A 57,671-nucleotide genomic window follows, 5' to 3' on the forward strand; every position below is an offset into this window, starting at 1 on the left:
CGGGGGCCGTTCTCATCGAGGCGGGGCATCAGGGGAGCGAGTACGCGATCACCTCGGGCACCGGGTTCGCCGTGAAGCCCGGGGCCGCCGCCGTCACGATCACCGTGTTGCCGTCGATCGCCGGGAACGAGTTGATGCCCGCGCCCGTCTTCGTCGTCCACAGCTGCTTGCCGGTGCGGACGTCGAACGCGTACACCGTGCCGTCGAACGTGCTCGTGAACACCACGTCGTTCGTGACCGTCGCCGCGCCGAACGCCATCTGGGGCAGCGGCTGGGTCCACTTGACCCGGCCGGTCGCGACGTCGACCGCCAGCAGGCCGCCCTTGCCCGAGGCCAGGTCCGGCCACGCCTGCAGCGGCTCGATCGCGCTCAGGTGCGTCGCCAGGTCGACCCACGGGACGAACAGCGTGCCGTCGGAGACCGCCATCGGCGTCTCCACCCCGCCGAACGTGCCGGGGTAGACCTCGGTGACCTCGACCGGCAGCGGGCCGGTGTCGTTGAGGTGCTTGCCGACCGGCAGCGACCACAGCGGCTTGCCGTCCGACGCCCGGTAGGCGTGCACCGAGCCCATCTTCCCCGCGGCGATGACCACCTCGGTCAGCTTGCCCTGCAGCCGCACCTTCGTGACCACCGGCGAGTCCTGCAGGTCGTAGTCGCGCACGTCGTGCGGCAGGACCTGCTGGTACCACAGCAGTTTCCCGGTGTGGGCGTCCAAGGTGACCAGCGAGTTGGTGTACAGGTCCGGGCCGGGCCGGCTGCTGCCGTTGGGGTACTCGGGCGTGCCCGGGTACGGCGCCGGGTTGCCGACGGTGAGGAAGATGCGGCCCTCGTCGTCGATCGCGGGCGGGTACCAGAGGCCGCCGCCGCTGTTGATCTCCGGGTGGCCCCAGAGGTCGCCGTCCTTGACCGTGTTGAACTCCCACTGCACCGCGCCGGTGCGGACGTTCAGCGCGTACACGATGCCCATCGAGCCGGGCACGTACTCGGTCCAGGTCGACGGCGCCGTACTGACCACGACCGTGTCGCCGTAGACCTGCGGGGCGACGTCGACGCCGCCCTTGCCGGAGTCGATCAGCTCCCGCGTCCACACCGTCTTGCCGGTGCGGGCGTCGAGGGCGAAGACGCCGGTGAACGTCGTCGCGACGATCAGGCCCTTGCCGTAGGCGACGCCGTTGGGCCCGACGTTCGGGTCGCTGAACGTCCGCTTCCACAGCTCGCGGCCGGTCTTCGAGTCCAGCGCGTAGACGTTGGAGTTGAGGTCGGCGAAGTAGGTCACCCCGTCGACGACGATCGGGTTGCTCGCCATCAGCCCGGCGAAGGTCGGCGTGCCCGAAAGCGGGTAGCGCCACTTGACCTTCAGGTCGCCCACGTTGCGCGAGTTGATCGCGGTGCGCGTGGTCGCCCGGGTGTTGGCCAGGTCGTAGTTGTGCCCCAGCCAGGGCTGGCTCGGCCGCCCTCCCCAGGCGGCCAGGCTCTCCGAAGAGAGCCGGTCCGCGGCCGCCGTCGGCTCGGTGCCGGCGATCCCGGACACCACCGCGAGCGCGACGAGGGCGAGCCCGGTGCGCAGGCGTCTGCGCCGGAGCTTGCGGACCGGCCGGATGTCGGTGTCGGACACCGTTGCCTCCTTACGTCCGCGCCCGGTCGTTCGGGGGACCGGGCGCGGTTCGTGCGTTTTTCGGGAACTCAGTGCGGGAACTCAGTGGTGGAACTCGCCGCCGTTGACGTCGAGGTTCTGGCCGGTGATGGCGCTCGCGAGGTCGGACAGCAGGAACAGCACGGCGTTCGCGACCTCGTCGGGCAGCGCGAGCCGGCGCAGGTCGAGGTTGGCGGCGACCTCGTCGTAGACCTGCTGCGCGGGCACGCCGCGCTGCTCGGCCATGTACGCGAAGCCGCCCTTCAGCGCGTCCGCCCAGATGTAGCCGGGCGTGACGGTGTTGACCCGGACGCCCTGCGGGCCCAGTTCCGAGGACAGGCTCTGCGCCAGGGAAACCAGCGCGGCCTTGGCCATCTTGTAGACGCCGAACGGCGGCTTCGAGTGCCGGATGACCACCGAGCTGATCATCACGATCGCGCCCTTGTTCTCCGCCAGCGACGGCGCGAACAGCCGGCTCAGCCGCAACGCCGCGAAGACGTTGGTCTCGAAGCCGGGCCGGATGTCGGCGACGTCGACGCTGGTCAGCGGCGTCATCGGCGGCACCGCGAACGCGTTGTTCACCAGCGCGTCGACCCGGCCGAACGTCTCGAGCGCGGTGTCGGCCAGGTGCTGCGCCGAGGCTTCGTCGGTGATGTCGGTCGGCACGACGAGCGCCTTGCGGCCCAGCCCTTCGACCTCGCGGGCGACTTCGGCGAGCCGCTCTTCGTTGCGCGCGGCCAGCACGACGTCCGCGCCGTTGGCGGCGCTGCGCACCGCGAGCGACCGGCCGAGACCGGGTCCCACGCCGGACACGACGACGACTTTGTTCTCCAGCACTCTGGGCTCCTTGGATCGAGGGTCAGGCGGCGAACGGCTTCGGCCGGCGCAGCTCGTCGAAGGACGACAGGTCCGGGACCGTCCAGCCGTCCAGGTCGTACTCGTTCATGCATTCGTCCACAAAGGACTTGTAGTCGTCGACCTCGCCGCCGGCGAGCTGCGAGAACAGCAGCTCGACGCGGGTGTTCTCGTGGTTGCCGGCGTAGTTGCGCTCGTAGAGCTCGTGGCGGCCGCCGAACTCGGTGCCGACCGCGTCCCACAGCAGCTTCATCAGCTTGGTCCGGTCGACCGCCTCGACGCCGTCCGAGCCGCGCAGGTACTTGTCGAGGTAGGGCCGGACGTCGGGGTTGGCGAAGTCGTCCGCGCCGGAGTTGACGTAGATCAGCCCGCTCGCGACGTCCTGCAGGATGATCTCGCGGATGCGCGGGTAGCCCAGCTGCATGAACCAGCGGTAGGCCAGCCCGTACTGCGGGTTCGGCAGCAGCGCGCCGTTCTTCCACGCCACCGGGTTGCGCGCGGACGCGTCCGACAGCGCCCAGAACAGGTTGCGCCAGGCCAGCACCTCGCCGGCCCGGGCCTGCACACCGCGGAAGTCCTTGGTGCCGGTGATCTCCAGCGCCTTGAGCAGCAGCCCGGCGATGAACTCGAGCTTGACCGCCAGCCGCGTGCAGCCGTGGAAGGTGAAGCGCTCGATGAACCCCGACTGCCCGGAGAACAGCCGCACCTTGCCGATGTCGCCGTAGACGAAGATGTTCTCCCAGGGGATCAGCACCTTGTCCAGCACCAGGATCGTGTCGTTCTCGTCCAGTCGCGACGAGAGCGGGTAGTCGAACGGACGCCCCATCGTCGCCGCCGCCTGCGTGTAGGACGGGCGGCAGATGAGCTTCATGCCCGGCGCGTCCATCGGCACGGTGGCGACGAGCGCGAACTCCTTGCGCTTGATCGGCAGGCCGTAGTGGGCGATGAAGTTGTAGTGCGTCAGCGCCGACCCGGTCGCGACGACCTTGGCGCCGCTGACGATCACGCCCGAGTCGGTCTCGCGCTCGACGTGCACGAAGACGTCGGACACCTCGTCCGGCGGCCGGCTCCGGTCGACCGGCGGGTGCACGATCGCGTGGTTCCAGAAGAGCACCTTCTCCTGCGACTCCCGGTACCAGCGGCGGGCGTTGGGCGCGAACTCCCCGTAGAAGTCCGCGTTCGCGCCCAGCGTGCCGAGGAAGGACGCCTTGTAGTCCGGGCTGCGGCCCATCCAGCCGTAGCTCATCCGCGCCCACGCGGCGATCGCCTTCTGGTCCCCGACGAGGTCCTCGACCGTCTTCGGCGTGGTGAAGAACCGGTGCGTGTACCCGGTGCCGCCGCCGTCGACCGGCTTGGTGAGGACGTCCTGGTGCTTCGGGTCGTGCAGCGCGTCGTACAGCCGCGCGGTCATCCGGATCGGGTTGTGGAACGCCGGGTGCGCCACCGGATCCTTGATCCGTTCGCCGTAGAGGTAGATCTCCCGGCCGTCGCGCAGGCTCTCCACGTACTCGGCACCGGTCAGCGGACGGGTGGCGGCCTGGTTCGCGGAACCCGTCTCGGTGCCCTGCTGATCGACCATCGCGGCTGGACCCTCTTCTCGTGGCGGAGTCGGAATGCGTTGCGCGACGGGGGTTTCCGGGACCGTCAGGCGACGATCTCGAACTGCCCCATCATCCCGCTGGTGGAGTGCTCGAGGAAATGGCAGTGGTACAGGTACTTCCCGAGGAAGTCGGTGAAGGTGGCCTGGACGGTGACCGACTTGCCCGACCCGAGGAACACGGTGTCCTTGCGGCCGGCGTCCTGCGGCAGCAGCGGCGCGCCCTCGCGTTCGAGGACCCGGAACTGCACCAGGTGGCAGTGGAAGGTGTGGTCGATCGGGTGCGCGGTGTCGCCGTTGGTGATCTTCCAGATCTCCGTGCTGCCCCGCTTGACCTGGAAGTCGATCCGGTTGGGGTCGAACGGCTTGCCGTTGATCAGGCCCAGCGGGACGCCGGTGAGGTCGAAGCTCAGCACCAGCTCGCGGGTGACGCTCGCCTTCGTCAACGCGGGCAGCGCGCGCAGCCGGTCCGGCACGCGGCTGAAGTCCGGCGCGCTGCGCACGACGTCGAAGCGCAGCACCGGGCCCGCGGTCGCGTCCGAGAGCACCAGCTGCGTGCCGACCTTGTAGCGCGAGAAGTCCACGACGAACTCGGTGCGCTCGGCCGAAGCCAGCGACAGCTCGGTTTCCGCCACGGGGGCCGGCAGCAGCCCGCCGTCGGAGGCGATCCGGAGCAGCTGCGCGCCGCCGAGGTTGAGCTGCAGCATCCGCTCGTTGGCGCCGTTCAGCAGCCGGAAGCGGTACTTGCGCGCGGCCACCTGGAAGTACGGCTGGACCTTGCCGTTGGCCAGGATCGTGCCGCGCGGGATGTCGAAGACGAACGCGCCCTTCTCGTCGAAGTGCGCGTCGCGCAGCATGATCGGCACGTCGAACTCGCCCGAGGGCAGCCCGAGCGACGCCTCGGCGGGGTCGTCGATGAGGTAGAACCCGTGCAGGCCGCGGTAGACGTGGTCGGACTCGAGGCCCATCACGTGGTCGTGGTACCAGAGCGTCGCGCCCTGCTGGTTGTTCGGGTACTCGTAGGTGTAGGCCTGCCCGGGCGCGATGACGTCCATCGGGTAGCCGTCGCTGGCGACCGGCGTGTGCCCGCCGTGCAGGTGCACGTTGGTGTCGTCGGCGAGCCGGTTGGTGATCGTGACCTTGGTCGTCCGGCCGGTGCGCGCGCGGATCGTCGGGCCGAGGAACGTGCCGCCGTAGGTGAGCGCCGGCGTGCGCAGGCCCGGGAAGATCTCGACGTCGGACGGCTGGACGCTCAGGCGGTAGTAGTCGGCGGCGGCGTCGCGCAGGTAGGGGCGCAGCTGGGACGGGACCGGCATCGGCACGGAGAACGGCGTGACCGGCGGCGCGACCGCGGCGAGCGACTCGGCCGACGGACCGGAGACGTCGAGCCCGCCCATCGGCATGCCGTCCATCTTGTGCTGGGTCAGCGGGCGCACCGCGTCGGTCACCGCGGGTGCCGCGGCGGTGCCACCCGGGGATCCCTTGGGCAGCAACAGCCCGCCGACCGCGCCGCCGACGGTGAGGCCGCCCAGCGCGAGCATGCGTCTTCTGTTCAGCATTCTTGGTTCTCCCCAGTGGCGTGCGGACGTCGAGGTCTCGGCCTGCCCGATCCTCGCACCGGTGCGCCCGGGGTACTTCTCGCGCCGTGCGCAGTGGAATTCCCTGGCACGAAGGAACATCGCACGTCGGGAGGTGCCCGCCGCGGCGCGCCGGTGTGACGCTCCTCGGGTACTCCGCGCCCGGCGGTCGCTCCGCCGATCCACAGTGGATCTTCAAGTAGGAAGGCAGGAATCCGTCGTGACGCAGAACCTGGCCGGCGATTCCGTCCGGAAACTCCCGACCCGCGGCAAGTCCGCGCTCTCGTGGCGCCGCACCGTGCTCAACCCGTGGGTCCTCGCGACGCTGGCCCTGGTCGTGTTCAACGCGCTCTACGCGTTGCCGCGCTACCTCAGCTTCGACCCGGCGCAGTCGCGGATCCCGCCGGACCCGGGCTTCGCGCTGCACTTCCCGACCGTCGCGCTGCACGCGATCTTCGGCAACATCGCGATGATCACGTTGCTGCTGCAGGTGATGCCGGCACTGCGCGGGCGCAACCGCAAGGTGCACAAGATCAGCGGCTACGTCTACCTCTACGGTGGCGTGCTGCCGAGCGCCCTGCTCGGCCTGGTGCTGCTGCCGTTCTCGGCCGCCCCGACCGGCGGCGTCGGCCTGTTCGCCATGTCCGTCGGCTGGATCGCGGTGACGCTCGTCGGGTTCCGCAAGCAGAGCAAGCACCGCTACGCCGAACACCGCCGCTGGATGTACTACAGCTTCGCGCTCGCGCTCGGCACGTCGTGGGGCCGCGTGCTGGGTCTGGTGCTGCCGCTGTTCGGCATCCAGATCGGTGTGCAGATCGACATCATGGTGTTCCTCGAGCTGTCGTCGTGGCTGTGGGTGCTCAACGTGCTCGTCGCGCAGTGGGCGTGGGAGCGCGGTTCGCGCAAGAAGGCGCGGCGCGGGCAGCCGGAGACGCTGCGCGCCGCGGCCTGACCTTCCCGCCCCTCGGTGAAAGGACGCACATGACCAACCCCGACGTCCCGGCGGCGCTCGCCGGGTTCGCGGCCGCGGCCCCGGACCGGCTCGACGCCGAGTTCGCGGACCTCACCGCGCGCGTGTGGCACGACGCTGCCCTCGCCGCCGACCTCGTCCCGGAGTTCGTCGACCTGCTCGCGGTGGCCGACGACGCCCGCGCGGGCCGGCTCGCGGTGCTGCTCGGGCTGCTGGCCGAGGAGCACGGGCTCGGCACCGAGGTCTTCACGCAGGTCGCCAAGGGCCTGGACACCTACCTCGACGTCCTGGACCGCCACGCCGACGGCGAGCCGGTGGCGCTGGGCCTGCTGTACCTGGTGGCGCACTTCCCGGCCGACTCGGAGCGGATCCTCGCGGCCGTCGCGCACCGGAACCTGACGGCCGAGGACCGCAGCCGCCTCGAGCGCTGCCTCGAGCCGTACGACCGGGAAAACCTGGTGCTGGGCCGGGTCTGGCCGTCACCGGCGGAGTGGGCGCTGACCGACGCCGAGCGCGAGTTCGACCGCCGCTGGGTCGCCGAACTGCCCGACGCGCAGGCGAAGGCGACCTGGGACGGCGACACGAAGATGGTGCTGGGCTACGCCGGCGCGCACGCGTACTGGGCGCAGCTGGCCGGCACGCCGGTGGTGGCGGCGGACACGAACCCGCTGCGCGCCGCCGTCCCGGTCGAGGCGTCGGACGACGGCCTGGCGGGGATCACGCGGCACGCGCCGGTGCTGCGCTGCCCGGTGTGCCACGGACCGCTTGCGGCGCAGCCCTCGGGTGCGCACTGCCCGGTCTGCCCGGGAACGTACCCGCTGGCCCGGGGCGTGCTGGACTTCACCGCCGACCCGACCCGCCCGGTCGCGGCCGACGACCCGGACGACGTCCTGAGCAACGCGGCGGCGATGAACAGCATCGGCCTGTACTACGAAGAGGTCCTGCGGCCGGGCTTCCTGCGCCTGATGGGCACGAACTGGGGCGGCCAGGTCACGCCGGCGGACGAGGACGAGTACCTGGCCGCCCGGTTGAGCTCGGTCGACGGCACGGTCCTCGACCTGGCGGCGGGCGCGGGCCGCTGGACGGCGGTGCTGGCCGAGCTCCTGGGCCCGGACCGCCTGGTGGCGCTGGACCTGAACCCGACGATGCTGAGCTGGCTGCGCGGAAGGCTGCCGGAGGTGTGCGCGGTCCAGGCGTCGGCGCTCGACCTCCCGTTCGCGGACGCGTCGTTCGGCGGGGTCAACTGCTGGAACGCGCTGCAGGCGATGCCGGACCCGGCCCAGGCGATCGCCGAGGCCGGCCGGGTGCTGAAGCCGGGCGGGACGTTCACGCTGCTGACGTTCGGTTCGGCTTCGGACCCGGTGCTGGCCTATTACCAGTCGACGTTCCGCGGTCCGGGGTTCCCCGACGGCGGGATGCCGTTGTTCAGCAGGGCTTTGGTGCGATCGTGGGTGGAGGCGGCCGGGCTGGTGGTCCGGGACGAGTCGGGCCCGGGCTCGTTCATCTTCGTGACGGCGGAGAAGCCGGCTTAGGTCCGGAGATCTCGGAGGCCCCCTGCCGCTTCGGCGGCAGGGGGCCTTTCGGTGTTCCGGGACTCGAAGCGGCACAGCGAAAGGGGCCTCCCCGCCGCAAAGGCGGGAAGGCCCCCTCCGAACCGGGATCAGCCCAACGTACGAGCGAACGCCCGCAGGTCGTCGACCAGCAGATCCGGCTGCTCCATCGTCGCGAAGTGGCCGCCGCGGTCGAACTCCGTCCAGCGGCTCAGCGTCGGCAGGATCGACTCCGCGAACCGCCGCACCGGCCGTACCGCGTCGGCCGGGAAGTACGCCACTCCGACCGGGGCCGCCAGGTCCCACGGGCCGCCCCACGTCTTCGCGAAGTCCAGCCGGTTGGACTCGTAGTACAGCTGGGCGCTGGAGCCCGCCGTCGCCGTCAGCCAGTAGATCGAGACGATCGTCAGCAGCAGGTCCCGGTCCACCGCGTCCTCGGGGACGTTGTCCGAGTCCGTCCACTCCTTGAACTTCTCGACGATCCACGCCAGCTGCCCGACCGGCGAGTCCGTCAGCGCGTACGACAGCGTCTGCGGCCGGGTCGACTGGATGTGCCGCCAGCCCGCCTTGTCCTGCTCGAAGTGGGCCGCGAACTCCAGGCGCGCGCGCTCCGCGTGGTCGAGGCCGGCGAACGCCGCCGGGTCGTCCGGGGGGAACGTCACGAACATGTTGACGTGCACGCCCGCCACGTGCGCCGGGTCGGCGAGACCCAGGTGCAGCGAGATCGGCATGCCCCAGTCGCCGCCCTGGGCGATGTAGCGGTGGTAGCCGAGCGCGCGCATCAGCTTCGCCCACGCCCGGGAGATCCGCGGCACGTCCCAGCCGATCGCGCCCGTCGGGCCCGAGAAGCCGTAGCCCGGCACCGACGGGATGACGACGTGGAACGCGTCCGCCGGGTCGCCGCCGTACGCCGCCGGGTTGGTCAGCGGCCCGACGACGTCGAGGAACTCGGCCACCGAGCCCGGCCAGCCGTGCGTGATGATCAGCGGGCGCGCGTTCGGCTCCGGCGAGCGGGCGTGCAGGAAGTGCACGTTGACGCCGTCGATCGTCGTCATGAACTGCGGGATGTCGTTGAGCCGCTGCTCGGCCAGGCGCCAGTCGAACTCGTGGCGCCAGTACTTCGTCAGCTCCTTCAGGTAACCGACCGGGACACCGCGGTCCCAGCCGACGCCCGGCAGCTCCGACGGCCAGCGCGTGTCGTCGATCCGCCGGTGCAGGTCGTCGAGCGCGTCCTGCGGGATGTCGATCTTGAACGGTCTGATCTCGGCCACTGGTTCCCCATCCTTGTCTGGCATCGTCGGTCAGGCCGCGAGGTCGCGGGCCTGGGGGGCCGGCGGCTCGGCCGCGGGCGGGAGGACGGCTTGCGGGCGCCGGCGGTGCCGGAGCACCCGCAGCGCGTACTTCGGCTTCAGGAGCGACTGCGGCGGGTCGATCAGCCCGGCCACGCGGATGAACGCGTTGGTGAGCACCGAGTCCTCGACCGCCGCCTCCTGCAGCCGCGCGACGTAGCGGTTGACGAAGTCGGTCATCAGCCCCTTGCGGCCCTCCGCGCCGGCGTACCCCATGTCGCCGCCCGCCGACACCGACCACGCGCCCGCGATCTTCTTCGCGATCTCCTTGAAGAACGGCCGCGCGGCCGGCACCGGGTCGCGCCGCAGGTGCTGCTGCAGCACCAGCGACTCGAGTGCGGCGACCGTCATGCCCTGCGCGTAGATCGGGTTGAAGCTGCAGACGGCGTCGCCCATCACGAGCAGCCCGGCGGGGAACCGGCGCAGCTTCTCGTAGTGCTTCCAGATGCTCGCCGGGTACCGGAACGTCACCGGGTCGTCCAGCGGCACGCCGGTCGAGATCGCGTCGTGGATGTCCGGGATGGGCAACGACTTCACGTACGCGGTGAAGCCCTCGGCGTCGGTCGGCGGGTGGTCGCCGAGGACGCCGGTGAGCGACAGCTCGACGCGCCCGCCGCCGCCCGGCATCCGGTGGAAGAACGCGCCGCGCGGGGTCTCCGGCGTGGCCGCCGGGATGATCGCCAGGTCCGTGCCGAACGGGTCGGCCGGCAGCCGGTAGTGGCGCGTGGTGTAGGCGAGGTCGATCTTGACGCGCTCCTCCACCGGCTTGTCGTAGCCCAGCTCGGCCAGCCACAGCGGCGTGCGCGAGCCCTTGCCGGTGGTGTCGACGACGAGGTCGGCGGGGAACACCGTCGGGCCGTCGCCGCCGTGCGCCTGCACGCGCGCGCCGGTGATCCGGGCGCCGTCCTCTGTGGACTCAAGCCCGAGGATGTCGTGGCGGTCCAGGAAGACGACGTTCGGGATCGCCTGCACGCGCTTGCGCACGTGGTACTCCAGCAGCGGCCGGATCGCGGGGACGCAGTCCAAACCGGACGGTGCCGGCTTCATCCGCCGCCCGTTGAAGATCCAGTGGACGTCGGAGCTGAAGTCCCCGCACTTGACCCCGGCCTCGGACAGCTCGTCCTTGAGGCCGGGGAAGTGGCCCTCGAGGATCTGCTGCCCGCGGGCCACCAGGCCGTGCGCGTGCCTGCCGTGGGGCACCCCGCGGCGGTAGGTGGTCTCGCCGGTCAGCTTGTCGCGGTCGACGAGGACCACTTCGGCGTAGGTCTCGGAGAGCACGCGGGCGGCCAGGAGGCCGGCCATGCTCGCACCGAGGACGACTGCGCGGTCACCTCCCGCGGCACTGTTGCTGGACATCGTTCGTCCCTTTCTCCGGTGGGTGGGGAGACGGCGCCGGTCAGTCCGGGAGCCGGATCGAGAGCGCGTGCCGGAACACGTCGCGGGGGTCGTAGCGGCGCTTGACGTCCTGCAGGCGCGGGTAGTTGTCCTTGTAGTACAAGGTGGACCACGGCACGCCGGAGGTGTTCTGCGCCGGGTCGGCGAGGTCGACGTCCGGGTAGCTGATGTACGAGCCGTCGTTGACCTCGCCGGGCACCGGGACGCCGCCGGACTCGGCGTAGACGTCCTGGTAGTACGCCTGCACCCAGGCCAGGTTCGCCTCGTCCTCGTCGGGCGAGAGCCACATGCCGGTGCTGATCGACGCCTTGAGGATCGAGTCGCGCTGCGGGATCGCGGTCGCGTCCGGGGCGACGGCGTTGACCTGCCCACCGAACCCGGTGACGACCAGGCAGCCGCCCGCGGTGCCGCCCTCGACCGTCAGGTGCCGGTGGATCGCGTCGAGCTGGTGCTCGGTGAACCCCTTGCGCAGGTAGCCGGCCTTGTTCTTGTAGCGCCCGTTGGGGTCGTTCGGCCAGCTGTAGGACGGCATCCAGGTGCTGAACCACGGCAGCACGGCGACGTCGTTCACGACCGGCTCGACGTCGACGCCCTCGGTCAGCGCCGCGAACCACGCGGCCAGCAGCTGCTCGGAGTCGGGCACGTCCTCGTCCAGCACCGCGGTGACGGTGAAGATGCCGCCGTCCTGGTGCGTGATGATCAGGTTGCTCCACAACGACTCGTACGGCGAGCCGGGGTCGCTGTTGCGCTCGTACCAGGCGCAGTAGTTGCGCAGCACCCGCTTGAACGACTCGGGCGTGAACGCCGGCCACGGCCACACCACGGCCTGGCGGCGCATCGCGCGCGGCGCCTTCGGCAGCAGCTGCGCCGGGTCGTCGGAGTCCGCGCCGGGGGAGCGCAGCCAGAACCGCGTCACGACGCCGAAGTTGCCGCCCCCGCCGCCGGTGTGCGCCCACCAGAGGTCGCGGTGCGGGTCGTCCTCCTCGCGCGTGGCGACGACGGCGGACGCCTTCCCGTCCTCGTCCACGACGACGACCTCGACCGCGTAGAGGTGGTCGACGACGAGGCCGTCGCGCCGCGAGAGGTGGCCGTAGCCGCCGCCGGAGATGTGGCCGCCGACGCCGACCTCGAAGCACGTGCCCGCCGGGATCGTGACGCCCCAGCCGCTGTAGAGGACGCGGTAGACGTGCCCGAGCGTCGCGCCGCCCTCGACGGCGAACGCGCGGCGGGACTCGTCGTAGTACACGGCGTTCAGCCGGGACAGGTCGAGCAGCACCTGCACCTCGGGCGAGGAGGTGAAGTCCTCGAAGCAGTGCCCGCCGCTGCGCACCGCGAGGCGCTTGCCGGCGTCGACGGCCTCCTGCACGGCCGCGACGACCTGCTCGGTGGAGCCGACCAGGCGGACGTAGTCCGGTTTGCCGGCGAACCGGTGGTTGTAGCTCTCCACCAGGTTCTCGTAGCGCGGGTCGGCCGGGGTGACGGTGACCGGCCCGAAGGCCGGGAACTGCTCGGTCATCTCGTTCCTCCATAGCGGACGTACGGGTATGACCGTCACATGCGGGGGCCCGCCCGGGCGTCTTCCGCGTTGCCGATCGTGGTGGGTTCCACTGTGGACGGTCCGGGGACGACGACGGCCGGTGCCGTGCTCTGGCGAGAGCGCGGCACCGGCCGTGGGTCGGTCGTGCGGTGGGTCAGCCGGCGGGCGTCGCCGCCGGTTCCTCAGTGGCCTGCTCTTCGGCGGGCGCCTCCTCGGCCGGGCCGGCCGGAGCCGCCCCGGTCGGCGGGACGTGCCGCAGCAGCCGCGCGGCGAGCACCGCGACGGCGGCCAGCAGGACCGCGCTGACGATCGCCACGACGTGCAGGCCGCTGGTGAACGCCTCGCGGGCCGAGCTCAGCACCTGGCCGCCCACCTGGGCGGGCAGCGTGGCGGCGGCGTCCACCGCGCCGGCGATGCTGTCCTTGGCCACGCTCGCGGCCGGCTCCGGCGTCCCCGTCGGGACGCTGACCAGCCCGCGGTACACGGCGGCGCCGATGCTGCCGAGCACCGCGATGCCCAGCGCGAAGCCGAACTGGCCGCTCGTCTCGTTGAGGCCCGCGGCCGAACCCGCCTTCTCCGGCGGCGCGGAGGCGAAGATCAGGTTCATGCCCAGCGTCACCAGCGGACCGGCGCCGAGGAAGATCAGCGCGAAGCCGGTCGCCAGTGTCCCCGGGCCCTCCGTCGCGTCCACCTGGGTCAGCACCAGGAGGCCGACGACCGAGATCGCCAGGCCGATGCCGATCAGGTACGCCGGCCGGAACCGGCGGCCGAGGATCGGCGACACGAGGAAGCTGATCGTGTTCGCGGCCACCGCGGGCAGCATCCACAGGCCCGCCTTCAGCGGCGTCAGGCCGTTGACCAGCTGCAGGTCCTGCGTGATGAACAGCATGATCGCGCCCATCAGCATGGTGCCGAACAGCATGCTGCCCAGCGCCGTGCTGAACGCCTTGCTGGCGAACAGCTTCAGGTCCAGCAGCGGGTGCTCGAGCCGGCCCTGGCGCCGCCCGAAGACGTAGCCGAAGCCGAGCCCGACGACGACCGAAAGCACCGCCACGACGCTCCAGCCCTCGGCGGCCAGCTGCTTGAGGCCGTAGATCACCGGCAGCACGGTCACCAGGATGAGCGCCACGCTCGGCAGGTCCAGCTTGCCGGCGTCCGGGTTCTTGAACTCCGGGAGCAGGATCGGGCCGAGGACGAGCAGCAGCACCATGGCCGGGACACCCAGCAGGAACACCGAGCCCCACCAGAAGTGCTCCAGCATCACGCCGCCGACGAGCGGGCCGATCACCGCGCCCACCGAGAAGCACATCGCCCAGATGCCGATCGCCATCCCCATCTGCTTGGGGTTGCGGAACATCGTGGTGATGAGCGACATCGTCGACGGCGCCAGCGTCGCGCCGGCGATGCCGAGCAGCGCCCGGGCCGCGATGAGCATCTCGGGGCTGGTCGAGTACGCCGAGAGCACCGAAGCCACGGCGAACGCGGCCGCGCCGATGAGGAGCAGCTTGCGGCGGCCGATGCGGTCGCCGAGCGTCCCCATCGTCACCAGGAAGCCGGCGAGCAGGAAGCCGTAGATGTCGGTGACCCACAGCTGCTGCGTGGTGCTCGCGCCCAGGCTGGCGGTCAGGTGCGGGAGGGCGAGCAGCATCACGTAGACGTCGATGGACACCAGCAGGGTGGGCAGGGCGAGCACGGCCAGCCCGATCCATTCCCGCCGGCCGGCCCGGACGTCGGCCCCTGTCTGCGTAGTGTCGTTCATGGGTTGGTCCTTCCTATTGCGTATGAAGCCGTCTTGGCGCCCGCGGGCCGCCGCTCACCGGGGAGTCGGCGCCGCCGGCGCGATCCGGACACCGGATCGGCACGGGTTTCCCGCGTCCGCCGCGCGGAGGACCTCCGGTGCGAGGCGGGCGTCAGGTCGGCCCGGACACGTCGGTACCTCGTGGTTCGGTCATGTCCCCAATGGTCACGGAAAGTAGTGATCGTTGCATCTTCCGTATTGCTCTGTTAAGCCCAGTGGACCGGCGTGCCCCGGGGTCCGCCGGCGCTGGGTTTTCCGCTGGTGCGGACCGCTTTTTCGCCGGTTTCCGCGGGTCCGGCGCCGGGGTCCGGTGGGGCCGGGACGGTCGGCGAGGCGTAGTCGGTCGCCTGCACACCGTGCTAGCTTCGCCGCCGAAGAGGTTCCGCCGGACCACTGTCGGTCAGGCGGCCGGTGAGCCGAACGAGTGAATCCCACCGCGCTCTTCCCGTCGGACGTCCGGGGCCAGCGGCCCGCTCCGACCCATCCGAGAAAAGGCACACCCGACCGGGGAGTAGAACAATGGCGAAGTACCTGCTGATCATGCACATGAACCCGACGCTGTGGGCGGGCCTGACCGACGACCAGAAGAACGAGGTCTTCGAGGGCCACGGCAAGTTCCACCAGCTGATCTCCGAGTCCGGCGAGATGATCGAGACGAAGGCGCTGGCCGACCCCGACGCGACGAAGACCGTGCGCGTCCGCGAAGGCGCCACCGACGTCGCGTCCGGCCCGTTCGTCGAGTCCGAGGCGTTCCTCTGCGGCTACTACGTCGTGGACGTCGAGAGCGAGGAGCGCGCGGTGGAGCTGGCCGCGCAGATCCCGGACGCCAAGCACACCGCGATCGAGGTCCGCAAGGTCATCCACGAGGCCGGTCCCGCCTGATCGAGCGGACGTCGCCGGGGCCGGTCCCTCCACGGAGGGGCCGGCCCCGGTTTTCACGTGCGGTTGCTCGAATTGCGGGCGATGTCCTGGCGGAACACGCCGTCCGGGTCCAGCCGGGCGCGTACCCGGTCCACCGCGGCGATCGCGTCCGGCGCCAGGATGCCCTGCGGCTGCTCGCGCGTCTCGACCAGCGTCGGGGTCGTCAGGCCGGTGTCCCACGGCGTCAGCGCTCCCCGGGCCGCGGCCAGCGTGTCCACTATGGACTCGTGCGTGACGGCGCCGAACGGGACGCCGGCGGCGACGTAGGCGAACCCGGCCGGCAGGTGCGAGAGCGCGCCGCCCGCCGGGTCCGGCCGGCCGAACGCGCCGCCGAGCTGGCGCAGCTCCGTCGTCACCAGCGGTGAATCGCGCCGCTCGCCGATGATCCTGGTGAACCGGCGGCCGCCTTCGTCGTCGAGGTCGCCGAGCAGCAGGTGGTCGCCGTGCACCGGCGCGGGGTCGGCCGGGTCCATGTGCGTGGCGGGCACGTCTTCCGGGCCGCCTTCGTGCCAGGTGTCGAACACCGGCTCGGCGATCGCGCGCAGCGGGCCGAGCAGCTCCCCGGCTTGGGCGCGGGCGAGCGGCAGGTCGCCGGCCGTGGGGCTCAGCACCACGCCGTCGATGCCGAGCACCGGCCCGGCGCGCAGGGCTTCCGGGATCTGCGGCAGGTCCGGGAGGTTCATGACGCGCAACGCCGTCGTCACCGTGTCCGGCGCGTCCGCCGTCCACTGCCGCCACTGCTTGAAGAGCCGGTCGGCGTGCGCCGCCGGCCAGAACGCGGCGCCCGTGATCACCCGCGCCGCGGGGAAGAGGTCCACCTCGACGGCCGTCACGACGCCGAGGCCGCCCCCGCCGCCGCGCACCGCCCAGAACGCCTCCGGGTCGGTTTCCGGGTCGAGCCGCCGGTGCTCGCCGTCCGCGGTGACCAGTTCGACCGCGCGGACGCTGTTGGCCGCCAACCCCGTGTGACGGCCGTAGAAGCTCAGGCCGCCGCGCAGCAGGTAGCCGACCGCGCCGACGCCGGGCGAGGAGCCGTGCGGCGCCGCGAGCCCGTGCGGCGCGGTCACCGCGACGACGTCGCCCCACGGCGTCCCGGCGGGGATCCGGACGCGCCGGGCTTCCAGGTCGAGGTCGACCGGGCCGTCCGGCAGGGTGCGCAGCAGCAGCGCGCCCGGCATCGGGCCGGCCGTCGCCGACGCGTGCCCGGTGGCCATGACGCGGACCGCGAGCCCTTCCCGGCGCGCGTGCGCCAGCGCGGCCCGGACGTCGTCGACGGTCCGGACCTCGGCGGCCGCGGCCGGTTCGACCGGCGCGATCAGGTTGAACACCCGCGTGGCGCGCTCGTAGGCGGCGTCGCCGGGCTGGCTGACGAGCATCGGTGACTCCTCGGGTCAGGCGGCTTCGCCGAAGTGGGCCTGGGCCAGACTCCGGGTGGTCACCGTGGCGAGCAGCACGCCGATCCCCGCGTGGCTCTGCAACGTCGACAGGTCGCGCCACACCCGCTCGATCCGCTCGCCCTGGCGCACCGCGCTGGAACCCGCCGTGGGGAACAGGTTCCGCTCGACCGCGTGCCAGCTGAGCCGGATCACCTCGCGGCAGATCGTGGCCAGCCGCAGGTCGTTCTCCTGGCTGAACGCCGACGGGCCCGCGGCGCAGATCTCCTGCCAGGTCCGCGTCGCCTGCTGCACCGCGGCTTCGGCGGTGGCGATCATGCCGGCCGCTTCGCCGTACCAGAACTGGTAGTCCGGGTGCTCGTGGCGCGGGACGACCGGCGGGAACAGCGTCAGCCGCGAGCGCATGAGCTCCTCGTACGCGTCGAGCGCGCCCTGCGCGATCCCGACCGCCAGGCACGCGACCTCCAGCAGCATGAAGCTCAGCTGCCCGCCGCCGTACTCGCCGTTGCCGTGCAACGCGTACCCCGGCGTGCCCTTCGTGACGTCGATCTCGCTCATGTGCGTGCCCGGCAGCGTCAAGTGCGCCGGCACGCGCGCCCGGTCGATGACGATGCTGTGCGAGCCGCTGCCCTTGAGGCCGAGCTGGCCGCCCCAGTTGTCCAGCCGCCGCCACTGCTCCCGCGGGACGACGAACAGCATCGGGACCTTCTCGCCGTCCTCGCCGTCGATCAGCGTGTGGCCGATGAAGTGCGTGGCGTACGGCGAACCCGAGCAGTAGTGCCAGGTCCCGTCGATGATCCAGTCACCGTCCGGAGTGGACTCCGCGGTCCCGCTCGGCACGATGGTGGCGGGGGCGATGAAGTTCCCCTCCTTGAACAGCTCCGCCTGCGCGCGCTCGCCGAAGAGCGTCGCGGCCTGCAGCGCGTGCGTCGCGCCGAGGCAGAACATCCACGCCGTCGACGGGCAGCCGCGGGCCAGCGCCGTGGTGACCCGCAGGAACGTGTCGATGCCGAACTCGTAGCCACCGTAGCGCCGCGGGGTGAGCAGGCGGTAGAACCCCGCCTTTTCGAACTCCTTGTGGGTGTCCTCGGCGTAGAAGGTCCGCTGCTCGGTCTCCGCTTGGCGGGCGACCAGCGCCGGCCCGATCGCTTCGGCCCGCGCGATCACCTCCGCCGGCGTCAGGCCCGGCTCGGGCGGCAGCGGAAAATCTGCTCCGGTAACGTCCTTGACCGTCGTCATCGCCAAGAGGCTCCTTGTCCTGGTCGGTTCGTCACCACGCGGTCGAGCGTCACACGGCGGCCGCCTCCGGTGCATCTCACCGAGTGCGGGCCCGGGTTCCGCACGGCGCGAGACTCGGTGCGGCCCGCGGTTTCGCTAGCGTTCCTCCGAAACCGGCCACGCGCGAGGAGGCGGCGAACGTGACTAGTCCCGACGGCCCGGTGGCGCGGGCGCCGCTGTCGGCGAACCAGGAGTTCCTCTGCGGCTTCGACCTCGGGGACGCCGACGGCCCGTTCGGCCCCCGGTTCCACATCGTGCACGGCTGGCGCCTGCGCGGCGAGGTCGACGTCGAAGCCCTGCGGGGCGCGCTGGTCGACGTCGTCGAGCGGCACGAGGCCCTGCGGACGCTGATCGTGCGCGACGAACCCGAGCGCTACCAGAAGATCCTGCCCGCGGGGCAACCGCACCTCGAGGTGCGCGAGCTCGGCTCGGCCGACGGCGATCGCGACCGCCGCGTCGAAGAGCTGATCATCGAGGTGGAGTCCGGCGAGATCCACCCGGACCCGCCGCTGGTGCGCGCGGTGCTCGGCCGCTTCGACGACAAGGATTCGGTGCTGGTGCTGATCGTGCACCACACGGCGGCCGACGGCTGGTCGGTCCGGCTCGTCATCCGCGACCTCGCGACGCGGTACGCGGCCCGCCGCGGCTTCGACGTCGGCGAGCTGCCGGATCCCCGCCAGTACCGCGAATTCGCCGAGTGGCAGGCCGAAAACGTGTCGGGGACCGAACTGGACCGCTCCCGCGAGTTCTGGCGCAAGACCCTCGACGGCGCGCGCGTCTACTCGGTGCCGACCGACCTGCCCAAGTCGGCGGGGATCCCGGAGTCCAGCGGCGTCTACCGCTTCCAGATCGCCGCGGAGCTGGTCAAGCCGGCGCTCGAGCTGGCCTCGGCGATGCGCTCGACGCCGTTCATGGTGCTGCTGGCCGCGTTCGAGGTGCTGGTGCTCCGCACGACCGGCGAAACCGACGTCACGGTCCCGACGTTCACCCCGGGCCGCGGGCACGAGCAGTTCCAGCTGACGGTCGGGCCGTTCTTCAACTACCTGCCGCTGCGCACGGACCTGGCGGGCGCGGCGACGTTCCGCGAGGTCGCCACGCGCGTCCGGCGGTCGTGCCTGCAGGCGTACTCGCACGACATCCCGTTCGGCCAGGTCGCGGCCCAGGCCCCGGACCTGATGACCCGCACGCTGGAGGACCGCCGCGCGGCGGTGGTGTTCCAGGTGTTCCCGTTCCCGTTCCTGCTGGACGGCGAGCTGGTCGGTGACCTCGAGTTCTCCGAGGTCCGCCGCCGGCTGCTCTCCCAGCCGGTCGGCTCGGACGTGCCGAACGGTGCACTGTGGACGCTCAACCTGGACCCGTCGGGCGACATCGTGGCGGGGATCCAGTACAACACGAACCTGTTCGAGGAGTCGTCGGTCGCGGCGATGGTCGAGCAGTTCGTCCAGGTGCTGGGGGAGACGGTGACCCGGCCGGACGCGCCGCTGTAGTCCCGGGCACGCGAAAGGGGCCTTCCGAAACCGGAAGGCCCCTTTTCGTCGTGCTCAACCGACGTGGATCGGACCCCGCGCCACTTCGCCCCGGCAGTAGGCGTTGTAGTGGTCCAGCCGCGCCTGCGCCTCGGCCGTCGCCGCGGTGAACCGCGTCTTGACGTCCACATCGGACACCAGCACGTCGTGCATCGCCGCCGCCGAGATCTCCTGGATGTGCGCCAGCTCGCCGACCAGCGCGCCGCGTGCGGCCGGCGAGCCGGTCGTCGTGGCGATCTGGTCCAGCGCCACCAGGAAGTCCGGGTTCTGCTCGTACCAGCCCTCGGCAGCCAGCCGCTCGACCGTCGGGGTGGTGATCGGGACGAAGTTGGTGGCCTTGTGCCGGGCCGCCGCGTGCTCCGGGCGGCAGAGGAACTGCATGAACGCCAGCGCGCCGTCGCGGGTGTGCTCGTCGAGCCCGTCGGTCAGCCACAGCGCGTCGCCGCCGATGACGTTGCCCGCGCGCGGGACGTCCTGGTTGTACGGCATCCGCGCCGCCCGCACGGTGAACCCGCCGTCGCGGCCCGCCTGGACCATCCGGTCGACCTCGACCGACGACGTCAGCGTCAGCGCGGCGTGCCCTTCGGCGAAGGTCCGGAAGTTGCCGTCCCAGTCGACGGCGTCGCCGTTGTGCAGGTACCAGTAGTGGCCGGCCCGGTGCAGCTTGCGCCACCACTCGGCGTAGGCGAGTGCCTCCGGCGAAGCGAGGTCGACCTTCTGGGCCCGGCCGCGGCGGCCGTTCTCGTGGTCGACCAGGAACCCGCCCTGCTGCGCGATCGACTGCTGGAACATCCAGCCGTGGTTGGGCCACGTGATGCTGTGCGACGGCCCGTCGCCCCGCAGCCGCCCGACCGCCTCGCACGCGGCTTCGACCTCGGCCCACGTCCGCGGGATCTCGTGGACGCCGGCCCGCGCCAGCAGCGTGGTGTTGGCGTACAGCAGCGTCGTCGACGTCAGCAGCGGCTGTGCGGCCACCGCGCCGTGGTAGCGGTAGTAGCCCCGGACGCCGGGGACGATGTCGCCGAGCACCACCCGCTCGCCGAGGATCTCCTCGCGGCCGCCGATCGCCCGCTCCACCGAGGTGAACAGCGGGCGCCCGTCGGCCGTGCGGGTGTCCTTGGCCTCCTGGGCGGAGGTGTAGAAGTACTGCGCGATGGTCGGCGCCCGCCCGTCGAGCGCGGCCCGATGGATCTCGCCGGGCAGCTCGAGGTACCCGAACCCCTCGACCTCCACGCGGTACTCCGGGTGCGCCTGCCTGAACTGCGCCGCCAGCTCCCGCATTTGCGCCAGGTACTCGGGCATGATCGGGTAGATCGGCACCCACAAGCTGATCACGGTCACGGCCGGCCCCCTCTAGTAGTTCACGACGGCGCGGAACCGCACGTCGCCCTTGCCGACCCGGGCCACCGCTTCGGCGACCTGCTCGGCGTCGAACTCCTCGATGATCGGGGTGACGCGGCCGTCGGCGGCGAACCGCAGGGCTTCGGCCAGCTGGTCGAGGCCGTTGTGCGTCGCGCCGATGATGCTCTGCCGCTGCGCCCAGACCGGGCTCGTCGGCCCGATTTCGAACGTGCCCTCGGGGTCGATCGTGGCCAGCACGAGCCGTCCGTTGACGCGCAGGCCGGCGAGCGCGTCGGTGGCGGCGCGGTACGACGTCCCGGTCACCAGCACGAGGTCCGCGCCGCCGATCTCGCGCAGCCCGGCGCCGTCGGCGACGACGTGCTCGGTGCCCAGCTCCCGGACCAGGTCGTGCTTCTCCGGCGACCGCGTGATCGCGACCGTCTCGAAACCGCACGCGGTGGCGAACTGCAGAGCCAGGTGCCCGAGCCCGCCGACGCCGAGGACGGCCACCCGCTCACCCGGCTTGGGGTCGGCCGCGCGCAGCGCGCTCCACGACGTGTAGCCGGCGCACAGCATCGGCGCGGCCGCTTGGTAGCTCAGGCCGTCGGGCAGCAGGACCGTGCTCTCGGCCGGCACCGCGACGTACTGCGCGTGTCCACCTTGGACGGTCAGCCCGCTCATCCGCGGCGCGGCGCAGTTCATCCCCGACTGGCCGGTCAGCGGCAGGTTGAGCTTGCAGTAGTCGCACTGCCCGCAGGTGCCCTGCACCCACGTCGTGCCGACGCGGTCGCCCGCCTTGCGGATCGTGACGCCCGCGCCGACCTCGACGACCTCGCCCGCCGCCTCGTGCCCGACGATCACCGGGTCGAACGGCGGGAACGGGAACGTGCCGTCGGTCAGGAAGACGTCGTTGTGGCACACCCCGCACGCGCGCACCCGGACCAGCACCTCGCCCGGGCCGGCCGACGGCGTCGCGACGTCCTTGAGCTCCCAGCGGGCACCGGCCGCGGGGACCACTGCTGCCTTCATCGCACGCTCCCTTTCACGCGCCGGCCGGGCCGGGCGTCTTCAGGTGCACCGGCAGCGAGCCGATGCCGTTCATGATGAACGTGACCTGCGGCGACAGCTCCGCCGCCGGCACGGCCAGGGACAGGTCGGGGAACCGCTCGAACAGCGCCGCCAGCGCGGTTTCCGCCTCCAGCAGCGCGAGCGGGCGGCCGATGCAGCGGTAGATGCCCTGCCCGAAGGAGAGGTTCTCCTTGTCCGGGCGGGCGATGTCGAAGACGTCGGCGTTCTCGTGCAGCTGCGGGTCGCGCCCGATGGCGGCGAAGTGCATGAGGACCGGGTCGCCCTTCGCGATCGTGACGCCGCCGAGCTCGACGTCCTCGACCGCGAACCGGAACGGCAGGTGCGCGACCGGCGCCTGCACCCGCAGCGTCTCGTCGAGGACGTCGCTCCAGCTACGCTCACCGGACTTGACCAGCGCGAGCTGCTCGGGGTGGGTGAGCAGCAGCAGGACGGCGTTGGCGATCAGGTTCTTCACCGGCTCGGTGCCGGTGGCGAGCATGATGTGCAGGGTGCCGACCATCTCGTCGTCGGTCAGCCCGGCGCCGGAGTCGCTGGCGCGCACGAGGTCCGACGTCAGGTCGTCGGCCGGCTCGCGCCGCTTCGACTCGACGAAGTCCAGCATCTCCTGGTGCCAGCGCTCGAAGTTCGCGGCGGCCTCTTCGGGGCTCGTGGTCGTGTCGGCGTTGATCTCGCCGCCGCGCAGGAAGTCGCGGCGGAACTCCTCGGGGATGCCGAACAGGTCGCAGATGACCGACGCGGGCAGCGGGTGCGCGAAGCGGTCCTTGATGTCCACGGCTTCACCCGGGGGCAGTGCCGAAAGCTCGTCCAGTAGCTTGGCCGCGACGCTCTCGACGTTGGGGCGCAACGCTTCCACGCGGCGCGGGGTGAACGCCTGCGCGCACGGCTTGCGCAGCCGCGTGTGGTCGCTGCCGTGCGAAGTCGTCAGGTTGTCCATGAGGACCCAGCCGATCAGCGGGAAGTCCTCGCCGATGCGGCCTTCCACGAAGTCGACCCAGTGCTTGCGCGGGTCCTTCGAGAAGCGGTGGTCGCCGAGCACCTGCCGGGCCTCCGCGTACCCGGTGATGGACCAGGCGAAGACGCCGCCCGGCAGTTCGATCTTCGCCACCGGGCCGTGCGCGCGGATCCGCGCGGCCTCGCCGTGGATGTCGGTCCCGGCCGGGTCCAGGGCGACGGGGCAACGCTCTTCCATGGGGCATCTCCAACGATCACGGGACAAGGCAGGTCGTGAGTGTGGAACAGGGTTCTAACCCTGTTCCACACTCACGACCGGGGGAGTGCGGATCAGATGTAGTTCGTGTTCGGCTCGAGACCGCAGGCGATGCGGCCGTAGAGCTCCAGGTTGGTGTTGGGGTGCATGATCGCGTGCAGGTTGACCGTCTGGACGTCCCGCTCGATGCGCTGGATCGGCACGTCGGTGTGCACCGACGAGCCGCCGCTGGCGGTGTTGAGGATGTCGACGGCCTCCTTCGCCCGCTGGCAGACGGCGCCCATGTCGAGGCGCACCCGGGCCCGCTCCTCCAGCGTCCACTCCTCGTCGGCGACGCTCTTGGTGTCGAGCATGCTCGCCGCGCGGTGCACGTGGAAGTCCGCCTCGTCGATCTTGATGGTCGCCTCGGCCACCTGGAAGTGGGTGATCGGCGCGTCCTTCTGGCTTTCGTAGGCGGTGTAGGTGATCTTGCGCCCGGGGAGGCGCTCGAAGAACGCGTCCTTGGCCGCCTTCGCCAGGCCCGCCGGCACCGCGGCGACCGTGGTGCACGCGGTCGGCATGAACGGCGCCTTGTACAGCGGCGAGTCCGCGTTCGCGACGGACAGGTGCTGCCCCTGCAGGACCGGGACCATCGGCAGCACGCGCGCCGACGGCACGAAGACGTCCTTGGCTATCGTGCTGACGCTGCCGGTGCCGCGCAGGCCCGCGGTGTGCCAGTCGTCGATCACCTGCAGCTCGTCGATCGGCACGAGCACCATGATCGGCTCGAACTCGCCGTTCGGATGGGCGATGACCGCGGCGTTCGTGTTCCACTTGCTCTGCGTGGAACCGGTGTTGAAGCCCCACTTGCCGTTGAGGATGATGCCGCCCTCGGTCGGGACGCCGACCGCGGTCGGGCTGAGGATGCCGCTGATCCGCACGTCCGGGTCGGCGAAGACCTCGTCCTGCACCTCGTCCGGGAACAGCCCGGTCATCCAGGTGCTGATCGCCCACACCGCGGTGACCCACGCGGTGGAGCCGTCGCCGCGGGCCAGCTCGCCCAGCACGTCGACGACGGTCGTCATGTCGGCCTCGTACCCGCCGTAGCGGCGCGGGACGCGGAGCTTGAGCAGCCCGGAGTACGTCAGCGCTTCGATGGTGTCGTCGTGCAGGCGCCGGTTCTCCTCGGTCCAGATCGCGTGCTTCTTCAGCAACGGCACCAGTTCCGATGCGCGGCGAACCAGCTCGCTCCTCGACGGGGCATCGGCGATGGTCATCAGGTCCTCCTCGGGAAAGGCCACGGGACAAGGCCGTTCGTGACCGTCGATCCGTGCCCCCGAACCGTCGCACCGCGGCCGGGGCCGGGGCATCTCACGCAGTGCGGTCCCGCCGCCGGGGCGGGGTACGGGCGCAATGCGGGAGACGCCGTCCGTGACCGGGCCGGGCGACGCTGGTCCGGTGTCCGCGGCCGGGGGAACGTCTGGTGGACGGCCGGGAATTCGAAGCGATTGGAGCTGGTGATGGTCTCCGCTTCCCTCCAGGAGGTTTTTGCCGTCCAGGTGGCGCGCACGCCGGACGCGACCGCGGTGAGCGGGGGTGGCGTCCGCCTGACCTACCGCGAGCTCGACGAGCGCGCCAACCGGCTGGCGCACCGGCTGATCGGCCTCGGCGTGACGCCGGACGCGCCGGTGGCCGTCCAATTGCGACGGTCGGCCGAACTGGTGGTGGCCACGCTGGCGATCCTGAAGGCGGGCGGCTGCTACGTCCCCCTGCACGACGCGTACCCCCCGGAGCGCAAGCAGTGGATCGTCGACAGTCTCGGCTCCCCGGTCCTGCTGGCCGACGCCGCGAGCAAGGGTGACGGCCTGGCCGCGACCACCATGACCCTGCTGCTGGACAGCGCGGAAGAAGCCGCCGAACTGGCCGCGCTCCCCGCCACCGACCCGGGCCGGCCCGCCGATCCCGGCCAGCTGGCGTACGTGATCCACACGTCCGGGTCCACCGGCGAGCCCAAGGGTGTCGCCGTCACCCACCGGGACGCCCTCGGCCTCGCGCTCGACCCCGCGTGGGAGGGCGGCCGCCACGAGCGCGTGCTGATGGTCGCGCCCTACGCGTTCAACGTCTCCACCTACGAGCTGTGGGTGCCGCTGCTGCACGGCGGCGAGATCGTGCTGGCCCCGCCCGGGAACCTCGACGTCGAGTCGCTGCGCGCGCTGTTCGCCGAGCACCGGATCACCGGCGTGCACCTCACCGCCGGCCTGTTCCGCGTCCTGGCCGAGGAGGCCCCGGAGGCGCTGTCCGGCGTGCGCGAGGTGCTCACCGGCGGCGACGTCATCGCCCCGGCCGCGGTCCGCCGCGCCCTCGAGGCGAACCCGGACCTGGTGGTGCGCGGCATGTACGGCTCCACCGAGACCACGCTCTTCGCCACGCACGAGCCGATGACCGCGCCGTTCGACGGCGGCGACGCGATCCCGATCGGCGGCCCGCTGGCCGGCGTCCGCACCTACGTCCTCGACGAGAACCTGGCCCCGGTGGCGCCCGGCGGCACCGGGGAGCTGTACCTGGCCGGCCGCGGCGTCGCCCGCGGCTACCACGGCAAGCCCGACCAGACCGCGGACCGGTTCGTCGCCGACCCGTTCGGCGCGCCCGGGTCGCGGATGTACCGCACCGGCGACCTCGTCGCGGTCGGCGCGGACGACCGGCTCGTGTTCGTCGGCCGCGTCTCGGGCCAGGTGAAGATCCGCGGCTTCCGCGTGTCGCTGGGCGAGGTCGAGGCCGTGCTGGCCAAGCACGACGGGCTCGCGCACGTCGCCGTCGTCGCCCGCGAAGGCGACGCGGGCGACCAGCGGCTGGCCGCGTACCTGGTGCCGGGCGACGGCGACGTCGACCTGCCGTCGCTGAAGGCCCACGCGGCCCGGCTGCTGCCGGACTTCATGGTGCCCGCCTGGTTCATCGTCCTCGACGCGCTCCCGCTGACCCCCAACGGGAAGATCGACCGCGCGGCCCTGCCCGAGCCGGAGGCCGGCCCCGCGGTCGAGTACGTCGCGCCGCGCAACCCGCGCCAGGAGACCCTCTGCGCGATCTTCGCCGAGGTGCTCACCACCGACCGGGTCGGCATCGAGGACAGCTTCTTCGACCTCGGCGGCCAGTCGCTGCTGGCCATGAAGCTGATCAGCCGCATCCGCGCGGCGCTGAACGCCGACCTGTCGATCAGCGACCTGTTCGACCAGCCGACGGTGGCCGGGCTCGACGCCCTGCTCGACGAGCAGGCCTGAGCCCCGCCGAGGGAAGGAGACCGCCGATGACGAACCCCTTCGACGACCCGCGGAGCAGCCTCTCCGTGCTGGTCAACGCCGAGGGCCAGCACAGCCTCTGGCCCGCGGCCGCCGCGGTGCCCGCCGGGTGGACCGCGGTGCACGGGCCGGCCGGGCGGGAGGCGTGCCTCGAGTACGTGCGCACCCACTGGACCGACCTGCGCCCGCGCGGGCTGGCCGCCCGCCTCGACGCGCACTGAGCCCGGAACGACTACGGAGAAGGACACATGACGTCAACAGACAGCTCGGTCTTCGCCGAGGTCCTGGTCGACCACATCGAGGTGGCCGTGGTCGACCTCGGGTCGGCGACGCGGTGGCTGACCGAGGGCTACGGGTTCACCGTCGCCGCCGAGTCGGCCGGGCCGGCGGAGACCCGCTCGGTCGAGCTCGTGCGCAACGACATCCGGTTCGTGCTCACCGAGGCCCAAGTGGACGACCACGCGACGGCGGCCTACATCGAGCGCCACGGCGACGGCGTCTCGGACATCGCCCTGCGGGTCAAGGACGCGGCCGCCGCGTACGACGAGGCCGTCCGGCGCGGCGCGCGGCCCGTCGCCCCACCGTCCACTCAGGACGGAACGGTGACCGCGAAGATCATCGGCTTCGGCGATGTCACGCACACGTTCGTGCAGCCCCTCGGCGCCGCGGCGGAGCGGGTGCTGCCCGGCCAGCGCCGCGTCGTGAGCGAGGCCGCCGACCCCGGGGCCGGCCTGCTGACGGTCGATCACTTCGCGGTCGTCGTCGAGCCCGGTCGGATCGACGACAACGTCGAGTTCTACCGGACCGTCCTGGACTTCGAGCTGATCTTCGACGACCGGATCGTCGTCGGCGACCAGGCCGTGGTCACCAAGGTCGTGCAGAGCCGCTCGGGTGCCGTCACGCTCACGCTGATCGAGCCGGACTCCTCGCAGTCGGCCGGGCACATCGACGAGTTCCTCAAGGACCACGGCGGACCGGGCGTGCAGCACATCGCCTTCACCGCCGACAGCATCACCGAGACGGTGAGCACGCTGGGTGCCCGCGGCGTCGAGTTCCTCGACACGCCGGACACCTACTACCAGCTGCTGCGCGAGCGCGTCGAGCTGTCGAGGTACTCGGTGGACGAGGTGCAGGCGCTGAACATCCTCGTCGACGAAGACCACGACGGGCAGCTGCTGCAGATCTTCACGCGCTCGGTGCACCCGCGCAACACCCTGTTCCTCGAGGTGATCGAGCGGCTCGGCTCGCGCTCGTTCGGCTCGGGCAACATCAAGGCGCTGTACGAAGCCGTGGAACTGCAGCGGGGCCGGGGAGACGCGTCGTGAGCGCGGGGTTCAGCAACGGCAGCTCGCTGCCGGACTTCCGCGCCGCGGCCGAGCGGCTGCGGGTGCCCGGCATGGGCACCGAGGTGATCGCCCCGCTGCTGTCGCACCTGGTCCACCTGGTCCGGCCCGAGCGCGTGCTCGAGGTCGGGATGGGCTACACGACGCCGTTCATCGCCAAGGCACTGGCCGAAGTGGACGAACTCGTCGAGGCCGAGGCCAAGGCGCTCGTCGGCAAGAACGCGCCGTACCTCGACAGCGGCCGGGAGTTCGACGAGGACTGGATCACCACCGAGCCGGCCCTGCTGGTCCCCGGCTACTACCGCGAGCCGCGCAAGTCGCGGTTCATCGCGGTGGACGACTTGTCCGACGAGTACTCCTCGGCGGCGAAGTGCCAGGACCTGCTGACCGAGCTGGGCCTGGGCGGCAGCGTCACCGTCGTCAACGCGAAGATGCGGCAGTGCCGCGACGCGCTGCCGGCCGACTTCCTGCCCATCGACTTCGCCTGGGTCGACGCGTGGGACTGCCTGTACTTCTTCGAAAACTGCCTCGACCTGATCAACCCGGACGGCGGCATCCTGGCGATGCACTACCTGCGGACCTACCCCGAGGGGGAGGCCATCCTGGAATACATCGCGGACACCCAGCGGATCCGGCCGGGCGAGTTCGAGGTGCTCAGCCTGCTGGAGAGCCAGAAGGTGCGGCAGAACTCGATCACCGTGCTGCGCCGGACCAAGGGGCCGAAGAAGGAGTACTCCGACGTCGGCCAGCGGGCCAAGCTGTCGGGCGCCTTCCGCGAGGACGCCGTCCGTCTTGCCGAGGCGGACCACCAGCGCACGTGAAAAGACGTGCGCCCGGCACCTCCCGGCTAGCGTCGCCGAACGGAAGCGGCTGAGTGCTGCTCAGCCGGCGGTCGACCAGCCGGGAGGTTTCGCCGTGCCCCTGAACCCGACACACCCCGAGGCGGTGGAAGTCGCCACCGGGCTGCAGTTCCCGACCAGCCTCGCCTTCGACGACGCGGGCGGCGTCTACGTCGCCGAGTCCGGCCTCGCCTTCGGCGGCGCGGCCCCGGGCGGCAAGGTCTGGCGGCTCGCCGGCGGCGACCGCACGCTCGTCGCCGACGGACTGGCCGCGCCGGTCACCGGCCTGTGCTGGTTCGAGGGCGACCTGTTCGTCTCCGAAGGCGGGGCCGGCCGGATCACCCGCGTCGACGCGGGCGGGCGCAAGCACGTCGTCGTCGACGGCATGCCCGGCCCCGGCAACTACCACACGAACATGGCCGTGGTCGGCGCCGACCGGAAGCTCTACTTCAGCCAGGGCGCGATGTCCAACCTCGGCGTGATCGGCCTGGACGCCTACGAGCTCGGCTGGCTGCGCCGGCTGCCGCACGCGTTCGACCTGCCCGGCCTGGACATCGAGCTGACCGGGTTCAACGCGACCACCCGCGACCCGTTCTCCGACGAGCCCGGCGCGACGATCGCCACCGGCGCGTTCGGTCCGTTCGGCACGCGGACGACCGCGGGCCAGAAGATCGCGGCGCAGCTGCCGTGCACCGCCGCCGTGCTGCGGTGCGAGCTCGACGGCTCCGGCATGGAGCTGGTGGCCTGGGGGCTGCGCAACGCGTTCGGCCTCGGCTTCCTGCCCGACGGCCGGCTGATCGCGCTCGACCAGGGCGCCGACGACCGGGGCGGCCGCCCGATCGGCAACGCCCCCGACCTGCTCTTCGACGTCCGGCAAGGCAAGTGGTACGGCTGGCCGGACTTCGTCGGCGACCGCCCGGTGACCGACCCGGCGTTCGCGCCCGAGCGCGGCACGCAGCCGGAGTTCCTGCTGGCCAACCACGACGACCTGCCCGCTCCCGAACGCGCGCTGCTGGAGTTCGAGCCGCACGTCTCGGCCACCCGCTTCGCCGTCGTGCCGGGCGGGTCGCTGGCCGGGCAGCTCGTCGTGACGCTGTTCGGCGACGAAGCCCCGATGTGCCTGCCCGCCGGCGGGCCGCCGGTCGGGCGCAGCCTCGTCGTCGTCGACCCGGCGGACTGGTCGCTGCGGGAGCTGCCCGGCGCGCCGGCGCTGGCGCGGCCCATCGACGTCGGGTTCGCCCCCGGCGACGACGCGCTGTACCTGCTCGACTTCGGGAAGTTCGAGATGTCGGAGGACGGCGTGCAGGCGACCCAGGGGACCGGGCGGCTGTGGCGCTGGGAGGCCTGGTCGGACCGTCCACACCGGACACCGATCGGCTGATCGGGAGCCGCACCGCACGAGAAGCCAGTCACTCCGGCGCGAAGCTACGGTGGAGTCCACGCGGAGCCCGGCCCGGGCCCCGCCGGAGTCCGAAGTGGACTCCCCGTGGGGGAGCTGGGGTGACTGGCCGCCGCGCTGCCGCGCGCCCGGCCGGGGTTGGAGACCATTGTGCCGTACTCGCGTTCGCTGCTCGGCTGCCTGGCCGACTTCGCCCGCACCCGGCCGGAGTCGACCGCACTGGTGCTGGGCGACGTCCGGGTGTCCTACGCCGAACTGGCCGCCATGACGATGTCGGCCTACGAGGGTCTTTCGGCGCTGCAGCTGCCGGCCGAGGCCCGCGTCGCGGTGCACGCCGCGAAGACCCCGCGCACGGTCGCGCTCATCGTGGCCTGCCTGCTCGCGCGCCGCCCGTTCATGCTGCCCTCCACCGAGCTCGGCGCGACGGCGCTGGAAGAGCTGCTGGAGAAGGCCGACTGCACCGACGTCCTGACCGCCGAGCCCGGCGCCGGCGTCGGCGGCCGGCGGATCCACAAGATCGACACCACCGCGGTCCCGCCGGACGGCGACCTGGCCGGCCTCGACGGCATCACCGGCCCCGACGTCAGCCCGGACGCGACCTCGTTCATCTTCACGACCTCCGGGTCCACCGGCCTGCCCAAGGTGGTGCCGCTCAGCTTCCAGGCGGTCGAGCGCTTCACTGAGTGGGCGGTGACGAAGTTCCGGCTGCGGCCCGGCACGGTGGTGCTGAACTACGCGCCGTTCAACTTCGACCTCTGCCTGCTCGACATCCGCGCCACGTTCAAGGCCGGCGGCACGACGGTCCTGGTCGAGCCGGACAAGGCCACCAACGGCAAGTACCTCGCCGAGGTGATCCGCACCGAAGGCGTCGAGGTCGTCCAGTCGGTCCCGATGCTCTACCGGCTGCTCGCCGACGTCCCCGACGTGACGCCGTTCGAGTCGGTCAAGCACGTGATCGTCACCGGCGACAAGATGCCCGCGAAGCTGCTGCCCGAGCTGCCTCGGCTGTTCCCGAACGCGCGCTTCCACAACATCTACGGCGCCACCGAGACCAACGACAGCTTCATCCACGAGATCACCGGCTTCGAAGGCGAGGGCCCGCTGCCGATCGGCCGGCCGCTGCCCGGGGTCGACGCGCTCGTGCTCGACGCCGACGGCGAGGTCGTCGACGGCCCGGCCACCGGCGAGCTGCTCGTGTCGACGCCGTTCCAGACGGCGGGGTACGCGGTCGGCGGCGGGGCGGACAAGTTCGTCGAACGCGAGGGCGGCCGCGTCTACTTCCGCTCCGGCGACCTCGTCGAGCGCGCCGCCGACGGCGTGTTCACGCTCGTCGGGCGCACCGACTCCCAGGTCAAGGTCCGCGGTGTGCGGGTGAACCTCGAGGAGATCGAACAGGTCCTGCTCGGTCACGAGCGGATCGCCGGCGCGGCCGTCGTGGCGGTGCCCGACGACGTCGCGGGGCTCGTCATCCACGCGGTCGTCCGCCGCGACACGACCGAACCGCTCGGCGTGCTCGCGCTGCGCCAGTTCTGCCGCGAGCGCCTGGCGCGGGCGGCGCTGCCCACCACGATCCGCGTCGTCGACGACCCGCTGCCGACGACGTCGACGGGCAAGACCGACCGCAAAGCCGTCATCCGAGACCTGTTGAACGGGAGCTGACATGGGTTATTCCGAGCAGATCAAGCAGTACGTCCTCGACGAGTTCCTGCCGGGCGTCGGCCCGGAGGAGCTCGAGGCCGACTACGACCTGCGCGCCAACGGCGTCATCGACAGCCTCGGCCTGCTGCGCGTGGTCACCTGGCTCGAGGCCACGTTCGAGATCCCGATGGAGGAGGTCGAGATCGTCGAGCAGGACTTCACCTCCATCACCTCGATCTCCCGGTTCGTCGAGCTGCACTCGGCGGCGGGCTCGTCCGATGTGGACTACCTGGGAAAGGCGGCCTGACACAGTGATCATCCGCAAACTTTCGGAAGTCGAAGGCGTCGAGTGGGGCAACGGCCTGAGCCACCGCTTCCTGACGCTGCGGGACGGCATGGGCTACACCGTGACCCACACGATCGTCCGCGCCGGCACCGACTCCGCGCTGGAGTACAAGAACCACCTCGAGGCGTGCTACTGCATCGCCGGCAGCGGCAAGGTCATCGACTCCGCGGGTGACGAGCACGTCATCGAGGTCGGCACGATCTACGCCCTCGACAAGCACGACCCGCACCACCTGATCGCCTCGCCGCACGAGGACATGGTGCTGGTCTGCATGTTCACGCCCGCCCTCATCGGCGACGAGTCGCACAACCTCGACGACGAATTCTCCAACTACTGAGCCGGAGCTCCCCCGATGCAGCAGTGGACCGACAAGCAGCAGGAGCTGCGGGACGGCTACACCGAGGCCTTCCGGGCCTGGGGCGCCGACCACCTCCGGCGCGACCGCGAAGCCGAGTTCGCCGGCGAGCTGTGGCCGGAGATCGGCGCGACGGGCCTGTTCGGCCTGCCGTTCGGCACCGAGTACGGCGGCGGCGGACACGACCTGCCGACCACCATGCACGTGCTGGAGGGCCTCGGCCGCCACTGCCGCGACGGGGGGCTCGGGTTTTCGATCTCGACGCAGCTGGTCAGCACCGGCGTGCCGGTCCACCGGTTCGGCTCGGAGGAGCTGAAGCACCGGCTGCTGCCGAGGGTCATCGACGGCTCGGTGATCTGCGCCCACGCGATCACCGAGCCGCACGGCGGGTCCGACGCGGCCGCCATGCAGACCACGGCCGAGCGCCGGGACGACGGCCACTACGTCCTCAACGGCCGGAAGTTCTTCATCACCAACGGCCCGGTCGCCGACGTCGTCCTGGTCTACGCCCGGACGTCGCCGGGCACCGGCCCGCTCGGCATCAGCGTGTTCGCCGTCGAGAAGGGCACGCCCGGCTTCGAAGCCGGGCCGCCGATCGACAAGATGGGCCTGCGCACGTCGCCGCTGGGGAACCTGACGTTCACCGACTGCGTGGTGCCCGCGGCGAACATGGTCGGCCGCCGGGGCAAGGGCTTCCTGCTGCTCGACTACGTCATGAAGTGGGAGGTGCTGCTGTCCTTCGCGATCAGCCTGGGCGCGATGGAGCACCGCCTCGAGCAGAGCGTCGAGTACGCGAAGACCCGCAAGCAGTTCGGGGCGCCGATCGCGTCCTGCCAGCTGATCGCGGAAAAGATCGTGCAGATGAAGATGGACCTGGAGACCACCCGCAACTGGTTCTACGACACCGCGAAGCGGTTCGAGGCCGGCGAGGACGTGATGGTGGACGTGGCCATGGCGAAGGTGCTCGCGAGCGAGGCCAACGTCCGGTCGGCCACCAACGCCGTGCAGATCTTCGGCGGCCGGGGCTACCTCAGCGAGTTCGGCATCGAGAAGGAACTGCGCGACGCCACCGGCGGCACGATCTACTCCGGCACGTCGGAGGTCCAGCGGGACAAGGTCGCCAGAATGCTCGGAGTGCGCTGACAGGCGCCGGAACCGGAAGAAGGACGACATGGCGGCCGAGACGCCTCCGCAAGACCTGCTCGGGGTCACCCCGTTCCTGGACTACGACCACCCGGTCGTCCGGGACTTCGTCGGGCAGGCGCTCGACGGGAGCGAGCAGACCCTCACCGACAAGGCGGTTTCGCTGTACTACGCGGTCCGCGACAAGCTGCACTACGAGGTCTACGGCGCGGCGCTGAGCCGCGACGGCCTCAAAGCCAGCGCGATCATCGAGCGCGGCCGCGGGTTCTGCGTCCACAAGTCCATTGTGTACGCCGCCGTGTGCCGCGCGGCGGGCGTGCCGAGCCGGATCGCGCTCACCGACGTCCGCAACCACCTCGCGTCGCCGCGGCTGCGCGAGCTGGTCGGCGGGGACGTGTTCCGGTTCCACGCGCTGAACTCCGTGTACCTGGACGGCAAGTGGGTCCGGGCGACGCCGGTGTTCAACAAGCTGCTGTGCCGGCTCTACGGCATCACGCCGCTGGAGTTCGACGGCTCGGCCGACAGCATGTCGCACCCGTACGACAGCAAGGGCCGCCGGTACATGGAGTTCCTCCACGACTACGGCGACTTCGACGACTTCCCGTACGAGCTCGTCGTCGAGGGCATCCGCTCGGCGCACCCGGCGCTGTTCGCCAGCCGCTACGAGACGGCGGGCGGCTCGCTCGTCGCCGAAGCGGCCGACGAGACCGGCGAGTCCGGGCTGAAGGCCGCATAACCGAGCACAGCGGGAGATGCGGTCCGCCGTCGCGCGGGAGGACGGTGGACCGCGGCGAGGGGGGTTCGTCACCGGTCGGGCCACCTCATGGCCACGGTGGCCTGCCTTCGGCCGGATCGGTGACCGGGAAAGGGGCAGTGATGGTGGATCTGGCGCCCGGCTTCGTCCGGAGCCGGTGGCAGCGGTCGGTGCTGGGCCGGTTCCCGGGCCTGGGCAAGCTCACGGTGAGCAGCCTGCTCTCGGAGACCGCCGACGAGTTCGCCTCCGTTGCCCTGATCTGGATCGTGCTGGTGGAGACCGGTTCCCCGGCGCTCGCCGGGCTCGCGGTGCTCTTCCGCCGCTTCCCGGAGATCGTGTCGGGGCCCCTGCTCGGCGCGTGGTTCGACCGCTGGTCGCCGGTGAAGCTCACCGCGATCGGGTTCGCCGTCCGCGGCATCGCGATCGGCGGCATCGCGCTGCTGTCGGTGGTCGGCACGTTCAGCGTGCCGGTGGTGCTGGGCCTGTGCCTGGTCATGGGCGTCACGAACCCGCTGGCGAAGGTCGGCACCCGCGTCATCACGCCCCTGCTCATCCCACGCCGCGAGCTGCAGGTGGCCAACGGCGTGCTGACCATTGGCGACCAGTTCCCGTACCTGGTCGGCCCGGTCCTCGGCGGTTCCCTGGCGGGCTTCATCGGGATCTGGGCGCTGTTCATCCCGGCGATCATGTGCCTGGTCGCGACGGCGCTGGTGCTCGGCGTGCGGGTCAACCCGGCGCTGGCGGTGCCGGCATCGCCGTCGCCGGCTCCGAAGAAGAACAGCTTCGTCGCCGGGTTCGGTCCGCTGATCACCGTGCCGGTGGTCCGCGCGATGATGATCCTGACGGTGATCTACTTCCTGTCCTACGGCCCGCTACTGACCGCGATCCCGGTGTTCTCCGAGCAGAACCTCGGCGCCGGCGGCGCGGGCTACGGCGCGATGTGGTCGGCGATGGGCGTGGGCGCGCTGCTCGGCCTGGTGATGGTGCCGCGCCTGGCGCGGTTCCGCCCGGCGGTGGTCAACGCGGTCGGCGCGACGGTGTGGGGCCTCATCCTGCTGCCCCTGGTGTTCGTGCACGCGTTGCCGCTGGCGCTGGTGATCATGTTCGTCGGCGGGTTCGTCTGGGCGCCGTACGCGTCGACCGAGATCAGCGTCATCCAGAACGCGGTGACGTCCGAGCAGTACGGCGCGGTGTTCGGCGCCCGCCGCTCGGTGATCGTCGCGTCGTCCCCGACGGGCGCCGCCCTCGGCGGCGTGCTGCTGGAGCACTTCAGCGGGTCCCAGGTGGTCGCGCTGTCGGGCATCGCGTGCGTGCTCGGCGGCGCGTTGTGCCTGTGCCTGCCGTCGGTCCGCGCGGAGAAGCCGGTACCCGCACCGCACGTCGAGCCCGAGCCCGAACCCGTCCGAGTTTCCCAGGAGTGACCAGCGAAATGGCGCCACGCATCCTGCTCATCGGCGGCAACCCGAAGCACTTCCACGCGGCGAAGGCGGCCGGCCTGGAAGTGGTGTACGTCCAGAACCCGGACGAGTTCAAGCCGGAGTACGGCCCCCTGGTGGTGGGCGCGATCCTGGCGGACTACACGGATTGGGCGACGTTCGCCCCGCTCGTCGAGGCGGCGCACCGGGCGTGGGGCTTCACGACGGTGGTGTCGCTGACGGAGCCGGGCCTCGACCCGGCGGGGAGAGTCCGTGACCTGCTGGGGCTCGGCGGCCCGTCGTACGAGGTGAGCCACCGGTTCACGGACAAGGCGGTGATGCGCCGCCGCCTGGCGGAGGCGGCCCACCCGGACGTCCCGGCGATCGGCGCGGCGGTGCTCGAGGGCCGCGAAAGCTTGACGGCGTTCGGCGAGCGCTACGGCTACCCGTTCATCGTGAAGCCGGGAGCGGGCACGGCGAGCTTCGGCGTCCACCGCGTGGACGGCCCGGACCAGGTCGAGTCGGTGTTCTCGGCCATCGAGCGGGAGCGGGACGTGTCCGACCACCCGTTCCTGGGCCAGTACGACCTCGACGAGTACGTGCTGGAGGAGTACATCGACGGGACGCTGTACAGCGCGGAAGCGTTCTCGTTCGCAGGGACGCACGCGGTCCTGGCGATCACGGAGGCGGTGACGTTGCCGGGAACGGTGGTCCACGCGGGCCACGCGGTCCCGGCCCGGCTGTCACCCGCGGAGGTGGCGGCGGTGGAGCGGATGATCCCGGCGTTCCTCGACGTGCTCGGCTACCCGGACGGCCCGAGCCACACGGAGTTCAAGTTCAGCCCGCGCGGCCCGGTGGTGATCGAGTCCCAGAACCGCATCGGCGGAGCGCTGATCAACGAGATGGTGTTCGCGGTCCACGGAGTCGACATGCACGACCTGACGATGAAGTGGCCCCACGGCTCGGTGTCCCCGATCGCGGCCGCCCCACCTGCGTCAGGCGCGGCGGCAAGCTGGCTGGCGGTGGCGGAGCCGGGCGAGATCGTGGAGATCGCAGGAGTGGACGGGGTATCGGCAGACCCGGCGACGCTGGCGATCGACTTGGGCGGAGCAGCGCCGGGGGATGTGGTGCGCTCGTTGGACGGATCGTGGGACGGTCTGGGCCACGTGGCGGTGACCGCGGCCGACACAACGGCGGCGATCGAGTTCAGCCAGGCGAGGGTGGCGGACATCAAGGTCCGCACGAGGCCGGCGGAGGAGTAAGGGTTTAGCGGCGAGCGAGGGCCCCGGTGCCGGTCGGCGCACCGGGGCTTTCGCATGCCCGGGAGGATAATTCGCCGCGAGCCCGCGAGCCACCCGCCTGCAGCCGTGAGCCGCCCGCCTGCAGCCGCGAGCCTCCAGCCCACCAGCCAAGAGCCGCCCCTCGCCGGTCCCGCCCGCTTCCCGCCGTCCGCTGCCAGCCGCCCTGCCGCCAGTCGGCGCGGCGCGCCGCGCCGCGGCGCGGCGCGGCGACTGGCAGGTGTGTGCTTGCCTCTGCCCCGAATCCCGTACCAGGCCGGAGGCCATCTCGGCCGCGTGACCCGCCCGATTTCCCTTCCCGCACATGCGAAACGGGCCCACCCCAATCAGGGAGCGGGCCCGTTCTCACGCGCGCGGGGTCACGGCACTCCGACGACGCCCGTGCAGTAGTCCTCGATGTACGCGCGCTTCGCCGCCTCGCCGCGGTCCGTGCGCAGGAAGCGGGCCCACGCCCGGCGCTCGTGGGCCGTCGTGTCCAACTCGACCACGTTCTGCGTGGCCCGGAATGCTCCCGGCTTGGCCGGGTAGCGCTTGAACTCGTCGCCGTCCAGGAAGAAGATTGCCGTCCACAGCTCGTCCTTGCGCCACAAGCCCACGATCAAGTAGTAGCCGCCGTCGTGGTGGAGCTGCGCGTAGCCGAGCTCGTTCTCGAACTCCAGCTCGCCCGACTCCGCCTGGTCGCGCAGGTACTGGCGGGCCTGCTCGCTGATCGCCGGCGCGGCCTCTTCGCCCTCTTCGCGGATGTCGTACCACTTCAGGTACGCACCCGGCAGCCGCAGGTCTTCGCCCGGATAAATCCGCTTCGCGACGTGCACCCACTCCTCCGGGATGTCCGCCAGCTCGCTCAGTTCCGTGATCGCTTTGGTCACTTGGGTACCGCCTCACCTGTGTAGAGCCCGTTCAGTTCGTACTCGCGCAGCTGCTTGTAGTCCGACTCGACCTGCTCCGGGTCGTCCGCCTCGAGGTAGACGTAACCCACCGAAGTCGCCAGGTCGACCGTCCGCCGCACGGGGCCACCGGGGGGCGTGGTCAGCACCAGGTCGACGAACGACGGCAGCGCGCGCACCGCCGCGAACCCGGCCTCGTCCGGCACCACGCCGTCGCCCGGGCTGATCAGCGTGACGTACCGCAGGAAGGACCGCGGCCGGTACGTCGGCAGCCGCCGTTCGGTCACCTCTTCCGGACGGGCCACCGCCAGCGCCAGGCACTCCACCTGGTTGGTGCCGATGCACCGCGAGATCACCGCGGGCTGGTGCGAACCGCCCATCCGCGCGCCGGACTCGACCAGCACCGGACCGGTCGGGGTGAGCATCACTTCGGTGTGCCCGGCGCCGTTGCGGATTTCCAGCGCGTCCAGGACGTCCAGCGTGTAGCCGACCAGGTCCGCCACGCGCGGCTCCTCCAGCGGCACCGGCTGCTCGTAGTCGTACATCCAGTGGCCGCCGTCGAGGGCCCGCTTGTGGTAACGCCACACCTCGACGACGTGGTGCACGCCGTCCCGGCTGACGGTGTTGACGAAGTACTCGTCCCCGTGCAGGTATTCCTGCGCCAGCACGGTTTCGTTGCGCAACCCGTACCGCGTGGTGCCCGCCAGGATCGCTGCGTGCCCGGTGCGCACCTCGTCGACCGAACCGCAGATCCGGACGTTGTCGGTGCCCGCGCTCGCCAGCGGCTTCAGCACGACCGGCCAGCTGCCCAGCGCTTCCGCCCAGGCGACGACCTCGTCGGCGGACGGCGACGAGAACGACGCGGCCGTCGTGACGCCCGCTTCCCGGACCGCCGCCACCATCTCGTACTTGTCGCGCCGCGCCCGCGGCCGGCTCATCCCGTTGCCGGGGGTGCCGAGCGCCGCCGACAGCTCGTCGGCCAGCAGCACCCCCGACTCGGTGCCGGCCAGCACGAACCCGACGTCGAGGCGCCGCAACGCATCCGCGGTCTCGCCGACGTCACCGCGGTGCCGGACGTCGGCCTCCGTCGACCCGCGCAGGTGCACGTCCGGTGCCTCGGACCGGACGCGCACCGTCTCCAGCCCGTGGGCGGCCAGCGCCGCGGGCAGGTGCGCCGCGATGCCGTCCGCGTCGACGACCGCCACCCTCACGACGTGGCTCCGCCCAGCTGCGGGATCGACGCCGCCGCGAGGTCGAGCTGCTCTTCGTTGACGACGTCGTCTTCCAGCGTGCCCGCGAAGTACTTGTCGTAGGCGACGAGGTCGAAGTGCCCGTGCCCGGACAGTCCGAAGAGGATGGTCCGGCTGACGCCTTCGGCGCGGCACTTCAGGGCCTCGTCGATCGCACCGCGGATGGCGTGCGTCGACTCCGGTGCCGGCAGGATCCCTTCGGTGCGGGCGAACTGCACGCCCGCTTCGAAGCACCCGGTCTGCCCGACCGCGATCGGCTCGATCAGCTTGTCTTCGACCGCGCGGCTGACCAGCGGGCCGATACCGTGCGCGCGCAGGCCGCCGGCGTGCACGGGCGGCGGCATGAACTCGTGGCCGAGGGTGTGCATCCGGAACAGCGGCCCGAGCCGGCCGGTGTCGGCGTAGTCGTAGGCGATGGTGCCGCGGGTCAGCGTGGGGCAGGCGGCAGGCTCGACGGCCAGCACCCGCACCGCGGGGCCGCCGCGCAGCTGCGCGCCGATGAACGGGAACGTCAAGCCGGCGAGGTTGCTGCCGCCGCCGGAGCAGCCGACGATGACGTCCGGGTAGTCCCCGGCCAGTTCCATCTGCAGCAGGGCTTCCTGCCCGATGACGGTCTGGTGCAGCAGCACGTGGTTCGCCGCGCTGCCGAGCACGTAGCCCAGCGACGGGTCGGTGGCCGCCGTCTCCAGCGCCTCCGAGGTGGCGATGCCGAGGCTGCCGGGGGAGTCGGGGTACTTGGCCAGGATCTCCCGGCCCACCGCGGTTTCCGGGCTCGGGCTGGGGACGCACGTCGCGCCGTAGGACTCCATCAGCGCCCGGCGGTAGGGCTTCTGCTGGAAGCTCACCTTGACCATGAACACCTTGGCGGTCAGCCCGAAGAGCGCGGCCGACAGCGCCGTCGCGCTGCCCCACTGCCCGGCGCCGGTCTCGGTGATCAGGCCGGTCTTGCCCGCCTGCTTGTTGTAGTACGCCTGCGGGATCCCGGTGTTCGGCTTGTGGCTCCCGGACGGCGCGACACCCTCGTACTTGTAGTAGATCTTGGCGGGCGTGCCGAGGGCCTGCTCGAGCCGGCGCGCGCGGTAGAGCGGGCTGGGGCGCCACTGGGCGTAGAGCTGGCGCACCGGTTCCGGGATCTCGATGTCCCGCTCGGTGCTCAGCTCCTGGTCGATGATGGGCTCCGGCATCGTCGCGCCCATTTCGTCGCGCGTCAGCGGAACCCCGGTCGCCGGGTTGAGCGCGGGCGCCAGCGGGGCGCCGGGCAGGTCGGCGGCAATGTTGTACCAGGTGCTCGGAATCTGGGACTCGTCGAGCTGGAACTTGCTTCTCTCCATCGCGGAGCCTCTCGTCGTTGTGCAGTACCGGATCCGACGCACGGCGGTGCCCGCCGGCACGCCCCGATGCTGCCGTCCCCGCCCGCCCGGGCACATCTCCCGGAGTGCGCGCTCTGGGCCACCGGCGGCCGAGGTGCGCTAATTTCGTTTCGCAGCCACGAAAACGCGAGGGGAGTTCCCGTGGGACACGTAACGTCGGCCGACGGCACCGTCATCGAGTTCGACAAGGTCGGGTCCGGCCCGCCGCTGGTGCTGGTCGGCGGCACGTTCCAGTACCGCGCGTTCGACCCGCGCACGCAGGAGCTGGCCGACCTGCTCGGCCGGGACTTCACGGTGTACCACTACGACCGCCGCGGCCGCGGCGGCAGCACCGACACCCCGCCGTACGCGGTCGAGCGCGAACTGGAGGACCTGGCCGCCCTGATCGCCGACGCCGGTGGTTCGGCCCACGTGTTCGGCATGTCCGCCGGCACGGTGCTCGCCCTCGACGCCGCCGTCCGCCCGGGCAGCGGCGTGACGAAGCTGGCGACGTACGAGCCGCCGTTCATCACCGACGACACCCGCCCCCGGCCGTCCCCGGCGTTCCTGCCGAAGCTGACGGCGCTGATCGAGGACGACCGCCGCGCCGACGCCGTCGAGCTCTACCTGGCGGAGTCCTTCGGTGCCCCGCCGGAGCGGATCGCCGAGATGAAGGCATCCCCGCTGTGGCCGGGATTCCTGGGTGTCGCGCCGACGCTGGTCTACGACAGCATCCTGCTGGGCGATGGCTCCCTGCCCGAGGGCCGCTGGGCGGCCCTGACCCAGCCGGTCCTGGTCCTCGACGGCGGCGCGAGCCCGGCGTCGTTCGGCAACGCCGCCCAAGCGCTGGCCGACGCCCTGCCCCACGCCCGGCGCCGCACCCTGCCCGACCAGGAGCACGCGGTCGCGCCGGACGTCCTGACCGCCGCGCTCCGCGAGTTCTACCTGGGTTGACCGGCTCGGGCCCTCACGCGGCGTCCGATGTGGAGGCCGGCCCGTCGGGGGCCGGCTCCGGCGCGGGCGCGCGGGCGGCGCGGTCGGCCAGGTACCGCAGCTTCGTCAGGTGCCGCCGGACGAGCCCCGCGCGCCGGGCTTCATCGAGGGTGCTTCGGGTGACGCGGTTGGCGCGCCGCCTCCGGTGTCGTCCTTCTTGCTGGTCCACGGTGTGGTCCGCCTTCTTCATGGGTGAGTTAGAAGTTCGCTCGATCGGGTGATGTCTTGGAAGCACGGCGGCGGTGATCGCTGGGCGTGACCGATCGCGTGCGGAAAGCCTCAGGTAACAAGGTTGTCTCGGGATGGGATCGGTCAGAACCGCTGGGCCACCTGGCCGCTCGCACGATGCGACTTCCGGAGTCCGCCTGCACGGGATGACTGTCCAAAGTGGGGACAGGCCGGCGGCGCTGGAGGAGGGCCCTGAGGTGGGGCCGGTCACGATGGCCAGGGGGCGCCGTGCGCAGCCGCGCACGACGTCTTCCCTGGTGGCGCCCCCGGCAGGACTCGAACCTGCGACCTAGAGATTAGAAGGCTCTTGCTCTATCCAGCTGAGCTACGAGGGCCCGCGCCGACGGCTGCTGCCGGCAACCCGGCAATGGCAGCTTAGTCGTCGCCATCCTCTCGATCGTTCGACACCGGCGAATCGTTTCAGGTCTCGTTCGACGGAATTCGGAAGTTCGGTGGAAGCGTGGTGTAGACCTCCTTGAGTGTCGGGTGCGGTGCTGAGGGTGACCGGACGGGCTTCCGGACGAGCCTCGAACCTGTAATCTGGCGATCAGAAGGCTCTTGCTGTGTCCAGCCCGACCACGCTCGCCCGCACGTCCCTGCGGCCGGGCAGGCAGCGCCGCGAGCGTCCGCACGCCGCTGCTTGCCCGCCGCGGCGGGCGGCGCGCTGGTTCCCCTCACCTGCATGAATGCCTTCTCTGGGCTCGTCGATCTGTTCGCGGTGGTTGTGGGTGGTCCTGCCATGGTCGGCTGGTGGTTTGTGCGGTTCGGTCGGGTGGCTGCCATGCCGGGTTGGGAAGCCGGTTGTGGGTGAGCCGGCCGCGGCGGGTCAGGTGGCTGGGACGCCTGGGTGGCGTCGCTGCCGGTGGTTGGCGACGGACCGAAGCAGACCCCCTCAGGCTTGCCTGGACGGCCATTGGGTGCTGACGACCGGATCCCCGGGCGGGAACTCGGCCGGGCCGCCTCAGGGCGCGATGAGGGGCGGTTTGGGAAGCCCGTGGGCGCGCCCCGCCGCTGGGGCGCGCCCACGGGGTGGGGCCGCTGTCGGGGAGCGGCCCCGGTCGGGTCCGGCCGCCGCCGCGAGCCGGCTCCTGCCCTGGAGCGGACGGCGGTGCGGGCCCGGGTCGGTGGTGGGTCATGTGGTGTGGCCTGCGTCGGTGTGGGCCCCGGGTTGGTGGGCTGTGGCGACGTGGGCCCCGGGTTGGTGGGCTGTGGTCGAGTGGGTCCGGGTCGCGGCGGCGACGTGGGCCCCGGGGTCGGTGGGCTGCGGTCGAGTAGGCCTGGGTTACGGCGGCGACGTGGGCCCGGTTCGGTGGGCTGCGGTCGACTAGGCCCGGGTCACGGGGCTACCTGGTTCGGCCCAGCCAGGGGGTCACTCCCAGAGCTGGATCCCGCGGACCAGGAACGGCGCGTCCGGGACGTATGTGCCGCCACCCGGGTAGGTGACGAAATCCCCCTCGGTCGAGCATTCCTCGCTCTGGTACACCGTGACGTCCCGCGTCAGCAGATTCGCGAACGACGATCCCACGAATCCCTCGGGCAGCGGAATGCATTCCCCCGGATTCGTCGTGCGCAAGTCGAATCGCGAGATCTCGCCGCCGTAGTCGTTCGCCGACCACAGGCAGAACTCGCCCTTCTGGCACCCGGGTTCGGACGCGGCCTGAGCGGTTCCGACGCTGGTCAGCAGACCCAGCGCGGCCAGGATCAGCAGGTGCGGCAGCCGGGCGCGGAAACGGCGTGAAGACATTGTGGATTCCCCTCTGGATTCGCGGCTTCCGGGCCGCGGTGAACTGGTGATTCCAGATTGGCGGGCGGCGGAAGATTTGTCAGCCTGCGATTTCGGATCTGTGGACAGGTTGCCAGTCGGGGGCCGGTTGTCCACAGATCCGCGAACGGTCTTGCGGGCGGAAGAACGCGGTGCTACACGGGGCCCGTGCTTCCCCGCACCACCAGGGAAACCGGCACCTCGGCCGGTGCCGGCACCGAGCCGCCGGCCAGCAGCCGCAGCACCAGCTCCCCGGCGATCCGGCCCTTGGCCGCCAGGTCCTGCCGGACCGTGGTCAACGGCGGCGACGACCACGACGCCGGCGGGCTGTCGTCGAACCCGGCCACCGAAAGCTCCTCGGGCACTCGGATCCCCAGCTGCCCCGCCGCGGCCAGGACCGCCAGCGCGAGCTGGTCGGACATGCACAGCACCGCGGTCGGCCGCGGCGCCGCCCGCAGCAGCGCGAACGCCCCCGGCAAAGCGCTCTCCACGCTGAGCCCGGCCGCCTCCTCCACGACGACCGACGCCGGATCCAGCTCGTCCAGGTACCCGGCCAGCCGCTCGCGCGTGTCGCGGAACGGAGCAGCGGCCGCAGCTTGCACCGACAGCGCGCCCCCACCAGGCGTGACCCGGCTGCAAGCGGCGAAGATCCCGAACCGCCGGTGGCCCAGCGACACGAGGTGCCGCGCCGCCAGCGCCGCCCCCTCCCGGTCCGCGCACCCGATCCGCGCCGCGCCGGGCAGCAGCGGCTGGTCGATCACCACCAGCGGCAACCCCCGCGCCCGCACCGAATCCAGTGCCGGAGCGCCGTCGGCCAGCGAATACACCACCGCGATGTCGGCCTGCGCGGTCAGCACCCGCTCGGCAGGCGGCCCACCGGACGCACCGCCCGGCAGGAGCAGCAGAGCGTGCGGGTCGACCACCCGCGCCAGCGCGTCCAGCGTCAAGGACAGCGCGGGGTCGGAAAACGCCGCCGACAGCGACGTGTCCAGCAGCACCGCGACGGCCCCGGTCCGGCTGGTGGCGAGGCTGCGCGCGGTCGGGTCCGGGCCGGCGTAACCCAGCGAAGCGGCCGCCTGCAGAACCTGCTCACGCAGCTGGGAAGACAGCTGGTCAGGCCGGTTGTACGCGTTGGAGACCGTCGCCCGCGAGACCCCCACGGCCGACGCGACGTCGTCGAGCGTGGGACGGCGGCGCCGGGTCATCCGCGCAGTGTAGCCATGGACTTTCTGAAGCGCTTCAGTCACGCTGAAGCCATGCGGGATCGGATCGCGGTGTTCGTCGTCTTCGCGCTCAACGGCCTCGCGCTCGGTTCCTGGGCGTCGCGCACGCCCGCGCTCGCGACGCAGGTGCACGCCTCACCCGGCGTCTTCGGCCTGGCGCTGCTCGGCGCCAGCGTCGGGATGCTCGCCGCCGCGTCGGTGTCCGGCCGGATCATCGAACGCGCGGGCGCGCGCATGGTCGTCGCCGGCAGCACCGTCAGCGCGGCCGGCTCGATGGTGCTGGTCGGGTTCGCGCCCAGCGTGCCGCTGCTGGCCGGCGCGCTGCTCCTGATCGGCGCGAGCGTCGGGATGCTCGACGTCGCGATGAACGTCGCCGCGGTCGCCGTCGAACGCCGGCTCCGCCGCGCGATCATGCCGGAGTTCCACGCGGGGTTCAGCTTCGGCGCCCTCGCCGGTTCCCTGGCCGCGGGCCTCGCCGCCGGCCACGACTGGTCGCCGGGGCGGCACCTGACGGTGGCCGCCGTCGTCGCCGTCGCGGTGCTGCTGCCCATCCTCCGCGCGGTCCCCGGCAGCCGGCCCGAGCACAGCGAAGGAGTCACGCCGGGCCGGGCGCCGATCCGCCGTCCGGTGCTGTGGCTGCTCGCCGCGGTCGCGTTGTGCTCGGCGATCGCCGAGGGCGCGTCGTCGGACTGGTCCGCGCTGCTGATGACGGTCGAACGCGGCGTCGGGCAGGGTGCCGCGGCGCTCGCGTTCGCCGGCTTCCAGCTGGTCATGGCCCTGACCCGGCTCGCCGGAACGTACGCGCAACGCCGCTTCGGCCCCACGCGCTGCCTGGCCGCCGGGTCGGTGCTCGCCGCCGCCGGTCTGCTCGCCGCGGCCGCGATCCCGGTCGCCGCGGTCGGTTACGCCGGGTTCGCGCTGGCCGGCGCGGGTCTGGCCGCTTCGTTCCCGATGGCCCTCAGCCTGGCCGGCGACGCCGGCAAGCGCGGCGACGGCACCGGCGGCGAGCGCGAGATCGGGTTCGTCACGGCCATCGCCTACACCGGGTTCCTCGCCGGCCCGCCGATCGTCGGCGGCATCGCGCAGGTGACGGACTACGGCGTGGCGTTCGGGTTCGTCGCGCTGGTCGCCGCGCTGATCCTGCCTGCCGCCGTCGGCGCCCGACGCGCGCGCAAGCGGGAGGAAGCCGCCCTCACCGTCGAATCGTGACGCAAGGCCGGCGCCGTGGCCCCGTTGACAGTGCGGAACCGTGCGGGGCAAGCTGAGCGCGTCGTAAGCTGAAATGAATGGACCGACGTTACGAGTTCAGGTGGGCTGGTCAGGGTAGGGGCCTTGACCCGGGGAGGACGTCGTGAGGGTTGTGCTGCTCGGCGGCGCGGGGGCGCTCGCCGGCGGAGCCGGGCTCCCGCTCGTGCAGGGGGCGGTGCCGAGGCTCGTGCTCGTGCCGGTCGCGTTCCGGCTCGCGTTGTTCCTGCAAGCGATCTGGGCCGGTGACCCGCTGGGCGCTCCGGTGCTCGGCCTCGCCATCGCGCTCTACCTCGTGCCGAACCTGGCCGAGGTGGGCTGGGTCTTCCACCGCAGCACGGGCATCCGGCCCGTGCTCGTCGCCGACACCGCGTACACGCTCGTCACGAGCTTCGCCGCGGCGGTGTTCGCCCCGGCTCTGCTCCCGCTGACCTGGCCGAACATCATGGGCACGGTCATGGTCTGGACGCTGCTGCGCGGCGCGCCGGCGGGAGCCGTCGCGATCACCGGCGCCGTGCTCCTGCGCTACGGCATGGCCGGCGTGTCCGGGACGTCGGCGCCCGCGACGTGGATCGTGCTCGCCCTGGTCGCGGCCGCCGCGACGGCGCTGGCGATCGTCATGCTGGTCGCCGGCTCGATGCGGTTCGCGCACCGGCTGGGCGAGCAGCGCGGCCGGGCCGCCGAACGGGAGCGGCACCGGCGCGACGTCCACGACACCGTCCTGCAGGTGATGGAGTCCCTCGCGCTGCCGGCGCCCCGCGACGCCCTCGACCCCGTCGGCAGCCTCGACCAGGTCCGCAGCATCGCCCGCGCGCACGCGCTGCGCCTGCGGCTGAGCCTCGACGGCGACGCACCCGCCGAGCCGGGCGGCCTCGAACACCGCCTCGGCGCGCTCGCGGTCGAGATGACGGCGGAGGGCCTGCGCGTCGACCTCGTCCCGCTCGCGAAGCCGTCCGACGTCCCCGAGAGCGTCGTCAACTCCTTGCACGACGCCGCTCGCGAAGCGCTGCGAAACACGTTGAAGCACGCGAAAACGTCGAAAGCCGTCATGTGCCTCGAAGAACGCGACGGCGTCGTGACGGTCTCGGTGCGCGACCACGGCACGGGTTTCGACGTCGGCGCGCGCCGCGGCGGCTTCGGCATCGAGAACTCGATCCACGCCCGGCTGGCCGAAATCGGGGGCACCGCGCGGATCGACTCGGCACCCGGGCAGGGCACCCGCGTCGTGCTGACCGCGCCGCTAGAGCTGCGTTTCCCCGTCGGGTGAGTCGCGCCACTGCGCGAACGGGCGGTCGAGCGACCACTTGCCGTCCTGCTCCTCGAGGACGCGGTATTCGCAGGTCCCCGGGTTGGACAGCGACTCGAACAGCTCGATGCTCCAGCCGAACAGCCGGCGGCACAGCAGCCGCAGCGTGAGCCCGTGCGAGACGATCAGCACCGTCTCGGGGTGACTTTCGTCGCGCAGGCGCAGGTCCGAGAGGAACGCCGCGACGCGGTCGTCGACGTCCGCGCCCGACTCGCCGAACGGCAGCCGGTAGAAGAAGTGCCCGAACTCGTTGCGCCGCGCCTTCTGGATCTCCTGCTCGGCCGGGTCCTGCAGGTTGCCCCAGTCCTGCTCGCGCAGCCGCGGCTCCTGCAGCAGTCGTTCGCAGGAGGCCCGGATGTCCAGCAGCCGCAACGTCTCCCGTGTCCGCAGGTACGGGCTGACGTAGACGGCGGGCCGCTCGCCGTCGAGCAGCCGGGCGATCTCCGGTGCCACCGCCCGGGCCTCGCGCTCGCCCCGCTCGGTCAGCGGCAGGGCGTGGTCGGGGATCCGCGTGTAGGCGAGCTCGTCGACGTTGCCGAGCGACTCGGCGTGCCGCAGCAGGATCATTCGCACGCTCCCATCCTGCCCGTCACACGGGCCTGACCGGGTCTGGGCATACCCTCAGGGGCGTGTCCGCGACGAAATCCGACGTCCCCACGCAGCGCCGGGCCAGTGTGCTGCCCCTGCTCGCGGTCGGCGTCCTGCTGGCCGCCGTCGTCGCGATCGGGCTGATCGCGCTCACCGGCGGCGCCGGGTACGCCATCGCCGGCCTGCCGGATCCGGGGCTGGTCACCAAGTACGGCATCACGGTCATGCGCGTGCTCTCGGAAGCCGCGTCGGTGATCTGCGTCGGGTCGTTGCTGCTGGCCGCGTTCCTGGTGCCGCCGCAGCAGTCCGGCACGCTCGGCCCGGAGGGCTACGGCGCCCTGCGCGCGGCCGGGATCGCCGCCTGGGTGTGGTTCGCCGCGGCCCTGTTCTCGGTCGCGTTCACCGCCGCCGACACCGCCGGGAAGCCGTTCGGCGACGTCCTGGACCCGCAGACGCTGCTCGACCTCGTCGGCGCCATCGAACAGCCCAAGGCCTGGCTGTGGACGGCGCTGATCGCCGTCCTCGTCGCCCTCGGCTGCCGGCTCGCGCTGTCCTGGGGCTGGACGGCCGTGCTCTTCTTCCTGGCCGTCGGCGGGCTGGTCCCGGTCGCGGTCACCGGCCACTCCGCCAGCGGCGGCTCGCACGACGTCGCCACCAACAGCCTGCTGTTCCACCTCGTCGCCGCGTCCTTCTGGGTCGGCGGCCTGATCGCGCTGCTGGCGCTGGGCTACCGGCGCGGCAACCACCTGAGCCTCGCCGCGCAGCGGTTCTCGCGGCTGGCGCTGGTGTGCTGGATCGTGATGGCGATCTCCGGCGTGGTCAACGCGCTCGTCCGGATCAGCCTCAACGACCTCTTCACGACCGACTACGGCCTCCTGGTCGTCGCCAAGACGGTCGCGCTGCTGCTGCTCGGGGTCTTCGGCCACCAGCAGCGGCAGAAGGGCGTCAAGGACCTCGTCGACGGCAAGGGCGGCGGGCAGCTGCTGCGCCTGGCCGCGGTCGAGATCCTGATCATGTTCGTCACGATCGGGATCGCCTCCGGGCTGGCCAGGACGCCGCCACCGGCGGACGCGATCACCCAGCCGTCCACCACCGAGCTGCTGATCGGCTACAACCTCGACGGCCCGCCGACGGTGTGGCGCCTGCTCTTCGACACCCGCTTCGACCTGGTCTACGGCACGCTCGCGCTCGTCCTCGGCGGCCTGTACCTGGCCGGCGTGCGGCGGCTGCTGCGCCGCGGCGACACCTGGCCGGTGGGCCGCACCGTCGCCTGGATCGTCGGCTGCGTGGTGCTGCTGCTCGCGACGTCGTCGGGCATCGGCCGCTACGCGCCGGCGATGTTCAGCGTCCACATGGGCAACCACATGCTGCTGTCGATGGTGGCGCCGGTGCTGTTCGTCCTCGGCGGCCCGGTGACGCTCGCGCTGCGCGCCCTGCCCGCGGCGGGCAAGGGCGCCCCGCCGGGACCGCGCGAGTGGATCGTCGCGCTGGTGCACTCCCCGGTGTCGCGGTTCCTGACCCACCCGGTCGTCGCGCTGCTGCTGTTCGTCGGCTCGTTCTACGCGCTGTACTTCTCCGGGCTGTTCGACGCCGCGCTGAACTACCACTGGGCGCACCTGGCGATGAACGCGCACTTCCTGCTCGCCGGCTACGTCTTCTACTGGCCGGTGATCGGCGTCGACCCGTCGCCGCGGCGCATCCCGTACCTCGGCCGGCTCGGGATGATGTTCGCCGCGATGCCGTTCCACGCCTTCTTCGGCGTGATCCTGATGAGCAAGCAGACGGTGATCGGGCAGGCGTTCTACAGCCAGCTGCACCTGCCGTGGGTGACCGACCTGCTGTCGGACCAGCGGCTCGGCGGCGGCATCGCGTGGGCGTCCGGCGAGCTCCCGGTGCTGCTCGTGCTGATCGCGCTGCTGGTGCAGTGGTCGCGCCAGGACGAGCGCGAAGCGAAGCGGCGTGACCGGCGCGAAGCGGTGACCGGTGACGAAGAGCTGAACGCCTACAACGCGATGCTGAAGAACCTCGCGGAGGGGAAGCGACCCTCGGGTTCCAGTTGAGGTTGAGGGCTCGTTCGGCCGCGGAAAACAGCGCTTCCGGTGATCCCGGACTGACTTTCGGTAGTCCGACGGTGACCGGCGTCGAGCCGCGATCAGGTGCGCTCTACGATCGTCGGTATGGCCGAGTTCATCTACACCATGAAGAAGGTGCGCAAGACCGTCGGGGACAAGGTCATCCTCGACGACGTCAGCACCGCGTTCTACCCCGGCGCCAAGATCGGCGTGGTCGGGCCGAACGGTGCCGGTAAGTCCACCGTTCTCAAGATCATGGCGGGGATCGAGCAGGCCAGCAACGGCGAGGCGTTCCTCCAGCCCGGTGCGAGCGTCGGCATCCTCATGCAGGAGCCGGAGCTCAACGAGGAGAAGACGGTCCGCGAGAACGTCGAAGAGGGCCTCGGCGAGGTCAAGGTCAAGCTCGACCGGTACAACGAGGTCCTCAAGCTCATGGAGACCGAGTACACCGAAGAGCTGATGGAAGAGATGGGGCAGCTCCAGGAGGAGCTGGACCACGCCGACGCCTGGGAGCTCGACTCGACCGTCGAGCAGGCCATGGACGCGCTGCGCTGCCCGCCGCCGGACGAAGGCGTCTCGCACCTCTCCGGGGGTGAGCGCCGCCGCGTCGCGCTGTGCAAGCTGCTGCTCTCGGCGCCCGACCTGCTGCTGCTCGACGAGCCCACCAACCACCTGGACGCCGAGAGTGTCCTGTGGCTGGAGCAGTTCCTCTCCCGCTACGCCGGCGCCGTCCTCGCCGTCACCCACGACCGGTACTTCCTGGACAACGTGGCCCAGTGGATCATGGAGATCGACCGCGGCCGCGTCGTCGGCTACGAGGGCAACTACTCGACGTACCTGGAGAAGAAGCGCGAGCGCCTCGAAGTCCAGGGCAAGAAGGACCAGAAGCTCGCGAAGCGCCTGAAGACCGAGCTCGAGTGGGTGCGGTCCAACGCCAAGGCGCGCCAGACCAAGTCCCGGTCGCGCCTCGACCGCTACGAGGAGATGGCGGCGGAGGCGGACAAGCACCGCAAGCTCGACTTCGAAGAGATCCAGATCCCGCCGGGCCCGCGGCTGGGCAACGTCGTGGTCGAGGTCGAGAAGCTCAAGAAGGGCTTCGACGACCGCGTCCTCATCGACGGCCTGTCGTTCGACCTGCCGCGCAACGGCATCGTCGGCGTGATCGGCCCGAACGGCGTCGGCAAGACGACGCTGTTCAAGACCATCGTCGGGCTCGAGGAGCCGGACGACGGCGTGGTCAAGATCGGCGAGACGGTCAAACTGTCCTATGTGGACCAGAACCGCGGCGGCATCGACCCGAAGAAGACCGTCTGGCAGGTCGTCTCCGACGAGCTGGACTACATCCACGTCGGCCAGACCGAAATGCCGTCGCGCGCGTACGTCAGCGCGTTCGGCTTCAAGGGCCCGGACCAGCAGAAGCCGGCGGGCGTGCTCTCCGGTGGTGAGCGCAACCGGCTCAACCTGGCGCTGACGCTCAAGCAGGGCGGGAACCTGATCCTGCTCGACGAGCCGACGAACGACCTGGACGTCGAGACGCTGGGCTCGCTGGAGAACGCGCTCGAGCAGTTCCCCGGCTGCGCCGTCGTGATCTCCCACGACCGGTGGTTCCTCGACCGGGTCGCGACGCACATCCTGGCCTGGGAAGGCACCGACGAGAACCCCGCGCAGTGGTTCTGGTTCGAGGGCAACTTCGAAGGGTACGAGAAGAACAAGGTGGAGCGGATGGGCGCCGAGGCTGCCCGCCCGCACCGTGTCACCCACCGCAAGCTGACCCGCGACTGAGGGGGCGGGTTTCCCCGTGGAAGCCAGCAAACAGCACCGGACGGGCCCGCTCTCCCAGGAGAGCGGGCGCTCCGCGCATGCCGGGGAAACCCTCTCCGCAGTCGGCCGGCTGATCGAACGCGCGGACGCGCTGCACCTGCGTGCGCCCGAGCTCGCCCTGGTCCTCGGCGAGCGCGCGGCCGCGCTCTCGGAGGCCGCCGGCGCCGACGAACAGTGGATCCGGGCCGAGAGCCTGGTCGTCTCCGCGCGCGTCCGGCTGGGTGACCGGCCGGGCACGGTCGGGCGCGCGGTCGCGGCCCTGCGCGCGGCCGAGCACGCCGGCTACGGCGACATCGCCGCCCGGCTGCGCATCGACCTCGCCGTGTGCGCCCGCAGCCTGGGTGTGCCGCTGACGGGGCTCGCCGCGCTGCGGCCGGTGCTCACCGACCCGGTCGTTTCGCCGGTCCACCGCGCCGCCGCGCTGACCCACCTGGTCGGCTGCCTCGGGTTGCTGGGGCGCAAGGCCGAGCTGGACCGCGTGCTCGTCGAGGCGGACAAGCTCGTCCTCGGCGACGAGTCCCTCGGCGCCGACACCCAGCTGCTGGTCCGCGCGCTGCTGCGCGTCGGCACGGCGGCGCACCGGCGCCGCCACGGAGACCTGACGGCGGCGGCCGACGCCGCCCGGACGGGCCTGGGCTTCCTGGAGAAGCTGAACAACCCGGCCGACGACGGCGGTCTCGTCCGGATCCGGCTGGTGCTGCTGCTGGTCAGCACGCTGCTCGACCGCGGCGACACGGAGATGGCGTACGACATCGCCGAGCCGGTGCTGGCCGAGCCGGTGCGCGCGGCGGGGGTCGCGCCGATGGGCTGGCTGCGGCTGGCCGTCGCGACGCGCATCCACCTGCCCGCCGGTGCCGGGGAAGCGGCCACCGAGCTGGTCCGCGAAGCCGTGGCGAGCACCGACCGGCACGGGCTGTCCGCGGTGACCGCGCGGCTTTGGCTGGAGCTGGCGCAGCTGGAGGAACGGTTCGGGCAGGCCGAAGAAGCGATCGCGTGCCTGTACCGCTCCCGGGCCGCCGAGCAGCTGCACGCGCGGTCCCGGCGGCAGGCGTGCAACGTGCTGGCCGGCGAGTTCGGCACGGGCGAGCCGGCGTCGATCGACCTCGACGAGGTGCTGAAGGCGGTGCCGTCGCGGCCCGTTCCGGTCGTGGCCCCCGAGCCGGCGGCGGCCGCACCCGTCGCGCCCGCGCCGGCGCCTTCGCCGAAGACGCCGGCCTGGTCGTTCGGCCGCGAGGAGACGCCGGAGCCGCGGCAGCCGGCGCCCGCGTGGTCGTTCGAGCGGCCGCGCGTGACCGCCGACGCCGCCGAGACGTCGGTGATGCCGGCGGTGCGGGACGAGCCCGCCGAGCCGCGCGTGCGCCCGGAACCGGTGGTCGTCGAACGGCGGCGGCCCGAGCCGGTCGAGGTCAAGCCGACGGGACGCCGGCGCGAGCCGGAGGTCCGGGCGGAGCCGATCGAGGTGACGTCGGCTCCGGTCGAGCCGGCACGGCGGGAACCGGAGCCCATCGAGGTCCGGTCGGAGCCGGTACGTCGGCGGGAACCGGAGCCCACCGAGGTCCGGGCGGAGCCGGCACGCCGGCATGAACCGGAATCCACCGAGGTCCGGGCGGAGCCGGTACGTCGGCGTGAGCCGGAGCCCGTCGAACCCGCACGCCGGCGTGAGCTGGAGCCCATCGAGGTGCGGTCGGCTCCCGCCGACCCGCCGTGGCGGCGGGAGTCGCCCGGCCAGGCGCGGCCGCTCCCGGCGGAACCCGCTGAAGCGCAGCCGTCCGGACGCCGTCGTGCGCCGGAGGCCCCCGCGGAGCCGAGCGAAGTCCGGACCGCGCCCGAGCCGGCGGCACCGGTGGAAGAGGAAAAGCCCAAGTTCTCGTGGGCCGCCGTCGCGCAAGAGCGGCTGCGGGAGACCGCCGCCGAGCGCGAATCGGCGCCCACGCGCATCACGCCGGCCTTGCCGCTCGCGCCCGAGCCCGCCGCCGAGCGGGAGCCGCGGCGCGAACCGCAGCCGTCGACGCGGCACGACGCCGAGCACGGTTCCGTGGCCGCCCGGTCGGTGCTGGACCGGCTGGGGATCTCGTCGTCGGGCGGTGCGGGCGGCGGGCGCCGCCGCGCGGAGGACGCCGAGACCCGCGCGGAGGAGCCGCCACCGCGGCCCGAGCCGGAGCTGGCCCCGCCGCCGCGGCCGGAGGACCAGCCGCCGTCGGTGCCGGACTACCGCGACGAAGCCGAGCCCTGGCTGCCGCGGCTGCGGATGCCGCCGTCGCTGGAGCCGATGGAGGACTTCGGCCACTGGACGCCGGCGACGGCCCCGTTCCCGGAGAGCTACGCGCGCGCGATCGCGGAGGACGAGCCGCCGCCGGACGCGGGGCTCGCCGACCTCCTCGCCCGCGCGCTGGCGGAGCACCAGGCGGGCACGGCGAGCGCGGCCGCGCTGGTGAAGCAGCTGGGTTCGCAGGACACCGGCCGCCGCAACGGCCACGGGCGCAACGGCCACGGAGCCGAGGTCTCGGACTCCCGCCGCCACGGCTCGGGCGACTGACCCCGGGCCCACACCGCCGCCGGAGGCCGGTCCGATCGGCCTCCGGTCGCCGAGACACCCCTATTCGTCGCCGACTCGCCACCGGGCCGGGCGAGTGGCGTCCGTCGCACCCCGGAGGTCGCCGACCGGCCGCCGGGCTTCGCCGAACGGCACCCACCCGCCCCGACTGAACCGATCATGTTGGCTCCGCAGCAGGTAACGCCCGTCGAGCCCGGCTGGTCAGCGCCGCGAACCGCCCCGGAACGCAACCCGTCAGTAGCTTGACCGATCACGCGAATCCGCTGGCCGGGAAGGGTTTTCCGGATCCGGGGAACCCCCGGGTCTTCATGTGATCCCCGACCCCGGCGCATTAGTGTGGGGTGGTCCGGTTCACCGCCGAACCGGCACGGTGCCACCTCACGCATACTGGAGAGTTGCCTCGAATGAGCTCGACCGGAGTCTCGTCCCCACCCGGAACCGGAGCCGAAACCGAACCCGAATTCGGCCGCCGCTCCCCGGCCAGCCCGGAGCAGATCAGGGACGACCTGATCGACGCCGCCGCCGGGCTGGCGCCGGAGATCGGGGAGCTGATCCGGCTCTACTACCGGCACATCCCGGCCGAGGAGATCGTCGGCGACGAGCCCGTCAACCTGGTCGGCGCGGTGCGCTCGCACCTGCAGCTCGCCAAGCACCGGATGCCCGGCCGCCCGGCCGTGCGGCTGCTCAACCCCACCGTCGCCGAGGACGGGTGGGCGCGCGAAGCCACCGTCGTGCAGGTCGTCACCGACGACATGCCCTACCTGGTCGACTCGATCGCCGCCGAGTTCGCCCGTGACGGCGTGCAGGTGCAGCGGATCGTCCACCCGATCGTCGTCGTCAGCCGCGACCTGACCGGCGAGCTCCAGGAGGTCCACCCCCAGGCCGACCCGGCCGAGCCGCCCGCGAACTCGGCCGCCGAGTCGTGGATGTACATCGAGATCGACTTCGTCACCGACCCGAACCGCGCCCGCGAGCTCGACAACCGCCTCTCCAGCGTCCTCGGGGACGTCCGGGAGGTCGTCGAGGACGCCGAGAAGATGGCCCAGACGGCCTGCCAGCTCGCGAGCGAGCTCGAAACCGACCCGCCGCACCTGCCGGAGGCCGAGGTCGCCGAGGGCGCCCGCCTGCTGCGCTGGCTGGCCGACGGCCACTTCACCTTCCTCGGCTACCGCCGCTACGAGCTGGTCGACAACCCGCACCCGGACGCGGAGGAGCCCGCCCTGCGCGCGGTCCTGGCGTCCGGCCTCGGCGTGCTGCGCCAGGACAGCCTGGCCGCGCGCGGCCTCACCGCGGGCCCGGACACCGCCACGTCCGCGCTGGCGCCGTCGCTGCTGGTGCTGACCCAGGCGAGCGCGCCCTCGACCGTGCACCGGCCGGTCTACCCGTACTACGTCGGCGTGAAGACCTTCGACGCCGAGGGCAAGGTCACCGGCGAACACCGCTTCCTCGGCATGTTCACCACGACGGCGCTGCACGAGAACGTCCTCGACATCCCGGTGGTCTGCAACCGCGTCCGCGAGGTCATCCACCGCGCCGGCTTCCCGATGGAGTCGTTCTCCGGCCAGCGGATGCTCGAGGTGCTGCAGAACTGGCCGCGCGCGGACCTGTTCTCCGCCGACACCGATTCGCTGTACTCGACGACCACCGGCGCGATCACGCTGTCGGACCGCCGGCGGCTGCGGCTGTTCCTGCGCCGCGACCCGTACGGCCGCTTCTACTCGTGCCTCGTCTACCTCCCGCAGGACCGCTACACGACGCGGTCGCGGCTGGCGATGCAGGAAGTCCTGCTCGAAGAGCTCGAAGGCACCCAGCTCGAGTACAGCGCGCGGATCGGGGAGACCGTCCTCGCGCAGGTGCACTTCATGGTCCACACCGATCCCGCGCGCCGGCTGGAACCGGACACGCAGCGGATCCAGGAGCGGCTGAACGACGCCGTCCGCAGCTGGGACGACCGGATGGTCGAGGCGGTCCTCGACGAGCGCCGCGAGCAGTCGGACGGCGGCGTGGCCGTCGGCGTCCTCGGCGAGGAGTCGGCGACCGAGCAGGGGCAGCGCTTCGCGAGCGTCTTTCCGGAGGGCTATAAGGAGGACTTCTCGGCGCGGGAGGCGCTGGCCGACCTGCGCGCCCTCGACTCGCTGACCGACGAAGGCGACCTGGCGCTGTCGTTCTACCGGCCGTCCGACGCCGAGCCGGGCGAGCGGCGCTTCAAGCTCTACCTGCGCGGCGAAGGCGTCACCCTGTCCAAGGTGCTGCCGGTGCTGCAGGCCATGGGCGTCGAGGTGGTCGACGAACGGCCGTACGAGCTGCACCGCGAAGACGGCGGTGCCTGCTGGATCTACGACTTCGGCCTGCGCGTCGCGCAGAAGATGCTCGACGAGGCCGACGACCACGCGGTCGACCAGCTGCGCGGCCGCTTCCAGGACGCCTTCGAGGCCGCCTGGCGCGGGGACGCCGAGGTGGACGGGCTCAACGGCCTGGTCCTGCGCGCCGGGCTCACCTGGCGGCAGGCCGCCGTGCTGCGCGCGTACTCGCGGTACCTGCGCCAAGCCGGCAGCGCGTTCTCCCAGGACTACATCCAGAACACGCTGCTGAAGCACACCCAGATCGCGACGAAGCTGCTGCGGCTGTTCGAAGCCCGCTTCGACCCGCAGCTGGGCGACGCCGACCGCGAAGCCGCGACCGAGGCGCTGGCGAGCGAGCTGAGCGCGATGATCGACGAGGTCACCAGCCTCGACGAGGACCGCATCCTGCGCCGGCTGATGGCCGTCATCCGGGCGACGCTGCGGACGAACTACCACGTCCGCGACGACGCCGGGAACCCCCGCCAGTACCTGGCGATCAAGCTCGACCCGGCCGGCGTGCCCGACCTGCCCGAGCCGCGGCCGCGGTTCGAGATCTTCGTCTACTCGCCGCGCGTCGAAGGCGTGCACCTGCGCTTCGGCGAGGTCGCGCGCGGTGGCCTGCGCTGGTCGGACCGGCGCGAGGACTTCCGCACCGAGATCCTCGGCCTGGTCAAGGCGCAGGCGGTGAAGAACGCGGTGATCGTGCCGGTCGGCGCGAAGGGCGGCTTCGTCGTCAAGCGGCCGCCGGTCGCGACCGGCGACGCGAGCATCGACCGCGACGCCCAGCTGAACGAGGGCATCGCCTGCTACCGCATGTTCATCTCCGGCCTGCTCGACCTGACCGACAACCGGATCGAGGGCAAGACCGTGCCCGCGCCGGGCGTCGTCCGGCACGACGCCGACGACTCGTACCTGGTCGTCGCCGCCGACAAGGGCACCGCGAAGTTCTCCGACATCGCGAACGAGGTCTCGGGGCAGTACGGCTTCTGGCTGGGCGACGCGTTCGCCTCCGGCGGCTCGGTCGGCTACGACCACAAGGCCATGGGCATCACCGCGAAGGGTGCCTGGGAGAGCGTCAAGCGGCACTTCCGCGAGCTGGGCAAGGACACCCAGACCGAGGACTTCACCGTCGTCGGCATCGGCGACATGATGGGTGACGTCTTCGGCAACGGCATGCTGCTGTCGGAGCACATCCGGCTGGTCGCGGCGTTCAACCACATGCACGTGTTCCT

At 71.8% G+C, this 57,671-nt stretch carries 44 protein-coding genes and 1 tRNA gene (1 of these 45 only partly in view); 23 read left to right on the plus strand and 22 right to left on the minus strand.

The window, feature by feature from the left end; genetic code table 11:
• Positions 1 to 28 precede the first annotated feature (28 nt).
• The 4 genes from ACIRSS_RS38800 to ACIRSS_RS38815 form a co-directional block, all read right to left on the minus strand.
• Positions 29 to 1,615, minus strand: a complete 1,587-nt coding sequence (locus ACIRSS_RS38800; protein WP_400904154.1) for a PQQ-binding-like beta-propeller repeat protein — start codon at positions 1,613 to 1,615, stop codon at positions 29 to 31.
• 81 nt (positions 1,616 to 1,696) lie between these two features.
• On the minus strand, positions 1,697 to 2,470 hold the full coding sequence (locus ACIRSS_RS38805; RefSeq protein WP_400904156.1) for an SDR family oxidoreductase: 774 nt from the start codon (positions 2,468 to 2,470) through the stop codon (positions 1,697 to 1,699).
• A gap of 22 nt (positions 2,471 to 2,492) precedes the next feature.
• The gene (locus ACIRSS_RS38810; protein WP_400904159.1) at positions 2,493 to 4,067 is read right to left on the minus strand and encodes a 4-hydroxyphenylacetate 3-hydroxylase family protein; all 1,575 of its coding nucleotides are present in this window, start codon (positions 4,065 to 4,067) and stop codon (positions 2,493 to 2,495) included.
• A gap of 65 nt (positions 4,068 to 4,132) precedes the next feature.
• Positions 4,133 to 5,644 carry a multicopper oxidase family protein gene (locus ACIRSS_RS38815; protein ID WP_400904160.1) on the minus strand — a complete coding sequence of 504 codons (1,512 nt, stop codon included), beginning with the start codon at positions 5,642 to 5,644 and terminating at the stop codon, positions 4,133 to 4,135.
• Positions 5,645 to 5,882: 238 nt separating this feature from the next.
• Between ACIRSS_RS38815 and ACIRSS_RS38820 the strand changes: the two genes are divergently transcribed.
• Together ACIRSS_RS38820 and ACIRSS_RS38825 are read left to right on the plus strand one after the other, a co-directional pair.
• Complete coding sequence (locus ACIRSS_RS38820; RefSeq protein ID WP_400904162.1) at positions 5,883 to 6,614, plus strand: DUF2306 domain-containing protein; 732 nt, start codon at positions 5,883 to 5,885, stop codon at positions 6,612 to 6,614.
• Positions 6,615 to 6,643: 29 nt separating this feature from the next.
• Positions 6,644 to 8,164, plus strand: coding sequence for a methyltransferase domain-containing protein (locus tag ACIRSS_RS38825; RefSeq protein WP_400904163.1), 1,521 nt, complete (start codon positions 6,644 to 6,646; stop codon positions 8,162 to 8,164).
• Between the two features lie 128 nt (positions 8,165 to 8,292).
• Here ACIRSS_RS38825 and ACIRSS_RS38830 read toward each other — a convergent pair whose 3' ends face one another.
• The 4 genes from ACIRSS_RS38830 to ACIRSS_RS38845 all read right to left on the minus strand — a co-directional run bounded on the left by ACIRSS_RS38830 (position 8,293) and on the right by ACIRSS_RS38845 (position 14,222).
• Positions 8,293 to 9,477, minus strand: coding sequence for an epoxide hydrolase family protein (locus ACIRSS_RS38830; RefSeq protein WP_400904164.1), 1,185 nt, complete (start codon positions 9,475 to 9,477; stop codon positions 8,293 to 8,295).
• A 6-nt stretch (positions 9,478 to 9,483) separates the two neighbouring features.
• The gene (locus tag ACIRSS_RS38835; RefSeq protein WP_400904165.1) at positions 9,484 to 10,887 is read right to left on the minus strand and encodes an FAD-dependent oxidoreductase; all 1,404 of its coding nucleotides are present in this window, start codon (positions 10,885 to 10,887) and stop codon (positions 9,484 to 9,486) included.
• Between the two features lie 40 nt (positions 10,888 to 10,927).
• A complete protein-coding gene (locus ACIRSS_RS38840) occupies positions 10,928 to 12,442 on the minus strand; it encodes an FAD-binding oxidoreductase (RefSeq protein WP_400904166.1) in 1,515 nt (504 codons plus the stop codon).
• 175 nt (positions 12,443 to 12,617) lie between these two features.
• Positions 12,618 to 14,222, minus strand: coding sequence for an MFS transporter (locus ACIRSS_RS38845; protein WP_400904167.1), 1,605 nt, complete (start codon positions 14,220 to 14,222; stop codon positions 12,618 to 12,620).
• A gap of 558 nt (positions 14,223 to 14,780) precedes the next feature.
• Between ACIRSS_RS38845 and ACIRSS_RS38850 the strand changes: the two genes are divergently transcribed.
• Positions 14,781 to 15,143, plus strand: coding sequence for a YciI family protein (locus tag ACIRSS_RS38850; protein WP_400904169.1), 363 nt, complete (start codon positions 14,781 to 14,783; stop codon positions 15,141 to 15,143).
• 53 nt (positions 15,144 to 15,196) lie between these two features.
• Here ACIRSS_RS38850 and ACIRSS_RS38855 read toward each other — a convergent pair whose 3' ends face one another.
• Together ACIRSS_RS38855 and ACIRSS_RS38860 are read right to left on the minus strand one after the other, a co-directional pair.
• On the minus strand, positions 15,197 to 16,558 hold the full coding sequence (locus tag ACIRSS_RS38855) for an FAD-dependent oxidoreductase (RefSeq protein WP_400904171.1): 1,362 nt from the start codon (positions 16,556 to 16,558) through the stop codon (positions 15,197 to 15,199).
• 15 nt (positions 16,559 to 16,573) lie between these two features.
• On the minus strand, positions 16,574 to 17,815 hold the full coding sequence (locus tag ACIRSS_RS38860) for an acyl-CoA dehydrogenase family protein (protein ID WP_400904172.1): 1,242 nt from the start codon (positions 17,813 to 17,815) through the stop codon (positions 16,574 to 16,576).
• 179 nt (positions 17,816 to 17,994) lie between these two features.
• Here ACIRSS_RS38860 and ACIRSS_RS38865 point away from each other — a divergent pair, with 179 nt between their 5' ends.
• Complete coding sequence (locus ACIRSS_RS38865) at positions 17,995 to 19,341, plus strand: condensation domain-containing protein (RefSeq protein ID WP_400904174.1); 1,347 nt, start codon at positions 17,995 to 17,997, stop codon at positions 19,339 to 19,341.
• 54 nt (positions 19,342 to 19,395) lie between these two features.
• Here the strand turns inward: ACIRSS_RS38865 and ACIRSS_RS38870 are convergent, their stop codons facing one another.
• The 4 genes from ACIRSS_RS38870 to ACIRSS_RS38885 form a co-directional block, all read right to left on the minus strand.
• Positions 19,396 to 20,721, minus strand: coding sequence for an extracellular solute-binding protein (locus tag ACIRSS_RS38870; protein ID WP_400904176.1), 1,326 nt, complete (start codon positions 20,719 to 20,721; stop codon positions 19,396 to 19,398).
• Between the two features lie 12 nt (positions 20,722 to 20,733).
• The gene (locus ACIRSS_RS38875) at positions 20,734 to 21,750 is read right to left on the minus strand and encodes an alcohol dehydrogenase catalytic domain-containing protein (RefSeq protein ID WP_400904177.1); all 1,017 of its coding nucleotides are present in this window, start codon (positions 21,748 to 21,750) and stop codon (positions 20,734 to 20,736) included.
• 13 nt (positions 21,751 to 21,763) lie between these two features.
• Positions 21,764 to 22,999 (minus strand): cytochrome P450, encoded by a 1,236-nt coding sequence (locus tag ACIRSS_RS38880; RefSeq protein ID WP_400904178.1) that lies wholly within the window; start codon positions 22,997 to 22,999, stop codon positions 21,764 to 21,766.
• A gap of 92 nt (positions 23,000 to 23,091) precedes the next feature.
• Complete coding sequence (locus tag ACIRSS_RS38885; RefSeq protein ID WP_400904180.1) at positions 23,092 to 24,273, minus strand: acyl-CoA dehydrogenase family protein; 1,182 nt, start codon at positions 24,271 to 24,273, stop codon at positions 23,092 to 23,094.
• Positions 24,274 to 24,516: 243 nt separating this feature from the next.
• On the opposite strand from ACIRSS_RS38885, the gene ACIRSS_RS38890 reads away from it, so the two are divergent.
• From ACIRSS_RS38890 to ACIRSS_RS38945, 12 genes are all read left to right on the plus strand, one after another.
• Entirely contained in the window at positions 24,517 to 26,271 is a 1,755-nt protein-coding gene (locus ACIRSS_RS38890) for an amino acid adenylation domain-containing protein (protein WP_400904182.1), read from the plus strand.
• A 26-nt stretch (positions 26,272 to 26,297) separates the two neighbouring features.
• Positions 26,298 to 26,510 (plus strand): MbtH family protein, encoded by a 213-nt coding sequence (locus tag ACIRSS_RS38895; RefSeq protein ID WP_372666501.1) that lies wholly within the window; start codon positions 26,298 to 26,300, stop codon positions 26,508 to 26,510.
• 27 nt (positions 26,511 to 26,537) lie between these two features.
• Positions 26,538 to 27,614 carry a 4-hydroxyphenylpyruvate dioxygenase gene (gene hppD, locus ACIRSS_RS38900; RefSeq protein WP_400904187.1) on the plus strand — a complete coding sequence of 359 codons (1,077 nt, stop codon included), beginning with the start codon at positions 26,538 to 26,540 and terminating at the stop codon, positions 27,612 to 27,614.
• Positions 27,611 to 28,453, plus strand: coding sequence for a hypothetical protein (locus tag ACIRSS_RS38905; protein WP_400904189.1), 843 nt, complete (start codon positions 27,611 to 27,613; stop codon positions 28,451 to 28,453). The genes hppD and ACIRSS_RS38905 overlap by 4 nt, the downstream gene beginning before the upstream one ends.
• A 94-nt stretch (positions 28,454 to 28,547) precedes the next feature.
• Positions 28,548 to 29,852 (plus strand): PQQ-dependent sugar dehydrogenase, encoded by a 1,305-nt coding sequence (locus ACIRSS_RS38910; protein ID WP_400904191.1) that lies wholly within the window; start codon positions 28,548 to 28,550, stop codon positions 29,850 to 29,852.
• A gap of 168 nt (positions 29,853 to 30,020) precedes the next feature.
• A complete protein-coding gene (locus tag ACIRSS_RS38915) occupies positions 30,021 to 31,529 on the plus strand; it encodes an AMP-binding protein (protein WP_400904193.1) in 1,509 nt (502 codons plus the stop codon).
• Position 31,530: 1 nt separating this feature from the next.
• Positions 31,531 to 31,815 (plus strand): acyl carrier protein, encoded by a 285-nt coding sequence (locus ACIRSS_RS38920; protein ID WP_400904195.1) that lies wholly within the window; start codon positions 31,531 to 31,533, stop codon positions 31,813 to 31,815.
• 4 nt (positions 31,816 to 31,819) lie between these two features.
• A complete protein-coding gene (locus tag ACIRSS_RS38925) occupies positions 31,820 to 32,191 on the plus strand; it encodes an ectoine synthase (protein ID WP_086671488.1) in 372 nt (123 codons plus the stop codon).
• Positions 32,192 to 32,206: 15 nt separating this feature from the next.
• Complete coding sequence (locus ACIRSS_RS38930; protein ID WP_400904198.1) at positions 32,207 to 33,352, plus strand: acyl-CoA dehydrogenase family protein; 1,146 nt, start codon at positions 32,207 to 32,209, stop codon at positions 33,350 to 33,352.
• Positions 33,353 to 33,380: 28 nt separating this feature from the next.
• Entirely contained in the window at positions 33,381 to 34,088 is a 708-nt protein-coding gene (locus ACIRSS_RS38935) for a transglutaminase family protein (protein WP_400904199.1), read from the plus strand.
• Between the two features lie 140 nt (positions 34,089 to 34,228).
• Positions 34,229 to 35,527: an MFS transporter gene (locus ACIRSS_RS38940; RefSeq protein ID WP_400904201.1), complete on the plus strand. Its 1,299-nt coding sequence runs from the start codon at positions 34,229 to 34,231 to the stop codon at positions 35,525 to 35,527.
• An 8-nt stretch (positions 35,528 to 35,535) separates the two neighbouring features.
• Positions 35,536 to 36,783 carry an ATP-grasp domain-containing protein gene (locus ACIRSS_RS38945; protein ID WP_400904203.1) on the plus strand — a complete coding sequence of 416 codons (1,248 nt, stop codon included), beginning with the start codon at positions 35,536 to 35,538 and terminating at the stop codon, positions 36,781 to 36,783.
• A gap of 395 nt (positions 36,784 to 37,178) precedes the next feature.
• Here ACIRSS_RS38945 and ACIRSS_RS38950 read toward each other — a convergent pair whose 3' ends face one another.
• From ACIRSS_RS38950 to ACIRSS_RS38960, 3 genes are read right to left on the minus strand one after another with little or no spacing between them, the layout of a single operon-like run.
• Complete coding sequence (locus ACIRSS_RS38950; RefSeq protein ID WP_400904204.1) at positions 37,179 to 37,688, minus strand: hypothetical protein; 510 nt, start codon at positions 37,686 to 37,688, stop codon at positions 37,179 to 37,181.
• Positions 37,685 to 38,917, minus strand: a complete 1,233-nt coding sequence (locus ACIRSS_RS38955) for a hypothetical protein (protein ID WP_400904206.1) — start codon at positions 38,915 to 38,917, stop codon at positions 37,685 to 37,687. The genes ACIRSS_RS38950 and ACIRSS_RS38955 overlap by 4 nt, the downstream gene beginning before the upstream one ends.
• Positions 38,914 to 40,287: a TrpB-like pyridoxal phosphate-dependent enzyme gene (locus ACIRSS_RS38960; protein ID WP_400904208.1), complete on the minus strand. Its 1,374-nt coding sequence runs from the start codon at positions 40,285 to 40,287 to the stop codon at positions 38,914 to 38,916. The genes ACIRSS_RS38955 and ACIRSS_RS38960 overlap by 4 nt, the downstream gene beginning before the upstream one ends.
• A gap of 180 nt (positions 40,288 to 40,467) precedes the next feature.
• Between ACIRSS_RS38960 and ACIRSS_RS38965 the strand changes: the two genes are divergently transcribed.
• Positions 40,468 to 41,259, plus strand: coding sequence for an alpha/beta fold hydrolase (locus tag ACIRSS_RS38965; protein ID WP_400904209.1), 792 nt, complete (start codon positions 40,468 to 40,470; stop codon positions 41,257 to 41,259).
• Between the two features lie 13 nt (positions 41,260 to 41,272).
• Here ACIRSS_RS38965 and ACIRSS_RS38970 read toward each other — a convergent pair whose 3' ends face one another.
• From ACIRSS_RS38970 to ACIRSS_RS38985, 4 genes are all read right to left on the minus strand, one after another.
• Positions 41,273 to 41,488 (minus strand): hypothetical protein, encoded by a 216-nt coding sequence (locus ACIRSS_RS38970; RefSeq protein WP_400904211.1) that lies wholly within the window; start codon positions 41,486 to 41,488, stop codon positions 41,273 to 41,275.
• 296 nt (positions 41,489 to 41,784) lie between these two features.
• A tRNA-Arg gene (locus ACIRSS_RS38975) sits at positions 41,785 to 41,861 on the minus strand.
• Positions 41,862 to 42,895: 1,034 nt separating this feature from the next.
• A complete protein-coding gene (locus ACIRSS_RS38980; protein WP_400904213.1) occupies positions 42,896 to 43,270 on the minus strand; it encodes a peptidase inhibitor family I36 protein in 375 nt (124 codons plus the stop codon).
• A 173-nt stretch (positions 43,271 to 43,443) separates the two neighbouring features.
• Positions 43,444 to 44,493 carry a LacI family DNA-binding transcriptional regulator gene (locus ACIRSS_RS38985; protein ID WP_400904214.1) on the minus strand — a complete coding sequence of 350 codons (1,050 nt, stop codon included), beginning with the start codon at positions 44,491 to 44,493 and terminating at the stop codon, positions 43,444 to 43,446.
• Positions 44,494 to 44,544: 51 nt separating this feature from the next.
• Here ACIRSS_RS38985 and ACIRSS_RS38990 point away from each other — a divergent pair, with 51 nt between their 5' ends.
• Complete coding sequence (locus ACIRSS_RS38990; RefSeq protein WP_400904216.1) at positions 44,545 to 45,720, plus strand: MFS transporter; 1,176 nt, start codon at positions 44,545 to 44,547, stop codon at positions 45,718 to 45,720.
• Between the two features lie 151 nt (positions 45,721 to 45,871).
• A complete protein-coding gene (locus ACIRSS_RS38995; protein WP_400905853.1) occupies positions 45,872 to 47,023 on the plus strand; it encodes a sensor histidine kinase in 1,152 nt (383 codons plus the stop codon).
• Here ACIRSS_RS38995 and ACIRSS_RS39000 read toward each other — a convergent pair.
• Entirely contained in the window at positions 46,997 to 47,635 is a 639-nt protein-coding gene (locus ACIRSS_RS39000) for a phosphoglycerate mutase family protein (RefSeq protein WP_400904218.1), read from the minus strand. The genes ACIRSS_RS38995 and ACIRSS_RS39000 overlap by 27 nt on opposite strands.
• Positions 47,636 to 47,691: 56 nt before the next feature.
• Here ACIRSS_RS39000 and ACIRSS_RS39005 point away from each other — a divergent pair, with 56 nt between their 5' ends.
• From ACIRSS_RS39005 to ACIRSS_RS39020, 4 genes are all read left to right on the plus strand, one after another.
• Positions 47,692 to 49,710, plus strand: a complete 2,019-nt coding sequence (locus tag ACIRSS_RS39005; protein ID WP_400904220.1) for a cytochrome c oxidase assembly protein — start codon at positions 47,692 to 47,694, stop codon at positions 49,708 to 49,710.
• A gap of 117 nt (positions 49,711 to 49,827) precedes the next feature.
• The gene (gene ettA / locus ACIRSS_RS39010) at positions 49,828 to 51,504 is read left to right on the plus strand and encodes an energy-dependent translational throttle protein EttA (protein WP_400904221.1); all 1,677 of its coding nucleotides are present in this window, start codon (positions 49,828 to 49,830) and stop codon (positions 51,502 to 51,504) included.
• 16 nt (positions 51,505 to 51,520) lie between these two features.
• The gene (locus ACIRSS_RS39015; protein WP_400904223.1) at positions 51,521 to 54,079 is read left to right on the plus strand and encodes a hypothetical protein; all 2,559 of its coding nucleotides are present in this window, start codon (positions 51,521 to 51,523) and stop codon (positions 54,077 to 54,079) included.
• Between the two features lie 422 nt (positions 54,080 to 54,501).
• A protein-coding gene (locus ACIRSS_RS39020; protein ID WP_400904224.1) for an NAD-glutamate dehydrogenase crosses the window boundary here: on the plus strand, positions 54,502 to 57,671 show its 5' portion. It continues 1,816 nt past the right edge of the window; only the first 3,170 of its 4,986 coding nucleotides appear in the window; it begins with the start codon at positions 54,502 to 54,504; its stop codon lies beyond the right edge, outside the window.

Origin of the sequence: Amycolatopsis sp. NPDC101161 (genome assembly GCF_044768185.1) — a bacterium.
Lineage (GTDB): Bacteria > Actinomycetota > Actinomycetes > Mycobacteriales > Pseudonocardiaceae > Amycolatopsis.

Coding starts and splice junctions, on each gene's coding strand:
- ACIRSS_RS38940 (WP_400904201.1), top strand. CDS start 34,229: ATGGTGGATCTGGCGCCCGGCTTCGTCCGGAGCCGGTGGCAGCGGTCG.
- ACIRSS_RS38850 (WP_400904169.1), top strand. CDS start 14,781: ATGGCGAAGTACCTGCTGATCATGCACATGAACCCGACGCTGTGGGCG.
- ettA (WP_400904221.1), top strand. CDS start 49,828: ATGGCCGAGTTCATCTACACCATGAAGAAGGTGCGCAAGACCGTCGGG.
- ACIRSS_RS38860 (WP_400904172.1), bottom strand. CDS start 17,815: ATGACGACGGTCAAGGACGTTACCGGAGCAGATTTTCCGCTGCCGCCC.
- ACIRSS_RS38990 (WP_400904216.1), top strand. CDS start 44,545: ATGCGGGATCGGATCGCGGTGTTCGTCGTCTTCGCGCTCAACGGCCTC.
- ACIRSS_RS38845 (WP_400904167.1), bottom strand. CDS start 14,222: ATGAACGACACTACGCAGACAGGGGCCGACGTCCGGGCCGGCCGGCGG.
- ACIRSS_RS38895 (WP_372666501.1), top strand. CDS start 26,298: ATGACGAACCCCTTCGACGACCCGCGGAGCAGCCTCTCCGTGCTGGTC.
- ACIRSS_RS38815 (WP_400904160.1), bottom strand. CDS start 5,644: ATGCTGAACAGAAGACGCATGCTCGCGCTGGGCGGCCTCACCGTCGGC.
- ACIRSS_RS38935 (WP_400904199.1), top strand. CDS start 33,381: ATGGCGGCCGAGACGCCTCCGCAAGACCTGCTCGGGGTCACCCCGTTC.
- ACIRSS_RS38840 (WP_400904166.1), bottom strand. CDS start 12,442: ATGACCGAGCAGTTCCCGGCCTTCGGGCCGGTCACCGTCACCCCGGCC.
- ACIRSS_RS38855 (WP_400904171.1), bottom strand. CDS start 16,558: ATGCTCGTCAGCCAGCCCGGCGACGCCGCCTACGAGCGCGCCACGCGG.
- ACIRSS_RS38885 (WP_400904180.1), bottom strand. CDS start 24,273: ATGACCATCGCCGATGCCCCGTCGAGGAGCGAGCTGGTTCGCCGCGCA.
- ACIRSS_RS38830 (WP_400904164.1), bottom strand. CDS start 9,477: ATGCCAGACAAGGATGGGGAACCAGTGGCCGAGATCAGACCGTTCAAG.
- ACIRSS_RS38875 (WP_400904177.1), bottom strand. CDS start 21,750: ATGAAGGCAGCAGTGGTCCCCGCGGCCGGTGCCCGCTGGGAGCTCAAG.
- ACIRSS_RS38835 (WP_400904165.1), bottom strand. CDS start 10,887: ATGTCCAGCAACAGTGCCGCGGGAGGTGACCGCGCAGTCGTCCTCGGT.
- ACIRSS_RS38985 (WP_400904214.1), bottom strand. CDS start 44,493: ATGACCCGGCGCCGCCGTCCCACGCTCGACGACGTCGCGTCGGCCGTG.
- ACIRSS_RS38960 (WP_400904208.1), bottom strand. CDS start 40,287: ATGGAGAGAAGCAAGTTCCAGCTCGACGAGTCCCAGATTCCGAGCACC.
- ACIRSS_RS38945 (WP_400904203.1), top strand. CDS start 35,536: ATGGCGCCACGCATCCTGCTCATCGGCGGCAACCCGAAGCACTTCCAC.
- ACIRSS_RS38810 (WP_400904159.1), bottom strand. CDS start 4,067: ATGGTCGATCAGCAGGGCACCGAGACGGGTTCCGCGAACCAGGCCGCC.
- ACIRSS_RS38825 (WP_400904163.1), top strand. CDS start 6,644: ATGACCAACCCCGACGTCCCGGCGGCGCTCGCCGGGTTCGCGGCCGCG.
- ACIRSS_RS38880 (WP_400904178.1), bottom strand. CDS start 22,999: ATGGAAGAGCGTTGCCCCGTCGCCCTGGACCCGGCCGGGACCGACATC.
- ACIRSS_RS38930 (WP_400904198.1), top strand. CDS start 32,207: ATGCAGCAGTGGACCGACAAGCAGCAGGAGCTGCGGGACGGCTACACC.
- ACIRSS_RS38890 (WP_400904182.1), top strand. CDS start 24,517: ATGGTCTCCGCTTCCCTCCAGGAGGTTTTTGCCGTCCAGGTGGCGCGC.
- hppD (WP_400904187.1), top strand. CDS start 26,538: ATGACGTCAACAGACAGCTCGGTCTTCGCCGAGGTCCTGGTCGACCAC.
- ACIRSS_RS38980 (WP_400904213.1), bottom strand. CDS start 43,270: ATGTCTTCACGCCGTTTCCGCGCCCGGCTGCCGCACCTGCTGATCCTG.
- ACIRSS_RS38970 (WP_400904211.1), bottom strand. CDS start 41,488: ATGAAGAAGGCGGACCACACCGTGGACCAGCAAGAAGGACGACACCGG.
- ACIRSS_RS38920 (WP_400904195.1), top strand. CDS start 31,531: ATGGGTTATTCCGAGCAGATCAAGCAGTACGTCCTCGACGAGTTCCTG.